Origin of the sequence: Pseudomonas sp. PDM28, from assembly GCF_019219115.1 — a bacterium.
GTDB lineage: Bacteria > Pseudomonadota > Gammaproteobacteria > Pseudomonadales > Pseudomonadaceae > Aquipseudomonas > Aquipseudomonas laurylsulfatiphila.
Map to the genome: position 1 here is coordinate 1 of NZ_JAHUWG010000006.1, position 57,192 is coordinate 57,192.

The following is a 57,192-nucleotide window of genomic DNA, read 5'->3' on the forward strand; positions in this document are numbered from 1 at the left end:
GTGACTGCGTACCTTTTGTATAATGGGTCAGCGACTTATTTTCAGTGGCGAGCTTAACCGAATAGGGGAGGCGTAGCGAAAGCGAGTCTTAATAGGGCGTCTAGTCGCTGGGAATAGACCCGAAACCGGGCGATCTATCCATGGGCAGGTTGAAGGTTAGGTAACACTGACTGGAGGACCGAACCGACTACCGTTGAAAAGTTAGCGGATGACCTGTGGATCGGAGTGAAAGGCTAATCAAGCTCGGAGATAGCTGGTTCTCCTCGAAAGCTATTTAGGTAGCGCCTCATGTATCACTGTAGGGGGTAGAGCACTGTTTCGGCTAGGGGGTCATCCCGACTTACCAAACCGATGCAAACTCCGAATACCTACAAGTGCCGAGCATGGGAGACACACGGCGGGTGCTAACGTCCGTCGTGAAAAGGGAAACAACCCAGACCGTCAGCTAAGGTCCCAAAGTTATGGTTAAGTGGGAAACGATGTGGGAAGGCTTAGACAGCTAGGAGGTTGGCTTAGAAGCAGCCACCCTTTAAAGAAAGCGTAATAGCTCACTAGTCGAGTCGGCCTGCGCGGAAGATGTAACGGGGCTCAAACCATACACCGAAGCTACGGGTATCATCTTCGGATGATGCGGTAGAGGAGCGTTCTGTAAGCCTGTGAAGGTGAGTTGAGAAGCTTGCTGGAGGTATCAGAAGTGCGAATGCTGACATGAGTAACGACAATGGGTGTGAAAAACACCCACGCCGAAAGACCAAGGTTTCCTGCGCAACGTTAATCGACGCAGGGTTAGTCGGTCCCTAAGGCGAGGCTGAAAAGCGTAGTCGATGGAAAACAGGTTAATATTCCTGTACTTCTGGTTATTGCGATGGAGGGACGGAGAAGGCTAGGCCAGCTTGGCGTTGGTTGTCCAAGTTTAAGGTGGTAGGCTGAGATCTTAGGTAAATCCGGGATCTTAAGGCCGAGAGCTGATGACGAGTTACCCTTTGGGTGACGAAGTGGTTGATGCCATGCTTCCAAGAAAAGCTTCTAAGCTTCAGATAACCAGGAACCGTACCCCAAACCGACACAGGTGGTTGGGTAGAGAATACCAAGGCGCTTGAGAGAACTCGGGTGAAGGAACTAGGCAAAATGGCACCGTAACTTCGGGAGAAGGTGCGCCGGTGAGGGTGAAGGACTTGCTCCGTAAGCCCACGCCGGTCGAAGATACCAGGCCGCTGCGACTGTTTATTAAAAACACAGCACTCTGCAAACACGAAAGTGGACGTATAGGGTGTGACGCCTGCCCGGTGCCGGAAGGTTAATTGATGGGGTTAGCTAACGCGAAGCTCTTGATCGAAGCCCCGGTAAACGGCGGCCGTAACTATAACGGTCCTAAGGTAGCGAAATTCCTTGTCGGGTAAGTTCCGACCTGCACGAATGGCGTAACGATGGCGGCGCTGTCTCCACCCGAGACTCAGTGAAATTGAAATCGCTGTGAAGATGCAGTGTATCCGCGGCTAGACGGAAAGACCCCGTGAACCTTTACTATAGCTTTGCACTGGACTTTGAATTTGCTTGTGTAGGATAGGTGGGAGGCTTTGAAGCGTGGACGCCAGTTCGCGTGGAGCCATCCTTGAAATACCACCCTGGCAACTTTGAGGTTCTAACTCAGGTCCGTTATCCGGATCGAGGACAGTGTATGGTGGGTAGTTTGACTGGGGCGGTCTCCTCCTAAAGAGTAACGGAGGAGTACGAAGGTGCGCTCAGACCGGTCGGAAATCGGTCGTAGAGTATAAAGGCAAAAGCGCGCTTGACTGCGAGACAGACACGTCGAGCAGGTACGAAAGTAGGTCTTAGTGATCCGGTGGTTCTGTATGGAAGGGCCATCGCTCAACGGATAAAAGGTACTCCGGGGATAACAGGCTGATACCGCCCAAGAGTTCATATCGACGGCGGTGTTTGGCACCTCGATGTCGGCTCATCACATCCTGGGGCTGAAGCCGGTCCCAAGGGTATGGCTGTTCGCCATTTAAAGTGGTACGCGAGCTGGGTTTAGAACGTCGTGAGACAGTTCGGTCCCTATCTGCCGTGGACGTTTGAGATTTGAGAGGGGCTGCTCCTAGTACGAGAGGACCGGAGTGGACGAACCTCTGGTGTTCCGGTTGTCACGCCAGTGGCATTGCCGGGTAGCTATGTTCGGAAAAGATAACCGCTGAAAGCATCTAAGCGGGAAACTTGCCTCAAGATGAGATCTCACTGGAACCTTGAGTTCCCTGAAGGGCCGTCGAAGACTACGACGTTGATAGGTTGGGTGTGTAAGCGCTGTGAGGCGTTGAGCTAACCAATACTAATTGCCCGTGAGGCTTGACCATATAACACCCAAGCAATTTGCATGCTTCGAGCTGAAAAGGCGGAAGAGCACCAGATTGCGGTGTGTGAAGACGAAACGAACCGAAAGTTCGAGAGACTCACAAAACACCCAGCTGTCACATACCCAATTTGCTGAAGCGAGGCCAACCGGCCGCGACTCAGTACCCGAATTTCTTGACGACCATAGAGCGTTGGAACCACCTGATCCCATCCCGAACTCAGAAGTGAAACGATGCATCGCCGATGGTAGTGTGGGGTTTCCCCATGTGAGAGTAGGTCATCGTCAAGATTAAATTCCGAAACCCCAATTGCGAAAGCAGTTGGGGTTTTGTTTTGGGCGTAGAAAAAGCACGCTCAATCGAGCACAAATTGGCGCAGTTATTTTTGTCCCGGGACACTAGAATAGGTCCAACTTTTTTAGAGTCAGAGCGCTTATGCCGGATTCGGTTGACGCCAAAGAGCTGTCAGAATTACCACTGGAAAATCTGGTTGCCTGCCATGAGTGCGACTTGCTCATGCGCAAACCAGAACTTGCCCATGGCGAAAAAGCCTTGTGCCCGCGCTGTGGCTACGAGCTTTATGCCAATCGGTACAACGTCGTACAGCGCAGTCTCGCCCTGGTCATAGCCGCCTTGTTGTTGTTTATTCCGGCGAACTTTTTACCCATCATGCAGCTCAATCTACTCGGGCAGTCTTCGCAAGACACTGTCTGGAGCGGCGTTGTCGCCCTTTTTGACACGGGCATGCAAAGCGTTTCAGTGATTGTATTCCTGTGCAGCATGGGGATCCCGCTGCTCAAGCTGCTGTGCCAACTGGCCGTATTGTTGAGTATCCGTTTTGATGTCGGGCGCAGCTACGGTTTGTTGCTCTATCGCATTTATCACCATATTCGCGAATGGGGGATGCTCGAGGTTTACTTCATGGGCGTGCTGGTGGCGATCGTCAAACTGGCAGATATGGCAGCCATCACCGTCGGCCTCGGCCTGGCGTGCTTCATTGGTTTATTGCTGATTCAAGTCTGGCTGGAGGTCGTAATGTCGCCTCACCAGATCTGGCAGGCGTTATCAGGAGAGGATGCCCATGCGGGCGATTGATGCAGGCATTCTGATTTGCAAGGAATGTCATGAATTGAACAGGCAGGAAGCTGATACCGACGAGCAGGTCTGTACACGCTGCGGAGCGTTGGTGCATGCCCGCAGCCCGAATAGCCTGGTGCGCACCTGGGCATTGCTGATTACCGCCGCCATTCTTTACATACCGGCCAATTTGTTGCCGATCATGACCGTGAACTCCCTGGGCAAAGGAGCGCCCAGCACGATCATGGCGGGTGTGATCGAGTTGGTGCACTACGGCATGTTCCCCATTGCGGCCGTGGTGTTTATCGCCAGTATCGTGGTGCCCACGTTCAAGCTGGTGGGCATTGCTCTGCTGCTGTTTTCCGTGCAGCGCCGTCAGCCCCTTTCGGCTCGCCAGCGTATCTGGATGTACCGTTTCATTGAATTCATCGGCCGCTGGTCGATGCTCGATATCTTTGTGATTGCCATCCTCGTGGCGGTCGTGAATTTTGGGCGGCTTGCCAGCATCGAAGCCAATCTTGGCGCCATCGCCTTCGCCTCGGTGGTGATACTGACGATGCTTGCCGCAGTAACTTTTGATCCCCGACTGATTTGGGATAACACGGAGTCGGACGACGACCATGACTGATTTGCCTGTAGCGAAAACCCGACCGGCTTCGAACTGGTCTGCCATTTGGGTGTTGCCCCTGATCGCCTTGATCATCGGCGGTTGGCTCGGCTGGCGTGCCTATAACGAGACCGGTATCGAGATTCAGGTACGCTTTGAAAGCGGCGAAGGCATTCAGGCCAACAAGACTGAAGTTGTCTATAAAGGCATGTCGGTCGGCAAGGTCAAAAGCCTCAAGCTCGATGACGAAGGCAGCTCCAAAGGCGTGATCGCCAGCATCGAAATGAACAAGGACGTAGAGCAATACCTGCGCACCAGCACGCGTTTCTGGCTGGTCAAGCCGAGCGTGACGTTGGCAGGGATTACCGGTCTTGAGACGCTGGTTTCGGGCAACTACGTTGCGATCAGTCCGGGCGAGGGTGAACCGGTTCGCAAGTTCAAGGCCCTGGCCCAGGAACCGCCGCTTTCCGATGCCCAGCCCGGTCTGCACCTGACCATCAAGGCTGACCGCCTGGGCTCGCTGAACCGTGGCAGCCCGGTGTTTTACAAACAGATCAAAGTGGGTCAGATCAAAAGCTACGTGTTGTCCGAGGACCAGAGCACCGTCGAGCTCAAGGTCTTCATCGAGCCGACTTACGCCAAACTGGTGCGCAAACACACACGTTTCTGGAATGCCAGCGGCGTCAGCATCGACGCCAATCTGTCGGGGGTGAAGATTCGCAGTGAATCCCTGGCCAGCATTGTCGCCGGTGGTATTGCGTTCGCTACACCCGAAAACCGTAAGGACAGCCCGCCTACCGACCCGAGCCTGCCGTTCAGACTCTATGAAGACTTCGATGCGGCGGCGGCCGGTATCCGGATCAAGGTCAAGCTCAGCGACTTCGAAGGCTTGCAGGCCGGTCGTACGCCGGTGATGTACAAAGGCATTCAGGTCGGCAATCTCAAGGCGCTGAAGGTCGATCCTGACCTGTCCGGGGCCACCGCCGAGTTGACGATGGACCCGTTGGCCGAAGATTACCTGGTCGACGGTACGCAGTTCTGGGTGGTCAAACCGTCGATTTCTCTCGCCGGGATTACCGGTCTCGAGGCGCTGGTCAAAGGTAACTACATCGCTGTGCGTCCTGGCGACAAGGGGGCCGCGCCGCAACGCGAATTCGTCGCGCGGCCCAAGGCGCCACCCCTGGATCTGCGTGCGCCGGGCCTGCACCTGGTGTTGTTCACCGAAAACCTTGGCTCGCTGGAAGTCGGCAGCCCGGTTCTCTACAAGCAGGTCAAGGTCGGTTCGGTACAGAGCTATCAGTTCTCGCGCAAAAAAAAGCAATTGATTATCGGCGTGCATATCGAGAAGGAATACGAGGATCTGGTCAACGCCTCGACACGCTTCTGGAATGCCAGCGGTATCACGCTCTCGGGTGGCCTGACCGGTGGCATTCAAGTCAAGAGTGAATCGCTGCAAAGCCTGATGGCTGGCGGTATTGCGTTTGAAACCCCGGAAGCCAAGGCGCCGCTACAAAAGCGCATTCCACGTTTCCGCTTGTTCGCCAGCCATGACGACGCCACGCAAAAGGGCGAGGTGATTACCATCAAGGTCGATCGCGCCGATGGATTGCGTACGGGCACACCGATTCGCTTCAAGGGCCTGGATGTCGGCAAGATCGAGGACGTTGACCTGAGTGACGACCTGCAATCGGTGCTGCTGACCGCACGGATTACCGAAGTGCCGGAGCGCATCGCCCGGGTCGGCAGTCAGTTCTGGGTGGTCAAGCCTGAACTGGGGCTGATCAAGACATCGAACCTTGAAACCCTGGTGACCGGGCAATACATCGAAGTGCTGCCAGCTGCCAAGAATCTGGGTCCGCAGAAAAGCTTCATGGCCCTGGCCAGCCCGCCTGAAGCTGTAAAGCGTGAAGACGGTTTGAGTCTGGTGTTGAGCGCCGCTCGTCGCGGTTCGCTGAAGGCCGGTGTGCCGGTGACGTATCGCGAAATCACGGTGGGGAAGGTAACGGGTTATGAACTGGGGCAGACCGCTGATCGTGTGCTGATCCATATCCTGATCGAACCGAAGTACGCGCCACTGGTGCGTAGCGGCACGCGGTTCTGGAACACCAGCGGTTTCGACTTCGATGTCGGACTGTTCAGAGGTGCAACGGTGCGCACTGAATCCCTGGAGACGATGATTCAGGGCGGTGTCGCCTTCGCCACGCCGGACGGCGAGCGCATGGGCAGCCCGGCGCGACCGGAGCAGACGTTCGCGTTGTTCGACAAGTTCGAAGAGGAGTGGCTGACCTGGGCGCCGAAGATTTCGCTCGGCAAGTAGTTTTCTGGCGTCAGTGATGACGCCTTCGCGGGCAAGCCCGCTCCCACAGGGTTATCGGTTGGCCACAGACTCTGTGGGAGCGGGCTTGCCCGCGAAGAGGCCCTGAAGTTCACTGCAAAGCTAACTGACACACCTATGAAAAAGGCCGCGATCCAATGGACCGCGGCCTTTTTCATTGCCTTCGATTCAAGCCTCAGACCGCATCCAGCTCCGGTTCATCCGCTTGTTCGTTGACCGTCGCCTTAACCTGATCGTGACGACGGATGTACTTCCAGTCCGCCTCGTCGATGTAGATGCCGGCCGGGCCGCTGCCGCCTTCAAGGTCGATGGCGACACTGGCGCAGACCTGCGGCTTCACGCTCGCCAGGATCGGCACGAAGCCCAGTTGCAGACTGGTTTCCAGCAAGGCGGCCTGGTTCTTCTCATCGATGTCCGCCGCCTCATCGAGGTAGTACGGCAGGCGTACACGACCGGCCTGGTCACGGTCCATCAAGTGCAGCAACAAGTACATGTTGGTCAGCGCTTTGATGGTCATGGTGGTGCCGTTGGACGCGGCGCCGTCGATGTCGGTGTGGATTACCGGTTGACCGTTGACCTTGGTGATCTCGAACGCCAGCTCGAACAAGTCCTTGAGGCCGAGCTGGTTGTGGTTCGCCGCCACCAGTCGCGCCAGGTATTCCTTGGCTTCTTCGTTCTTGTTGTCCTGCTCGGCACTTTGGCTGAGGTCGAAGACGGACAGGGTTTCGCCTTCCTCGTACTGACCGGCGCTGTGGATGATCTGGTCGATGTGCTTGAGCGCTTCCTTGTTCGGCGCGAGCACGATGCGGAAGCTTTGCAGGTTGGAGACTTGGCGTTTGTTGATTTCGCGGTTGAACAGCGCCAGTTGGTGTTCGAGGCTGTCGTAGTCGCTGCGGATGTTGCGCAGGGTCCGGGCGATGTCCGTCACGGCGGCACGGCGAGCCTTGCCCAGGGTCAGGGCTTCGTCGGTGCGGTGTGCATAGGCGTTGATCAACAGCTGCAGGCGACGCTCCATATCGTCTTCGCTGTCGAACTTGGCCACGCCCTTGAGGCGCACCTGAGCGTACAACGCTTCGATCTGGCCATCGGCCCGCAGCAGGCCTTGCCAGCTGTCCTGATAGTCGTTGAGCAGCGGTAGCAGGTTGTCCATGGAGTCGTCGATCGGGTCCATGAACGGCGTGCCAAACGGCAGGTCCGCCGGCAGCAACTGACGGCGGCGCAGGGCGTCGTCGAGGGTGCGTTGCTTGGCTTCCATGTCGCCGATTTGTCGGCCAACCAGTTGCAGCTTGGCCGACAGTTGCTGGACGCGCTCGGTAAAGGCATCGCTGGAACGTTTCAATTCGTCCTGTGCGGCTTCCATCTGAGCCATCTGTTCCAGCTTGTCGCCTTCTTCGGCGCTCAGGGTTTGCGCGCGACGGAAATCTTCCAGGGCTTTCTGCGCATCCAGCACTTGCTGGTACAGCACTTCGGTCTGGGTCTTGCTCGCGGCACGGTCGGCAGCCACGGCTTGCTGGGTTTTCAGTTGCTTGAGTTCTTTTTCCAGGCGTTCTTTCTGGTCGCGCAGGGCCGCACGGTCAGCCAGAGCCTGCAAGGCCGGTGGTTCGATGTGCGAGATGTCGATGGACAGGCCCGGCACTTCGAAGCGTTCGCCTTTGAAGCCGTCGAGGATCAGCTCCACGGATTTCACCCAGTCGCCGTTTTCGTCGAGGGTGATGCCATGTTCGCCCAGCGGCAGGCTGAACAGCGCGCTGTTGAACAGGCGCATCAGGCGCTCGACGTCCTGCTGCGAGAACTCTTCGCGCAGTCGGGCGTAGCTGTTGTTGTCGGCGTGATCGAGCTGCTGCTTGACCGACTTCAGGCGTTTTTCCAGGTCGCGCAAACGCTCGTCGAGGTCTTCGGCGCTGAACTGACGAGACTGCGCCAAGGCGCCGGCCAGTTCATCGTGGGCGTCCTTGGCGGCCAGCAGTTGCTGCTCCAGCACCTTGACGTCATCGACCAGGGCAAAGCGATGCTTGAGCACCGACAATTCGCCGAGCCAGCGCTGGATGCCGGTGATTTCCCGTTCCAGGCGCATCAGTTCCTGAGTGCCACCGCGCTGGTCGTTTTGCAGGGCGTCCTGCTCGTTGCGGTAGTGCTCGGCCTGAATGGTCAGCTCTTCCTTGCGCGCACTGGCGTAGTCCGACCAGGTGCCCAGCAATGAATCGAGCAGCGGCGAGATGCGGTGCAGTTTGCCGCGCAGGATGTCGCGTTGCTTCACGCCGTTGGCCAGCGCTTCGACCAACGGACCGGCGGCGACCAGCGAGTTGTAGTCCTGCTCCATGCGTCTTACATCGCGGAAGGCTTCTTCGCACGCGGCAATATAATCGACGCTGCCGGATCGCAGGCTGTGTTCGAAGGCATCGAGGAACAGTTGCTTGAGTTTGGCCGCGGTGATTTCGCGCATGTGCAGCAGGTTGATGAACAGTGCGCGGAAGGTCTTCAGGCTCTGCTCGCTGGTGGAGCGCAGCGGGATCAGCGTCAGGTCCAGCGGGATAGAGGTGTGGCCACCGACCAGCAAGCGGCGCAGTTCGTCCGGCTTGAGTTCGTAGGCTTTCAGGCCTTCGCGCTCAAGGTTGGTGAACAGCTCTTTCTGACGCAGGCAGGTGTCGTTTTTCTGGTAGTGGGCCAGGTCCAGCTTGCCCGCGTAGGCAAAGAACTGGTGACCGAAACCGCCACCGGGGCCGCGACCGACCACACCGATCACGTGCGGACCGTGGGGCAGGTTGACTTCGACCAGGATGTAGCTGGTGTCCGAGGCGAAGTAGAAGCGCCGGGATTGTTCCAGGCTGTACTTGCCGAAGCTCATGTCCGACATGCGCGCCAGGATCGGGAACTGCAAGGCGTTGATCGAGGCGGATTTACCGAGGTTGTTCGCGCCGTACACCGACAGCGGCTCTTCCAGCGGGAACAGGCCGAGGCTGTAGCCGGCGGTGTTCAAAAGGGCAAAGCGGCGGATGCCGTAACGTTCCTTGCTCATGCGTCGAGCTCCTGTTCTTCGGCAATGGCCCGGGCCAGGGCGTCTTCTTCGCTTTCACTTTCGAATTCGCTCAAGTCGAGCGGGTCGTCGGTCTGCAGCAGTTTTTCGTCGCTGTCTTCGTCGATCAGCACCGGCACCGGCAATGGCAGGACGCTGTGCAGGCTGGCGGCCAGATCGCGGTCCTGTTGCACCGACAGGCACACATCGAGGAAACGGTGCATCGGCGGCAGGAAACGGTAGACGCCGTTTTCTTCACTGGCGAAACCGAGCTGGGTCATGCGGCGCATGATCTTTTCTTCCAGCTCGTCCTGGGTTTGCACTTCGGCCTGGATGAACAGGTCACGGTACTTTTCCAGCAGCGAGGGCAGCTCATCGCGGCCGAGGCTGCCACCGTCGAGCACGGAGATCGGGTCGCGGCCCTGGTCGGCCAGGTGCTCGACGAGGATGAAGGTGAACAGTGCCAGGCGCTGGGCGGTCTTGTTCACCGCCGCTGCCGCGAGGTCCGGCACGAAGTAGTAGAAGCCGCGGGTGTCGCAGACCAGTTCAAAACCCAGTGCCTTGAACAGCGTGCGGTATTGGTCCTGAAAGTTCGATAACTGTGCGTACAGCTCCGGATCGCGGCGGCTGACGTGGTAACCCTTGAACAGCTCGCGAAAGATCGGCGCCAGATGGGACAGTTCGGATAGATCAAGATGCATAAGGAGTGCTCGCAGAATTCTCGGTGGCGTCATCGCTGACCGAGAGCAGGGCGAAGGAGCGCAGGCTGACCTGGTGCTCGTGAGTATGGTATTCGCGACGTTCCAGACGCTCGCGCTTGAAGCGTTTTTCCCGCGACAGGCGCGAGAACCAGTACAGCAATTCGTCGGTGGCGCCGTCCGGTTCCTGCTCCAGCAACCAGGTCATCAGGTCCGGCATCGGCAGGGCGTCTTCGCAGCGCTCGAGCATTTCCCGAACCGTGCGAGGCGCGCGTGGTGCATCGCCGCCCTTGTGGGTCTTGTGCGCCTTGGGGAAACGCGCCGGTTTCGGCTCGAAACGCGCCAGCGCGTAGACGTAGGCTTCAACCTGACTGGCGCTGCCGAGGAAAGTGCTTTGCGGCCGTGTGAACAGCGGCATCGCCGCTTGTGGTACGGCGTCGATGCCCTTGCGCCGGATGGCGGCCAGGGCCAGCGCGGCGCCACGGGTCACGGCATTGTGCCGGCGGGCCTCTTCACGTAACGGCAAGAGCAGCTCGCGGGCATGACGCAGGGTCAGTTGGGCGCTGGTCTGCATTTCGAGGATGCGCGCGTGGGTGCGCAGCAGCATGTCGTCGTCGACCAGGTGGCCGAGGCGCTGCTGTTCGCTGAGCATCTTCAGCAGCACGGTTTCGACCTTGCGCACGCCTTGTTCGAAGGCGCCGTCGGCGTTCACCAGATCAATCATCGGCTCGACGTATTCGTCCCAGGTCGCCAGTACTTCCGCGTAACGCTGGCGCAACGGAATCTGCCGGTCGCTGGTTTTCGCCCGTTCGGCGACGGCCACCAGTGCCTGTTCGTCGTTATCGAGTTTTTTCAGCACGTCACGCACGCGCATGTCGAGCAGGCGCAACTGGCGGGCCAGGTCATTACCGTCGCGGATGTCGAATGCGTCCTGGATATAGCCGGCCAGGCGCTCAAGGTGGCGCAGGTAGGCTTCGATCTCCAGGCACAGGCCCAGGCGGTGTTCACGGCGCAGATAGGCGAGGAAGTCGTGAATCTGCGCATTGAGCTCGAAACGGTTCGGGCTTTTGGCCACGGGAACCAGGATATCGAGGCGAATCCACACGTCGAGCAGGCTGGTAATGTCCTGCGGCGTGCTGTCGAGTTGCTGGGCGGCCAGTTGCGTGCGCAGTTCGTTGAGGCTCAGTGTGCCTTGGTCGAAGTGCTCGCACAGTGGCTCCAGAAGTGCCCAGTGTTCAGCGAGGGCGCGCAAGACGCGCTTGGGTTCGATCATCGGAATGGCCGGCTGGTTGGCGATTAAAAGCAGCGATTGTACTTCATCGGGGGCAATGCGATTCACTCTCGGGACGGGCTGTTGTTTTTTCTGTCCGTGAAGTCTATCGATCAACAGCGCGCGATCTTGTGCGAACGGCGGTAGAATCAGCGCAATTTAGTTATCCACAAGTGGCCGACCTTTGCTTATCGAGTCCCGTCGTCGCGCTTATTTGAACGCCATGCAGGTGGTCAACTGGCTGCCGCGCACCGAATTGCCCTTTGCTGCGCCGTCACGGCCCGAGCTGCTGGAGATGCCCGAGCCGGCTGTGGTCGCGCCTGTCGTGCCGGCTGTCGTGGCTGAGACGCCCGTGGCGCCTGTGGTCAAACCGGCCGAGCGGGTGAAGATCGAGGTGCCGCGGCCATCGCTGGCGAGCACCCGCACCGGTGCCAAACCGGTGGAAGAGGCCGAAGAGGCACCCGTCGTGGTCAAGGCACCGGTCGTGCCGCCGCCGCGTTTCGCCCTGCAATTGCTGCGGGCCGGGCGTTGCCTGCTGCTGGTGGAGTTACCCACAGGCGAACCCTTCCAGACCCGCGACCCTGCTTATCTGCTGCTCAAGGACATGCTGCGCGCCGCCGGTCTGCCGGACAGCCCGCAGATCGTCGGCGAGCCGGTGCGCTGGCCGCTGCTGGTGCGTGGCACGATGGACCAGGGTCCGGAAGCGGCCCGCGACTTCGTGCAAGGTTTTCTCTCGGTGCGCATGGAAGAAACGCCCTGCGCCTGCCTGTGGCTGATCGGCCTGCCCGCCGTGCGTTTTGCCGGCGAAGCGGATGCCGAGGCGTTCAATCGCGAATTGCAGATCGAAGGCCTGGGCTCGGCCTGGGCGGTACCGGGCCTGGAATTATTAATGGAAGAGCCACAGCGTAAGGCTGATGTCTGGCAAGCCATGCGTCGGCTGATGGCGCGCTGGAAAGAATCGAATGAGTGACGCTGTATCGTTTCGCCCGATGACCGAGGCGGACCTGGAAAACGTGCTGAAAGTCGAGTACGCGGCCTATAGCCATCCCTGGACCCGCGGGATTTTTCTCGACGGCCTGGGCAAGTACCAGATCTGGCTGATGTTCGAAGGCCAGCAACAGGTGGGCCACGGTGTGGTGCAGATCATCCTCGACGAGGCGCACCTGCTGAACATCACGGTCAAGCCGGAAAACCAGGGCCGCGGCCTGGGGCTGACATTGCTGGAGCATTTGATGTCGATTGCCTACAAGGCCGACGCCCGGGAATGTTTCCTGGAAGTGCGCGACAGCAATACCGCGGCGTTCAAACTGTACGAGCGTTATGGTTTCAACGAAATCGGCCGGCGCCGGGATTACTACCCGGCGGTGGGTGGGCGCGAAGATGCGGTGGTCATGGCCTGCACATTGGTCGATTGAGCTTAAAAGCTTCGTCGGATCGCCGCCCGGAGCAAGCCCGCTCCCACATTTGGAATGCATTCCCCTGTGGGAGCGGGCTTGCTCGCGAAGGCGGCTGAACAGGCACTAAAAAACTATCGCTTGCCGTCCATCGGATCGCGCCGCGCCATTTCCGCCTCATCCAGGCCATTGCCACCGCCAATGTCATCCTCATCGACGATGCTCAGGTCCCAATCCGCGCGATTATCATTGCCCGCCTCCTGGGCATCCCGGGCGCCGTCTTCACGGATCAGGGTTTCCGGGCTCAGGTCGTCGTCGGTAGGTTGATGATCGCCGGTCGAGGCGCCCGTCAGGCCTGCTTCACGTCCGCGGCGGGGCGGCATCAGTTGTTCGCGCTCGTTTTCCGGCAGTTCGTCACCGATCCTGGCGCTGGGTTCTTCGGTGTCGAAATCCAGCTCACGCACCGAACCCATGCGGTCTTCGTTATCATCGACGGGTTCCGGTTGCACCGCATCGTACGGACGTCGTGAATCATTCATGGCAATTCCTCATACTGTAGGCCTTACTACGGTTGACCCACGTGGCTACCGAGAATTCCACCGGCATGGAGCCCCGAGTACCGGATCAGGAGAGCATCCGCATTTCGCGCGTGACCCCGACGGACGGTTGTCAGTCAAAGCTGCGCATCATTCTTGAGGCTTCAAAGCATGAACGAATTACAAGATCTGATTGATAACAACGAGCGTTGGGCCGCTGCGATCAAGGAGGAAGATCCTGACTTCTTCGCCAAGCTGGCCCGCCAACAGACCCCTGAGTTCCTGTGGATCGGTTGTTCCGATGCCCGGGTGCCGGCCAACGAGATCGTTGGCATGCTGCCGGGCGATCTGTTCGTACACCGTAATGTGGCCAACGTCGTGCTACACACGGACCTCAACTGCCTGTCGGTGATTCAGTACGCGGTCGACGTACTCAAGGTCAAGCACATCCTCGTCACCGGCCACTATGGCTGCGGTGGCGTGCGCGCCTCTATGCAGGATCGCCAGTTCGGCCTGATCGACGGCTGGCTGCGCTCGATTCGCGACCTGTATTACGAAAAGCGCGAAGAACTCGCCAAACTGGACACCGAAGAAGAACGCGTCGACCGTCTCTGCGAACTCAACGTGATCCAGCAAGTGGCCAACGTCGGGCACACCAGCATTGTGCAAAACGCCTGGCACCGTGGGCAGAGCCTGTCGATCCATGGCTGCATCTACGGTATCAAGGACGGTCGCTGGAAGAGCCTGAACGCCACCATCAGCGGCTTCGAGCAGTTGCCGCCGCAGTACCGCCTGCGTCCGTTCGAACCCCTGTAAAGCCCTTCAGCGCGGACTTTGCCGACGCCACTGTTGCAAAAACAGCTGGCCGTCGGCATTCGGCGCTTCATCGAAGCCGGTGATCCAGCCCCGGCAGTTGTACGAACCGCAGCGGCAGGCGAACTGGCGCAGCAGTTTGTCTTCCGTGGCGGCGTAATCCATCGACAGCCAGTCACCTTTCTGAATGTCTTTGAGCGCCCACAACCACAGCTCACTCATGTCGAGAAATACGTTCGGGTCGCAAGAGTGGCGCAGCAGCCCACAGAAATGCGGGTCATGGACATGAATATCTCGGGCCAGTTGTCGGGTATGCCGGCCACGACAGGGCAGCAAATGCCCCGATACCCGGCAGATCCGGCTTATGCGGGGGAAATCGCGCAACGCTGCCGCAGCCATGGGCGCGCCCTGTTCGTTCGAGAGAATCTCGAAATCGGCCAGGGATGGATATCCGAGGTGCGGGGGTAACTCCACAAATGGGTAAATACCCTGCGGCGGTGGCGCGAGAGACTTGCGCAGTGCATCGGCTTTCATAACGATCCCTGTCGGCTGGGTGCTGCGACTTCCATCGGCTGACGATCCAGTCAGCGCTGCAGCACGTGGGTACGGCCCAAGCCTCTCGCAGATATCGCGGGCGGTCTACTGTCAAAACTGACAGATGGACTGCCGATAGTCGGTTTATAGCGGTGGTGCGGGCAGGGCGGTGGCCGGAGCGGGTGCCTTGAGCTGTTTGAGCTGCAACTGGATCGCTGCTGTCGAGCATTTGGCCGCCGCCTGTCCCGGCGTCAGGTTGCGAATCGAGGTGTAGAACAGCGCGCAGGTTTTATCCTTCTCGGCCACTTGCCAGGTTTGTGTGCAGGTTTTCAGCTCGATATCGGCATTGCTGTCCGGCTGGCGGCCCATGACGGCCTGCCAGCAGGCGGCACTCAAATCCTGGCCCATGACTTTCAGCCCCGCCGCATCGGCCTTGGCCTTGGCATCGTTGCCGGTATAGCTTGCCGGATCGGCGGCATACCAGATGTAGCTTGGGTGGTTGGAGCCCAGCACCCGCACTTTCACCCCGTCACTCGGGCTGATCGTCGCCAGCCCCAGCACATTCACGGTCGCCCCGTATTGTTGCTTGATCCAGTTACGCACCGGTGAGCCGAAGGCGACCATCGGCAATGTTTCACCGCTGGCGTGCAGGCTGAGGTTCCTGACCATGGTGGTCTGGTACTCGTTGAAGTAGCTGTAGACGCCCTCCAGGTCCTTGCCGGCGTTGGAGGGGGCGGCGATAGGGGCGATGTCGATGATGGTCTGAAAGGCCGGCGTCTGCTCGACCGGGATGCCATTGACGGTGAGCAGCGAGGCCCAACGATCCGTGGTGGCGGACTTCAGGTAATCCTGGGCCTGGGTCAACGAATAGTCGGGCGGGAAGTGCAGCAACTCGACACTTTTGCGGTTCTCCAGGGCCATGCCCAGCGGCAGGAACAGGTACCAGCTGTACGCCCACTTGCCGTCGGCATTCAGTTTGCTGGCGCCGTTATAGGCCAGGTCACCGGCATCGAGCAGCGCTGCCAACGGTTTTTCATAGCCATTGGGCACGCCGATGATTTCCGCGTGGAGCTGACCGTTATCGGTTTTGACCAGAACCTTCGCGTCGCCGTAGCCATCGCGCTGCACGCTCTGGGTCAGGTAATGCTCGACGGTTTGCTCGAGCGTCCAGTTGCGAAAGCAGATCACGTTGCAATTGTTGGGGTAGGCGAAGAGGCGGGTAACGCGTTCGGTCGTGCCCAGCTTCAAATTGACATCGGCGTGGGCGGTGGTGCTTAGGGTGAAGGCTGCGAGGGTGAGTGCCGCAAGTTTGAACATGCTCAGATCCTTTTCAGCGTATTAGACCAGCAGATACTGAAACCGACGGGCGGAACACAAGGGGCCGATCAAGGCCGGCCCCTTTCTGGGTTACGGCATGACTGGCGGCAAATACGCCAGCGTCGTCCCCAGTGCCCATAACAACACTAGCACCAGTGGCGTGTGTACCAGCAACTGCACGAACGAGAAACCGATCAGGTCCCGCGCCTTCAGCCCCAGCACGCCCAGCAATGGCAGCATGTAGAAGGGGTTGATCAGGTTCGGCAAGGCTTCGGCGGCGTTGTAGATCTGTACCGCCCATCCCAGGTGATAGTTCAGGTCATTGGCCACCTGCATCACGTACGGCGCTTCGATGATCCACTTGCCGCCACCGGACGGAATGAAGAAACCGAGGATCGCCGAGTACACACCCATCAGCAGGGCATAGGTGTCGTGGGAGGCAATGCTGACGAAGAAGGTCGAGATGTGATGCGCCAGGGTCTGCGCATCGGCGCCCTTGACCGTGGTCATCAGTGCCGCGATCGAGCCATACAGCGGGAACTGGATCAACACCCCGGTGGTGGTCGGCACCGCACGGGACACGGCATCCAGAAAGCTGCGAGGGCGCCAGTGCAGCAGGGCACCGAGCATGATGAACAGGAAGTTGTAGGTGTTCAGCCCGGAAATCGCACTGATGGCCGGTTTGGTCGAAAACTCATGGAACAACCACCCGGCCGCCAGCAACACCAGCAGAATCGTCAGCAGCGGGCTGTGTTCCAGCCATTCGCCGGGGCGGGTGCGTGGTTGCAGCGGTGGCAGGTTGAAACTCGGGTCGACGCCACAGGCCTTGGCGTCACGCGCCGAATTCGGGCCGGGGGCGGTGGCGTAGGCGATGATCAGCGAAATCACGATCAAGGCCAGCAACATCACGCCGGACTGCCAGAGAAAGATCGTCTGGGTGAATGGAATCACCCCGGTGATCGACAGAATCGAGGGCGGCAGGCTACCCGGGTTGGCCTGCAATTGAGCGGCCGATGACGACAGGCCCAGGGCCCACACGGCACCGAGCCCCAGGTAGGCGGCGGCACCGGCGGCACGGTAATCCATTTTCAGATCGGTGCGGCGGGCGAGGGCGCGCACCAGTAATCCGCCGAACACCAGGGACAAGCCCCAGTTCAGCAGCGAGGCGACCATCGAGATCAGCGCGACCCAGGCCACGGCAGAGCGGCCGTTTTTCGGGATTTTCGCCAGGCGGTCAATCAGTTTCACCGCCGGCGGTGAACTGGCGACCACATAACCGCCGATCACCACGAAGGCCATCTGCATGGTGAAGGGGATCAGGCTCCAGAAGCCATCGCCGAAGGCCATGGCGGCGTCGGTGGGCTTGGCGCCCATGGCCATGGTGGCCACCGCGACGATAATCACCGCCAGGGCAGCAAACACCCAGGAGTCGGGGAACCAGCGTTCGGCAAAACTTGAACAGCGCAGGGCAAAGCGGGCGGAGCGGCTATCTTCGATATCAGCGGCCACGGGAGTACCTCGAATTTTTATGTTTGTTGTGGTCTTCGGGGCAGTAACCGCCCGTCTGGACAGACGCCAACATTAATTCAAGCCGTGGATTTTTGCGGGGCTGATTTGTGGCTATGGGACTTTGGTCTAGCGGGTTGTCCGCCAGCGCGTTTGCGTAGACCATGGGCGCCTTGGTTTTTGCCTGTGCCAGAGTTCTTTACATGACTGCCAACACCGATTCGCGCCCGGCGCCGTTCAGCCGCTCGGACTACAAGACCCTGGGGCTTGCCGCCCTCGGCGGGGCGCTGGAAATCTACGACTTCATCATTTTCGTGTTTTTCGCCCTGACCCTCAGCCAGTTGTTCTTCCCGCCGGAAATGCCCGAGTGGCTGCGCCTGCTGCAAAGCTTCGGGATTTTCGTCACCGGTTACCTGGCGCGACCTTTGGGCGGCATCCTGATGGCGCACTTCGCCGATCGCCTGGGGCGCAAGAAAGTCTTCAGCCTGAGCATCCTGATGATGGCATTGCCCTGCCTGCTGATCGGGATCATGCCGACCTATGCGCAAATCGGTTATTTCGCCCCCTTGTTGCTACTGGTCCTGCGCGTTCTCCAGGGCGCGGCGGTGGGCGGCGAAGTGCCGAGTGCCTGGGTTTTCGTCGCCGAGCATGCGCCGATCGGTCACCGGGGTTATGCCCTGGGGTTCCTGCAGGCGGGGCTGACGTTCGGCTATCTGATCGGTGCATTGACCGCGACCTTCCTGGCGCAGGCCTTCACTCAGGCGGAAATTCTCGATTACGCCTGGCGTTACCCCTTCCTGCTCGGCGGCGTGTTTGGAGTGATCGGCGTCTGGCTGCGTCGCTGGCTCAGCGAAACCCCGGTGTTCATGGCCATGCAGGCGCAGCGCGAGGCGGCCGGTGAACTGCCGCTACGCACGGTCCTGCGTGAGCATCGACTGGCCATTTTGCCGGCGATGATTCTCACCTGTGTGCTGACCTCGGCCGTGGTGGTTTTCGTGGTCATTACCCCGACCATGATGCAGAAAACCTTTGGCATGACCGCCAGCCATACCTTCGCCTTGAGCGCACTGGGCATCGTGTTCCTGAACATCGGCTGCGTGCTCGCCGGGCTGCTGGTCGACCGCATTGGCGCCTGGCGCACGGTGATGTTCTATAGCCTGCTGCTGCCGTTGGGCATCGGTGTGCTTTACAGCTGCCTGATCATGGGCGGTGACTGGATCGGCCTGGCCTACGCCGTGGCAGGGCTGGCCTGCGGGGTGGTCGGCGCGGTGCCATCGGTGATGGTCAGCCTGTTCCCGGCGCGGATTCGTGTCTCGGGCATCTCGTTCACCTACAACATTGCCTACGCCGCGTGGGCGAGCATCACACCGCTGTTGCTGATCGGCCTGATGCCGTGGAGTCCGTGGATCTGCGTGATGTTCAGTGCGGTAATGGGCGCGGTGGGCGTGGGCAGTGCGGCGTACTTCGGTGTGCGGATGCCCAGAATTGCTGGCTGTTCTGCCGCTGGCGCGCATTGATCGGGCGCGTCGTCACTATTTTTGTAGGACAAACCTGAATCACGCTTAAGAAAATGTTTCCAAGGCCGATGGTTAGGCTGCATATCGCTTTCCATCCCTGTCCATCGGTGCTTTCCCATGTTCAATAAACGCTTGAAGCAGGAGCTGTCGGCTCTTCGTGAAGAACTCTCCAGCCTCCAGCAAGTGAAGGAAAGTCTGGAAAGCGAGATGCTGGTGCTGACCCTCGACAGCGATGGACGTGTCCAGTCGGTCAATCAGAACTTCCTCGGCGAAATGCATTACAAGAGCGGCGACCTGATCGGCCGGCACATCGACGACCTCGTCCCGGAACACGTGAAATTCGACGAATTCCAGCAGCGCTTCAAGAACGCACTGACCCGTGGCGAGCACTTCGCCGGTGCGGTACGGCTGTTGCGCGGCACGGGGCAGGAAGCCTGGTTGCGTTCGATCCTGCAGCCAGTGCGCTCGGCGGACGGTCGGATCAAGTGTTTCTCGATCTTCTCCAGCGACCTGACTCGCACCATCGAGGCGTCTCGCGAACACGAGAACCTGATCGGTGCGCTGGTGCGCTCCACGGCGGTGATTGAATTCGACCTCAACGGCAACGTGCTGACCGCCAACGACCGCTTCCTCAGTGGCATGGGTTACAGCCTGGCGCAGATCAAGGGCAAGCATCACCGCACCTTTTGCCTGCCGGAGGATTACAACAGTGCCGAGTACCAGAACTTCTGGCGTCGCCTGAATGCGGGTGAGTACGTGGCCGACCGTTTCAAGCGTGTCGACAGCCATGGTCGTGCGGTCTGGCTGGAGGCGTCCTACAACCCGGTGGTCGATGCCAACAATAAGCTCTACAAAGTGGTGAAGTTCGCCACGGTGATTACCGATCAGGTCAATCAGGAACACGCCGTCGCCGAAGCCGCCAACATTGCCTACAGCACCTCGCAGCAAACCGACCAAAGTGCCCAGCGCGGCAACGCCGTGGTGACCCAGGCCGTGGACGTGATGCGTGACCTGGCCAAACACATGCAAACCGCCGGCGACGGCATCGAAGCCTTGAACGAGCAATCGCTGGTGATCGGTACCATCGTCAAAACCATCAGCGGCATTGCCGAACAGACCAACCTGCTGGCGCTCAACGCGGCCATCGAAGCGGCGCGTGCGGGCGAGCAGGGCCGCGGCTTCGCCGTGGTGGCGGATGAAGTCCGGCAACTGGCGTCGCGCACCAGCCAGGCCACCGACGAGATCGTCCTCGTGGTGCGGCAGAACCAGGACATGGCGCGCAACGCCGTGGCCTTGATGACCGATGGCAAACTCCAGGCCGAACAGGGCCTGGCACTGGCGGCGGAAGCGGGCACGGTGATTGTCGAGATCCAGGACGGCGCCCAGAAAGTGGTCAATGCGGTGGGGCAGTTTGCCAATCAACTCACTAACTGACCTGCGATCAGCTCTTGGTGGGAGCGGGCTTGCTCCGGGCGGCGTTCCGACGAAAGCGGTGTGTCATTCAACGCAACTGTTACTGAACTGACGCTTTCGCGAGCAAGCCCGCTCCCACAGGGTTACGTGGGCGCTACAATCGGCTCCTTTCCCCCAGGAGCAGACTTCCATGAGCGCTTCCCACCGCCGTCCGGTTCCCTTGTCCAAGGCTTATCGTCTGCTCAATCATGGCCCGACCGTGCTGGTCAGCGCCGCCCACGATGGCCGGCGCAATATCATGGCGGCAGCCTGGGCCATGCCGCTGGATTTCGAACCACCGAAAATTGCCGTGGTGCTGGATAAGTCCACCTGGACTCGCCAGTTGCTGGAAGCCTCGGGCACTTTTGTGCTGAATGTTCCTTGCGCTGCCCAGGCTGACATTGTGCAGACCGTCGGCTCGACCTCCGGCCTGGAATTGACCCAGGGCCAGGGGCGCGACAAGTTCGAGACCTACGATTTGCAGACTTTCACCGGTGAATCGGTCGATGCGCCGATGCTCGAGGGCTGCGTGGCCTGGCTGGAATGTCGCCTGTTGCCGGAGCCGAACAACCACCAGCAATACGATCTGTTCCTGGCCGAAGTGATTGCCGCCCAGGCCGACGAGCGCGTGTTCAGCGAAGGGCGTTGGCACTTCGAAGGGCAAGACGCCTTGCGCACCTTGCACCACGTGGCGGGCGGGCACTTCCTGACCATTGGCGAGCCGGTGGACGGCAAGACCTTGCAGCCGTAAGGTTTCGACTATTCAGGTTGTAAGCACATTCACCAGGAGGCCAGGCGATGAGAAAGCTGCGTGTAGGGATAATCTTTGGCGGGCGCTCGGCAGAGCACGAAGTGTCGTTGCAATCGGCGAAGAATATCGTCGACGCTCTCGATCGTTCTCGCTTCGAGCCGGTGCTGATCGGCATCGACAAACAAGGCCACTGGCACCTCAACGACCCTTCCAACTTTTTGCTGAATCAGGAAAACCCGGCGCTGATCGCCCTCAATCAGTCCAATCGCGAGCTGGCCGTGGTGCCCGGAAAAGCCAGCCAGCAACTGGTGGAAACCAGCAGTCAGGAAATGCTTGGCCATGTCGATGTGATCTTCCCGATCGTCCACGGCACCCTCGGCGAAGACGGTTGCCTGCAAGGTTTGCTGCGCATGGCCGATCTGCCGTTTGTCGGCTCCGATGTGCTCGGCTCGGCCGTGTGCATGGACAAGGACATCAGCAAGCGTCTGCTGCGTGATGCCGGCCTGGCCGTGACGCCGTTCGTGACATTGACCCGCGCCTCGGCGGCACGCACCGGGTTTGCCGAGGTTCAGTCCCGGCTCGGTTTGCCGCTGTTCGTCAAGCCGGCGAACCAGGGCTCTTCCGTGGGCGTGAGCAAGGTTACCGACGAGGCCGAATACAGCGCAGCGGTGGAGCTGGCGTTGAGTTTCGATACCAAGGTGTTGATCGAGTCTGCGGTCAGCGGCCGCGAGATTGAATGCGCAGTGCTCGGCAATGAAGAGGCGATCGCCAGTGGTTGCGGCGAGATTGTGGTGCGCAGCGGGTTCTATTCCTACGACAGTAAATACATCGACGACACGGCCGCTGAAGTCGTGGTGCCGGCCAATATCAGCGTCGAGGCCAGCGAACGCATTCGCGCCCTGGCCGTCGAGGCGTTCCAGATCCTGGGCTGCTCCGGCCTGGCCCGTGTCGATGTGTTCCTGACTGACAGTGGCGAAGTGCTGATCAACGAAATCAACTCGCTGCCCGGCTTCACCCGCATCAGCATGTACCCGAAGTTGTGGCAGGCCACCGGCATGACCTACAGCGAGCTGGTGACGCGGTTGATCGAACTGGCGCTGGAGAAACATCAGGTTCGGCAGGGGTTGAAGATCAGTCGTTGAGTGCGCTGCTCTCGCATTCCTGGGGAATTGTAGGAGCGGCCGGTTGACGCTCGATTGCTGGCGATGGACGCAAGTGCGCCACGTTTATCCAGTTCACCCGCGTCATCGTTAACGACCATCGCTGGCAAGCCAGCTCCCACAGGGGGCCATGCCCACGCTGAAACTGTAGGAGCCAGCTTGCTGGCGATGGACGCAAGTGCGCCGCGTTTATCCGGTTTACACGCGTCATCGTTAACCACCATCGCTGGCAAGCCAGCTCCCACAGGAGACCGCGTCCGAGTCGAAAGTGAAGTGAGCTCCATACCAGTGAAGGCCCCAAAAAAGGGCCTGCTCACTGGCAGGCCTTTCATCATTCCAGCGCGTGACTCAATCTCCCAACGCCTGCCCCTCGCGCCGTGGGTCGGCACCTCCCGTCAGTGATGCTTTGCCCTGAGCGTCCTTGACCCGAACAATCGCTTGGGTGCCGCTGGTCATGTCGATTTCGCTCACGCTGTGCCCTTTGTCTTTCAGCGCCTGAATCAGCGCGGGGCTGAACTGGCCCTGTTCCAGTTCGGTCGGGCCGTTGCGGCTGCCGAAGTTGGGCAGGTTGATGGCCGCTTGCGCATCGAGATTCCAGTCGAGCAGACCGATGGTGGATTTGGCCACGTATTCGATGATTTGCGAGCCGCCGGGGGAGCCGACAGTGGCGAGGAATTCGCCACTCTGGCGGTCGAAGATCAGGGTCGGCGCCATGGACGAGCGCGGGCGTTTGCCGGGTTCGACGCGGTTGGCGACTTTCTGCCCGTTTTCCTCGGGGATGAACGAGAAGTCGGTCATTTCGTTATTGAGCATGAAACCCTGAACCATGATGTGCGAGCCAAACGCCGATTCGATGGTGGTGGTCATCGACACGGCGCCGCCTGCGTCATCGACGGCCACCACTTGCGAGGTGGAAATCCGCAGCGGCGAACGGTCCGGCGCATAGGCCACCTGGATGCCCGGCGGCGTGCCGGGTTTGGCCGTGCCCATGCTGCGTTCGCCGATCAGGGCGGCGCGGCTGGCAAGGTAGGCCGGGTCGACCAGGCCTTTGACCGGCACGGGCACGAAGTCGCTATCGGCCAGGTACTGCGCGCGGTCAGCGTAGGCCAGGCGTTCGGCTTCAGAGATAAGGTGCACGGCTTGCGGGTCGGGTTCGCTGCCGGCCGGGGCTGTGGTCTTGACCGGTTTCAGCGGTGCCAGCGCCAGGCGCTTGTCGCGAGCTTCCAGGGCTTGCAGCGTACCGAGGATCTGCGCCACGGCGATCCCGCCCGACGACGGTGGCGGCATGCCGCAGACTCGCCAGCGTTTGTAGTCGGTACACAGCGGTGCGCGTTCCTTGGCCTGATAGTTGGCGAGATCGGTCAGGGACAGGCTGCCGGGGTTGGCGTGGCCCTGGACCTTGGCGGCGATTTCCTCGGCGACCGGGCCTTTGTACAGGGCATCCGGACCTTCGTGGGCGATGCGTTTGAACACGGCGGCCAGTGCCGGGTTCTTCAGGTGGGTGCCAACGGCTTTCGGGCTGCCATCGGCATTACGGAAGTAAGCCATCATTTCCGGAGAGCGTGGCATGGACGAATCTGCGGCGATCAGCTGGTGCAGGCGCGGTGAAATGGCAAAGCCTTGCTCGGCGAGCCGGATGGCCGGTTCAAACAGCTGCGCCCAGGGCAGGCGTCCGTGTTTTTGATGGGCCAGTTCGAGGGCACGCAGTACGCCGGGCGTGCCCACCGAGCGGCCGCCAATCTGCGCCTGGGTAAAGCCCATCGGTTGTCCATTGGCTTGCAGGAAAAGTTTTTCGGTGGCACCGGCCGGGGCGGTTTCACGGCCGTCGTAGGTGCGCACGGCTTTGCCATCCCAAAGTACGATCAATGCGCCGCCACCGATGCCCGAAGACTGTGGCTCGACCAGCGTCAACACCGCTTGCATCGCAATCGCGGCATCAATGGCCGAACCGCCCCGGCGCAGCATCTCCCGCCCGGCTTCGGTCGCCAGCGGGTTGGCCGCCGCTGCCATGAATTTCTCGGCGTGTTGAGTTTTCAGGTCGGTGCGAAAACCCGAAGCGCTTTCCGGGGCGAGCGGCAACATCGGCACCGAAGCGTTGTTGCACGCGGCCAGGGTCAAGGCACTGACAATCAGTGCCAGGGCAGGCAGGCGATGGCGGCGCAAAGCGAAGGTTGAAAACACGTGGGGTACTCCGTCCGTTGGATCTACGATCTGTGGACTTTATCGGCCGACCGGGAGGGACGCAAACCGGGGTCCCATGGCGCTGACGTTTTTGTCCTTCATCAATGGCAGGAATTTCTGTAGGGTCGTTGCCATCAGGCAGGCCAGAAAATCAACAAGAGGCAGACATGCACACCGAGTTCCCAACCCAGCCCGGCTATCGCACCCAGCGTGAACAGTTCCTGGCCGCAGCGGCTGCCGCAGGCGCAACCCTGACTGAATATCCACATCCGCTCAAAGGTCCGTTCGGTGAATCGTTGAGTACCGATGTGGCGGTGTTGGGTGATCCGGGCGCCAAGCGTCTGTTGGTTGCGCTGAGCGGCACTCACGGGGTTGAGGGCTTCTATGGCTCGGGCTGCCAGATCAAATGGCTGCAGGAGTTGGGCAAGCGCTCCCTGCCAACGGATGTGGCCGTGGTCATGATCCATGCCATCAACCCCTGGGGCATGGCGTGGTTGCGCCGGGTCAACGAAGACAACATCGACCTGAACCGCAATCACCTGGATTTCCAGCGCCCGCTGCCGGACAACCAGGCCTATAACGCCCTGCATGAAATCTATGCCTGCCCACAGTTGCACGGCCCCGAGCGTGAGCGTGCCGATGCCTTGCTCGACGAGCAGATTCGCCTGCATGGCTGGCCGGCGGTGATGTCGATTGTCGAGGGCGGTCAGCATGCTCACCCCGATGGCCTGTTCTATGGCGGGCTGGCGCCGAGCTGGTCGAACCGCACGCTGCACCGGATCGTGCAACAGCACGTGGCCCATGCCGAAGTGGCCATGTGTTTTGACTTGCACACCGGTGCGGGTGAATACGGTCATCCGATGTTGCTGACCATCACCGAGTCCGCCTATCCGGCGCTGCCGGATGCGCAGGCGATTTACGGCCCGTGGCTCTACAGCCTGCAAACCGGCGCCGATACCCTGAGCGAAACCGGCGTGGCGGCGACGGCCACCGGCTACACCTCGCAGGCGTTGATCGATGCGCTGCCGCTGGTGCGCTTGATGCCTTTTGTCATCGAGTGCGGAACGTATCCGGGGCCGGACGTTCACCGCCATTTGCGCGATGACCACTGGCTGCATCTGTATGGCAATCCGGGTGACGCAACAGGGCGCGGGATCAAGTTGAATCTGCTGGAACAGTTCTATCCGGCCGATAGCGATTGGCAGTCGATGGTCTGGTTGCGCACGTGGCAGATCTGGGAGCGGGCGTTGTCGGTATTGCCGACATTGCCGACATTGTAGGAGCGAGCTTGCTCGCGATGGACTCAAGAGCGCCGCGTTTAACCAGTAAGCACGCGTTATCGTTAACGTCCATCGCGAGCAAGCTCGCTCCTACAGGGATATAAAAACGAGGCATAAAAAAACGGCCTACCTTTCGGTAAGCCGTTTTTAGTACTTGGTGGCTACACAGGGACTTGAACCCCGGACCCCAGCATTATGAATGCTATGCTCTAACCAACTGAGCTATGTAGCCAAGTGGCGCGCATTATTCACCGGTAACGGGGATGCGTCAAGCATAAATCTAAAATATTTCTCTGCGCTTTCAACCGTTTATCAAAATCTACCTTCCAAGCAGGGGTGAAGGGCAGCGCTGGAACCAGCGGCTGGCCTGTTCGTACGCGTGCGCCAATTGCAGTACAGCGAAGTCGGCCTGGTGTCTGCCGATGATTTGCAGGCCCATCGGCAGGCCGCTGGCGTTGAAGCCGACCTGTACGTTGGCCACCGGGCAGCCGGACAAGGTGCCGGGAATCACCACCTCCATCCAGCGGTGATAGGTGTCCATGCTCACGCCTTCAATGGAAGCGGGCCACGCTTGGTTCTTGTCGAACGGGAAGACCTGGGCGCTGGGCAACAGCAGGTAGTCGTATTGTTCGAACAGCCTGGAGATCGCCCGATACCAGTCGCTGCGCGTCACTGACGCGGCAAACACGTCGCTGGCCGAGAGTTTCAGGCCGTTTTCCACTTCCCAGCAGGCTTCCGGTTTCAACAGCGCACGCTTTTGCGGGTCGGCATAGGTTGCGCCCAACGAGCCGGCGATCATCCAGTGGCGCAAGGTTCGCCAACTGCTCCACAGCTTCTCTGGCGCGAATTCGGATTGAACCGGTTCAATGTGGCAACCCAGGCTTTCGAAGTCGGAAAAGGCCTTTTCGCACAGCGAGAGGATGCCTTTTTCCATCGGCAGGTAGCCGTTGAAGTCGCCGAGCCAGCCCAGTCGAGTACCTTTGAAATCGCGATCCAGCGGCGCCGTAAAGGCACTGCCGGACTCGGCAATCGACAATGGCGCCCGCGCATCGGCCCCGGCCTGCACCGACAACAGCAAAGCGGCATCGCGCACGCTGCGCGCCATGGGGCCTTCGTAGCCGAGTTGGTCGATAAACAGGTCGGCACTGTCATCGAAGGGCACGCGGCCCTGGGACGGACGGAAGCCGAAGATGTTGTTGAACGCGGCCGGATTGCGCAGCGAACCCATCATGTCGCTGCCATCGGCCACCGGCACCAGGTGCATGGCCAGTGCCGCCGCTGCGCCGCCGCTGCTGCCGCCAGCGGTTTTGCTCGGGTCGTAGGCGCAACCGGTCGCGCCGAACAGCGGGTTATAGCTTTGCGAGCCAAGGCCGAATTCCGGGGTGTTGCTCTTGCCGATGATGATCGCGCCGGCGCCCTTGATCCGCTCGACCATGATGCCGTCGCGTTCGGGGATGAAGTCCTTGTACAGCGGCGAACCCAGGGTGGTGCGGATGCCGCGCGTCAGAGACAGATCCTTGATTGCATGGGGCAGCCCGTGCATCCAGCCACGGTATTGACCGCGGGCCAGCTCGGCATCACGGACATCCGCCTGGGCCAGCAGGTCCTCAGGCGCTTGCAGGCTCACCAGCGCATTGACCTGCGGATTGAAGCGTTCGATATGGGCAAGATAAGTCTGCATCACTTCCCGGCAGGAAACCTGGCGCAGGCGGATGCGTTCGGCGAGCTCATGGGCCTGCAACAGGACCAGTTCGCTGATGTTATTGGAGTTCATTGCAAGCGGCCTTTCAGACGGCTGGAAAAACGCCCCGCCTTTGCGTCGGGGCGGTGGAGATCAGCGCATCAGGTTGGTCCAGAGACGGTCGGCCAGGCGGATCGCGCCTTCGCCGCAGGTCTTGCTGAACACCACCGGTGTGCCTTCGGGAATGTGCAGTTCCGGCGCGTCCTTGAGGCCCGCGTCGAGGAACGGCTCTACCCCCTTGATCGGGCTCTGGTGCTTGAGGAAGTTCTGGGTCATCGCCGCGTTTTCAGGCTGGCTGAGGAACGCGATGAATGCCTTGGCGTTCGCCGGGTTCTTGCTGCCGGTCGGGATGACCATGTTGTCGACCCAGGCCAGTACGCCTTCTTTCGGGTACAGGTATTTCAGGCTCGGTTTCATTTCCCGGGCGCGCATCGACGAGCCGCCCCAGAAGGTCGACATGTCGATTTCACCGGATGCCAGGTTTTCGCGGATCGAGCCAGCCTTGGAGCTGTAGGTTTTGACGAAGGGTTTCTGCGCCTTGAGCAGGGTCAGGATCTGCTGCATCTGCTTCGGATCTTCACTGCATAGCGGAATGTTCAGGTACAGGCTGGCCATGTCCACCACGTCACTGACCGAATCGAACATGTTGATTCGCCCTTGCAGCTCGGCCGGTGGCTCGTAAAGCACCTTGAGGCTGTCGGCAGGGCCTTTGTAGCGCTCGGTATTGATCACCACGCTGGTGGTGCCCCAGATGAACGGTACGGAATAGGCACCTTCCGGGTCCCAGGTCGGCTTTTTCAGGTTGTCGACGACGCCGGCGTAGTAAGGTTCGTTGACCGGATCGAAACGCTCCAGCAGTTTTTCCTTGATCAGGATCGGAATGAACTGGTGGGAAGGGATCGCCACGTCATAACCGGCGCCGCCCTGTTTCAATTTGGCCAGCAGGGTTTCGTTGGAGTCGTAGGAGTCGACGGTGACTTCAATGCCGGTCTGCTTCTGGAATTTGGCGAGAATTTCCGGCGAAAAGTAACCGCTCCAGCTCACCACGTTGAGTTTTTCCGCGGCCTGAACACTGCCGGCCATGGTCAGCGGCAAGGTCAGGAACAACGAGGCGCCGATGCTTTTAATCCACTTGCTCATGCTATTTCCCCACAGTACGTAGAAGGTTCAGGATTTCTTTTTGCCCAGCAGATAGGAAAGGGTTACGAACAGCACCGAGACGCCCAGGATCAGGGTCGACACGGCGTTGACGTCGGGTGTCACGCCCATGCGCAAGAGGCCGAAGATGAAGATCGGCAAGGTCGTGGTGCCGGCCTGGGAGACCATCATCGAGATCACGAAGTTATCCAGCGAGACGATGAAGGCCAGCATCAGCCCGGAGAAAATCCCCGGCATCAGCAGCGGCAACGTGACCTTGCGAAAGGTCCGCCACGGGCCGGCGTAGAGGTCGGCCGAGGCCTGTTCCAGGGACAGGTCCATGTCGTTCAGACGGGCGCGGATCGGCAGAAAGGCAAACGGAATACAGAACACCGTGTGCGCGATGATCAGGTTGCCGTAGCCCAGGGACAGGCCGATGGTGGAAAACAGCGCCAGGGTGGCGACGCCGACCACGATTTCCGGCAGTACCAGAGGCAACATGATCGCGCCCATGGACAATTGCAGCCCTTTGAATTTCGCACCCCGTGAAGTGCCCAAGGCGGCGAGGGTGGCGATGGCCGTGGCGACCATGCTGGCGCAGACCGCGATCAACAGGCTGTTGCCGGCCGCCTGGCGCAGGGCCTGGTTGGCGAAGGCCGCGCGATACCAGTCGAGGCTGAAGCCGGTCCACACCGTGGCCGACTGGTTGGCGTTGAACGAGAACACCACCAGCACGACGATCGGCGCGTAGAGGTACAGGTAGAACAGGAAACTGAATCCGCCGAAGCCGGGGAAGTCCTGCACGCCCAGCGTATTGCGTTTGAACAGGCCGATCATCACGCACCTCCTTTGGCGATGCGCTGGCGTTCGGCACGCAAGGCATAAACCGTCAGTACCAACATCACCGCGGCCATCAGCACCAGTGAAAGCGCCGCGCCGAACGGCCAGTTACGTGCATCGCTGAACTGCCGGAAAATCAGGTTGCCGAGCATCATCCGCGTGCCGCCGCCGAGCAGTTCCGGGGCGATCATCGCGCCCAGGCAAGGCACGAAGGTGAGGATGGCGCCGGCGATGATTCCCGGTTTGGCGATGGGCAACACCACTTTGCGCAAGGTCCGGACGCGCCCTGCATAGAGGTCCTGAGCGGCCTCGAGCAGGCGGGTATCCATCTTCTCCAGCGTGGCGTAGATCGGCAGCACGACGAAGGGCGCATAGGTGTAGACCAGCCCCAGCAGCACCGCGCCGTCGGTGTAGAGCAGTTGCAATGGCTGGTCGATGACCCCGAGGCCCATCAGGCTGTTGTTGATAACACCGGTGTTGCGCAGCAGCAGAATCCAGGCGTAGGTGCGGATCAACAGGTTGGCCCAGAACGGCACGGTGATCAGGAAGATCAGCAAGCCACGGCGATGGGCTGGTTGCATGGCCAGCCATACAGCCACCGGAAAACCGATCAGCAGGGTAATGACGGTGGTCAGCCCGGCGATGCCGATGGAACGCAGGGCGATGATCAGATAGGAGTCGGCAAACGCCAGGCTGTCATCCAGTTGTCGCTCGAACAGCAGCGAGGTGTAGGCGTCGCTGCTGAAGACCTTGTTCACCCCGCCATAGGGGTTGGCTTCCATCAGCGAGTAACCGATGACGATCAGGATCGGCACGATCAGAAACAGGCCGATGGCAATCAGCGCGGGGCTGACACCGAGAAAACTCTGGAAGGCCCGCCGACGTTCCAGCGTGTTGGCAATCGGTAATGCGTGCATGGCAATTCCTCGTGCTCAATCGTGCAGGACGCTGGCGCTGCCCTGGTCGAACAACAGACCGGCCAGGCTGCCGACGGCGAAGCGTTTGCTCTGGTCGACGCAGTTGGGGGTGCGCACGGTGAGGCGCGAACCGTCGCTCAGGCTGACCTGGTATTGCAGGTCGGTGCCGAGGTAGATCTGCGCTTCGATCCGACACGGCAGAGCGTTGCCCGTGCTGGCAGGCACCAGATGCAAACGCTCGGGGCGCACGGACAGTGCGACGTTGGCGCCGACTCGCACATCGCTGCACGGCTGTGCGGGCAGCGGATGACCGGCCGGGCCGGCGAACCAGGCCAGGCCGTCTTCGACGCGGGTGACCGTGCCTTCGATGAAGTTGGTTTCACCGATGAAGTCGGCGACAAAGCGGTTGCGCGGGCGTTCGTAGATGTCTTCCGGACGACCGACCTGCTGCACTTCGCCTTCGGACAACACGGCGATGCGGTCGGACATGGTCAGCGCTTCTTCCTGGTCGTGGGTGACGAAGATGAAGGTGATGCCGGTGCGCGCCTGAATGGTTTTCAGCTCTTCGCGCATGGCCTGGCGCAGCTTGAGATCGAGGGCCGAGAGTGGTTCGTCGAGCAGCAAGACTTTGGGATGCGGCGCCAAGGCACGAGCGAGGGCGACGCGCTGCTGCTGACCGCCGGACAGTTGCGCCGGCTTGCGGTTGGCAAAGCGCTCCATCTGCACCAGGGCGAGCATCTCGCGCACCCGTTCGGCCATCTGCGTTTTATTCAGGATCTTGCCCATCGGGTGGGATTCAAGACCGAAGGCCAGGTTCTCGGCGATGGTCATGTGCGGGAACAGCGCGTAATGCTGAAACACCGTGTTGACCGGGCGCTGGAACGGCGGGCGGTCGGCGATGTTTTCGCCGTAGAGCAGAATCTCGCCTTCGGTAGGGAATTCGAACCCGGCGATCATCCGCAGGAGCGTGGTCTTGCCGCAGCCCGAAGGGCCGAGGAGGGTGAAGAACTCGTTGTCGCGAATGTCCAGGTCGATGCTTTTGAGCGCCACCGGGCCAGTCTTTGGATCGCCGTAAACCTTACGCACTGAGCGGATGGACACCGCCAGCGTTTGCAGCGAATGCAGGGCATTCATGCGTTACCTCCGATTCCCCCATCGTCCGCGAGTGCTGTAGTCAGCCGGGCCGTCGGACCATGGATATTATTTTTCTGGGCAGGATCGAGATTGCGTTCGAGTGTTGTAACCAGCTGTTTTTTTGTTTTGCTGTGGCTGGATTATCAGTGAGGGGTTGCGGGGGCGAAACTTCAATTTTAACATAGGGGCTGTTAAAAAATTTAACAGCAGAAGGCGTTCAGAACCATGCCTGACCAGCGTTTGCCACCCCTCAACGCGGTGCGTGCCTTTGATGCAGCGGCGCGCTTGGGCAGCTATGTCGAAGCCTCCAAAGCCCTGCACGTGACCCAGCCGGCCATCGGCCGCCATGTGAAGTTGCTGGAAGACTGGCTGGGCATCCAACTGTTCGAGCGCACCTCTCGCGGGGTCAACCTGACGGCGGCGGGGCAGAAGTACCACCGCAAGATCACCGCCGCCTTGCAGTTGATCATCGAAGCCGGAAAAGAGGCGCAGCCCAAACACGCCGAGCGCTGGCTGCGCATCATGGTGGTGCCAGGGTTCGCCAAGCGCTGGCTGATGCCGCGCATCGAGGCCATGCGTCACCTGCGCCCGGGTTTGAAGTTCGCCATCGAACCCAATTCGACCTTCACCGAAGTGGATGGCAAAAGCGCTGATCTGGGCATTGTCTACGGGGTGGACGGCCAATATGCCCACTCCCGCACCAGCCTGATTTGCCCTCGGGTGTTTCCGATCTGTTCCCCTGAATATCTGGCCAGCGTCGAGCCCATTGGCAGCCCCGCGGACCTGGTGAAACACAACCTGATCCACGTCGATGACGGCGAGTGGTGGAACCTGTGGTTCGCCGCCAACGACCTCGACATCCACCTCAATTCGGACATGCTCTACGTCAACAATGACCATGCGCTGTCAGTGGCCGAGAGCGGGCAGGGCATTGCGCTGGCCAACGAAGTGCTGGTGCGCGAGGAGCTCAATACCGGCAAGTTGGTGCGGGTGGTGGACGCGCAAGTGAAGCTGGAAAGCTATCGGGTACTCACGCCGTCCGCCGAGCTGTCGGCGGACGTGGCGTGGTTTATCGACTGGCTCAAGACCGAGTTGGAGCAGGACTTCCCGGAAGCGGTGATCCGCGCCTGAGCAGGGCTGCCGGACTCAACTCAAGCGGAAGCGCCCGGTGTTGTCGCTTAACGCTTTGCTGCCCTGACTCAGGGTATCCGCTGCCTGGTTCACCGCGCGGGCACCTTCGAGCAAACGTAGCGCTGCCTGATCGACTTGCTGGATATTGCCGCTGACCTCGTCGGCGGTACTGGCCTGCTCTTCCACCGCCGTGGCGATTTGCGCAAGAGTATCGGTGACACTCTGTACTGCACTGGCGATTTCCCCGAGCCGTACGCCAAGGCCGGTGACCGCTTGTGCATCACTCTCTGCCTGAGTGCACGCGGCCTCCATCAGGTTGACGGCCTCATTCACGGTGTGACGCAGGCTGTCGACCGTGCCGGCAATCTGTGCGGTCGACGATTGAGTGCGCTGTGACAGGCTGCGTACTTCATCGGCCACCACCGCAAAGCCACGCCCTTGTTCGCCCGCCCGCGCCGCCTCGATGGCGGCGTTGAGTGCCAGCAGGTTGGTCTGCTCGGCGACGCCGCGAATGGTGTCGACCACCAGTTGAATCTGCTGTCCTTGCTCGCTGACCCGGCCCAGTGCCGCCGCGGTTTCGTTCAGGCGTTGGTTGAGCTGCTGGATGCTCGCGGTGGTGCGCTGGCTGTCGCGGCTGCTGTCGGCGGCAATGCGCCGGGTGTGCTGGGCGCTGCCGGACGCCTGTTCGCAACTGTGGGCGACCCCTTGTGAAGTAGCGGCCAGTTGCGTCGCCGCCGCGGCAATCTGACTGATCTGCAACTGCTGGGCTTCGACTTCGCCCAAGGCGTCACTGGAGTGATGGTTGAGGCTTTGCACCGCGTGGCTCAGTTGCAAGGTTTCATGATCCACGCCTTGCAGGCTGGTGCGCAGTTGCACCACGGCGACGTTCAGCGCGGTGCTGATGACCGCCAGTTCGTCCCGTCCCTGAACCGGAACTTGCAGGCTCAGATTGCCATCGCGCAGAGCCTCGGCCAGTACCGTGATGCCGCTGGCGCTGCGGCGGATCGAAGCCTGCAAGCAGATGAACAGATACAGCGCAGCCAACAGCAGGCAGCCGAACACGGCGGCCACCACAATGAACTGGCGGATCGCCGAGCCGTGGTAGTAATCCAGGCGTTGATCCAGCGATACCAGCGACTGCTGGCGCAACGAGGCGAGGTCAGAGAGCAGGGCGTCGAGACTGCGTTCGAAGTCCTCCGGCTTGAGATTGATGCTGCCGCCGAACACGCCGTCATCCAGCACCTTCAGGCCTGAGTCCAGGCGCTTGAGGCTGTCGTGGTATTGCCCGGCCCAGGTTTGCAGGGCGCTGGGCAAGCGCGCTTCGAGCAGGCCAGCGGTTTTCACCAGCTGCTCCCGTGCATCGCCGATGCGGCTGCGCAGGTCGCGCAGTTGCAGGCGGCTTTGCAGGGTGAACTGCCCGGACACTACCGACGCCTGGCCCACCGCCGCCAGGCGACCGACTCGTTCGATCAGGTCGGGTGCGTGTTGGGTGGAGATCTGCGTCAGCAAATAGGTTTCCAGCCACGGTGCCAGTGTCAGCCGATTGTCCATGGCGATCTGCTCGCGTAAGGCTTGCAGGGCGCTCAGGGCGTTGGTGAAACGATCGTAGCCATCCGGCCACCAGCCGACGCTGCTCAGGCTTTTCGAGTCGAGGCCATCGAGGGCGGCTTGCAGGGCCTGATAACGGCTCAGTGTTTCGCTCTCGGCAGCTTCTTTTTGCAGGGCATTGCCCAGTTCGGCAGTGGCCTGGCTGACGGCGGGTTGGACCGCATCGAAGGCGGCCATCGCGGCGAGGGTGGCCGGTGTCGGCTGGCGATTGGTTTCCGTGGCGCGCCAGCGGGCGGCGCGATCACGCTGGGCGGCGAGCAGATCATCCAGTGCATCAAGGGCCAGCAGTTGCCGCACCCCGGCACGTTCGCCGGAGATCAGGCTGAGTTTGTCGCGATAGTCCTGGCCGATCATCCACAGGCTGCCGGCCAGCGGCAGGATAAACAGCAGAAACAACAGCTGGAATTTGCGCGCAAAGCCAAAACGCCCCAGCAACCCGATCCCCGGTGATAAAAAAGCCTGCATGCCCCAAGACTCCCATGGACACCACGCACCATTGGCGTGCGTCGGAGGTTGTTGCACCGCCGACTCGTGCCCTCTAAAAAGGCCTCGAAAGTTCACCCTTGTCCGCTCTGTAGGCCGACTCTGTGGCGAAACTTCCCATTGTCGGTCTCCTTTGTAAGGAGGCCGCGTTCAAGCCGACAAAGAAGGCAAGATTCAGACCATGGCGTTGCGCCATCAATGTTGTGGCGATGAAAATCGAGGTCGTTAGCAGGCTAAGGGGATGGCGTTGCCGTACTGAAAAATGGCACATTGGCGCACCTGCCCGTTTGTACCTCCTGTTGTCTGGAAATTCCCATGGCTATCAGCAACGCCCAGACCGGCTCAGTGCCGGCGTCCGCTACGCCCCAAAGCAGCCCCCTGGTGATGCGCATCATCGGCGCGGTGGCGCTGGCGCATTTGATCAACGACCTGATCCAGTCGGTGCTGCCGTCGATCTACCCGATGCTCAAGGCCAGCTATGGCCTGACCTTCACTCAGGTCGGCCTGATCACCCTGACGTTCCAGTTGACGGCCTCGCTGTTGCAGCCGTGGGTGGGTTACTACACCGATCGCCATCCCAAGCCGTGGCTGCTGCCGGCAGGTACGGTGTGCACCCTGGTCGGCATTCTGATGATGTCGGTGGTTGGCAGCTTCCCGCTGATTTTGCTGGCGGCGGGCTTGATCGGCATCGGTTCTTCGACCTTCCACCCCGAAGCATCCCGCGTGGCGCGCCTGGCTTCGGGCGGGCGCTTCGGGCTGGCGCAATCGACCTTCCAGGTCGGCGGTAACGCAGGCTCGGCGTTCGGCCCGTTACTGGCGGCAGCGATCATCATTCCCTACGGTCAAGGGCACGTGGCCTGGTTCGGCTTGTTCGCGGTGTTTGCGTTGTTCGTGCTGTACCGGATCAGCCGCTGGTACGCCAACCACTTGAACCTGTTCAAGCTCAAGCAAGGTCAGGCAGCGACTCACGGCCTGTCCAAGGGCCGAGTGACCAGTGCGCTGGTGGTGCTCGGGCTGCTGGTGTTCTCCAAGTATTTCTACATGGCCAGCCTCACCAGCTATTTCACCTTCTACCTGATCGAGAAGTTCGACCTGTCGGTCGCCAGTTCGCAGTTGCACCTGTTTCTGTTCCTTGGTGCGGTAGCGGCGGGGACGTTCTTTGGCGGGCCGATCGGCGACAGGATCGGGCGTAAGGCAGTGATCTGGTTCTCGATCCTCGGCGTTGCACCGTTCACCTTGTTGCTGCCCCATGTCGACCTGTTCTGGACCAGCATCCTGAGCGTCGTCATCGGCTTCATCCTCGCCTCGGCATTCTCGGCCATCGTGGTGTACGCCCAGGAACTGGTGCCGGGCAATGTCGGGATGATCGCCGGGGTGTTCTTCGGTTTGATGTTCGGTTTCGGCGGGATTGGCGCGGCGTTGCTGGGGCACCTGGCGGATATTCACGGCATCGAATACGTGTACTACCTGTGTTCGTTCCTGCCGTTGTTCGGGGTGTTGGCGATCTTCCTGCCTCGGACCAAAAAGGCCTGACTCGACACAAATCCCCTGTGGGAGCGAGCTTGCTCGCGATGACGGAGTGTCAGTCAGTATCTTTGTTGGCTGACACACCGCTATCGCGAGCAAGCTCGCTCCCACAGAAAAGCAAAAACAAGGCACAAAAAAGCCGCGTATCAAACGCGGCTTTTTCTTGGGCGTGTGGCTTACACGTTGAAGCGGAAGTGCATCACGTCGCCGTCCTTGACGATGTAGTCCTTGCCTTCCAGACGCCATTTACCGGCTTCCTTGGTGCCGGCTTCGCCCTTGTACTGGATGAAGTCGTTGTAGGCGATCACTTCGGCGCGGATGAAGCCTTTCTCGAAGTCGGTGTGGATCACGCCAGCGGCTTGTGGTGCGGTGGCACCGACGCGTACGGTCCAGGCGCGGACTTCTTCGACACCGGCGGTGAAGTAGGTCTGCAGGTGCAGCATTTCGTAGCCGGCGCGGATCACGCGGTTCAGACCTGGCTCTTCGAGGCCCAGGGCTTCGAGGAACATGTCTTTCTCTTCGCCGTCATCGAGCTCGGCGATTTCCGCTTCGATCTTGTTGCACACCGGTACAACCACGGCGCCTTCTTCTTCGGCGATGGCCTTGACCACGTCCAGGTGCGGGTTGTTCTCGAAACCGTCTTCAGCGACGTTGGCGATGTACATGACCGGCTTGGTGGTCAGCAGGTGGAAGCCCTTGATCACCGCTTTTTCGTCGGTGCTCATGGTCTTCATCAGGCTGCGTGCAGGCTTGCCGAGGGTGAAGTGAGCAATCAGTTGCTCCAGCAGGCCTTTCTGGACCACGGCGTCCTTGTCACCACCCTTGGCGTTGCGCGCGACTTTCTGCAGTTGCTTTTCGCAGCTGTCGAGGTCGGCGAAGATCAGTTCCAGGTCGATGATTTCGATGTCGCGTTTCGGGTCGACGCTGTTGGAGACGTGAATCACGTTCTCGTCTTCGAAGCAGCGGACCACGTGGGCGATGGCATCGGTTTCACGGATGTTGGCCAAAAACTTGTTGCCCAGGCCTTCACCTTTCGACGCGCCGGCAACCAGGCCCGCGATGTCGACGAATTCCATGGTGGTCGGCAGGATGCGCTTTGGATTGACGATGGCCGCCAGGGCTTCCAGACGAGGATCCGGCATCGGCACGATACCGCTGTTCGGTTCGATGGTGCAGAAGGGGAAGTTCTCGGCCGCGATCCCGGATTTGGTCAGGGCGTTGAACAGGGTGGACTTGCCGACGTTAGGCAGACCGACGATGCCGCAATTGAATCCCATGGTGTTTTCCCCGAGGAGTGAGTCAGGCCTTCTGGCTGTGCAGGTTTTTCATCGCGCGGTTCCATTCCCCGGCGAGGATATCCGGCAGCACGCCGAGGGCAAAGTCGATGCTGGCATCGAGTTTTTCCTGTTCGGCGCGTGGCGCACGACCCAGGACGAAATTTGAAACCATACTGGCAACGCCCGGGTGGCCAATGCCAAGCCGCAAGCGGTGAAAGGTATTCTGATTGCCCAGTTGCGCAATGATGTCGCGCAACCCGTTGTGACCGCCGTGGCCGCCGCCTACTTTGAGCTTGGCAACGCCGGGAGGCAGATCGAGTTCGTCGTGCGCCACGAGGATTTCTTCAGGCTTGATGCGGAAGAAACCGGCGAGTGCCGCCACGGCCTGGCCGCTGCGGTTCATGTACGTGGTGGGAATCAGCAGACGAACATCCTGACCTTGGTGCGAATAGCGCCCGGTCAGGCCGAAATATTTGCGGTCCGCCACAAGGTTCACGCCTTGTGCGTTCGCGATGCGCTCAACAAAAAGGGCCCCTGCGTTATGCCGGGTCTGTTCGTATTCAGCGCCTGGATTTCCCAGGCCAACGATCAGTTTGATGGCAGTCACGATAGGGGCCCTTCATTGGAGTGGTGGATAACATCGCCGCAATCAGGGAAAGCGGCGAAAGTGGACGAAAATTGCTCATTTACCATGATGTAAACTCCGCGTTCTCGCCCGCTTTCTCGCTATGCTCTAGTCCGCGATGTTTCCGGTCACTCCGGCGTACAGAGTAAAATTACTCTGCAGCGCCTTCTGCAGCTTCTGGAGCAACACGTGGAGCGTGGACGTTGGCAACAGCCTTGTCATCGCCGTGTGCCAGGGCCACGAACTCAACGCCTTTAGGCGCCTTGAGGTCCGACAGGTGAATGATCGAACCGATTTCAGCGTTAGCCAGGTCGACTTCGATGAACTCAGGCAGATCTTTCGGCAGGCAGGAAACTTCGATCTCGGCAACAACGTGCGAGATTTCGCCGCCTTTCTTGGTCGGTGCTTCTTCGTTGATGAAGTGCACTGGAACGATCGCGGTCAGTTTCTGGCCAGCGACTACGCGTACGAAGTCAGCGTGCATCACGTGGCCTTTGGCCGGGTGACGCTGCAGGGCTTTGATCACGACGTTCTGCTTGGTGCCACCAACGTTCAGCTCGATGATGTGGCTGTAAGCCGCTTCGTTTTCGAGCAGTTTGGCAACTTCTTTGGCCAGCATGCTGATGGATTCAGGGGCTTTGTCGCCACCGTAAACTACAGCTGGAACCAGGCTTGCGAGACGACGCAGGCGGCGGCTCGCACCTTTCCCCAGGTCGGAACGCACTTCAGCATTCAGAGTAAAATCGTTCATGTTGTATCTCCAAAATAACCACACTCGCCCCAGCGTTTGCGACCAGCGCTAAAGGCGATATGGGCAAAAAAGCCCCGCCCCGACAGGAATGCCGGGGCGGGGCGCTTTTCGTCAACGAGACATTTCGAGAAGGGCAGGGCCCTTAGCGGAACATCGCGCTGATCGATTCTTCATTGCTGATGCGGCGGACCGCCTCGGCAACTACCGGTGCGATATCCAGTTGGCGGATACGCGCACAGGCTTGTGCTGCAGCGGACAGCGGGATGGTGTTGGTCACCACCAGCTCGTCCAGCACGGAATTTTCAATGTTTTCGATCGCCCGACCCGACAGCACAGGGTGCGTGCAGTAGGCGAAAACCTTGGCAGCGCCATGCTCTTTCAGGGCCTTGGCCGCGTGGCACAGGGTGCCGGCGGTATCGACCATGTCATCGACCAGAATACAGGTACGCCCTTCGACATCACCGATGATATGCATCACTTCAGAGTGATTGGCTTTTTCACGGCGTTTGTCGATGATCCCGAGATCCACGCCCAGGGATTTGGCAACGGCACGTGCACGCACGACGCCACCAATGTCCGGGGACACGATCATCAGGTTTTCGAAGCGCTGATCTTCGATGTCATCCACCAGAACCGGGGAGCCGTAGATGTTATCTACCGGAATATCGAAGAAACCCTGGATTTGGTCAGCATGCAGATCAACCGTGAGAACACGGTCGATGCCGACTACGGTAAGCATGTCAGCCACGACTTTCGCGCTGATAGCCACACGTGCGGAACGCGGACGGCGATCCTGACGGGCATAACCAAAGTAAGGAATAACAGCAGTGATACGAGTAGCCGAGGAGCGGCGGAAGGCATCAGCCATCACTACCAGTTCCATCAGGTTATCGTTGGTCGGAGCGCAAGTCGGCTGAATAATGAAGACGTCTTTACCGCGGACGTTTTCATTGATCTCGGCTGTAATTTCGCCGTCGGAGAATTTACCGACAGAGATGTCACCGAGAGGGATATGCAGCTGACGTACGACACGCCGAGCCAGATCGGGGTTAGCGTTCCCCGTAAAGACCATCATCTTGGACACGCGCAGTACCTGAAGGCTGAGGGTAACCTGGATGAGTATAGGAAAATGGCAGGGGCGGCTGGATTCGAACCAACGCATGGCAGGATCAAAACCTGCTGCCTTACCGCTTGGCGACGCCCCTGTATCTGTTGCAACGATTACCCGGTAATCGGTTCCTTTAGAGCAGACTTTGAAGCTTGCGATGCAACATCGAAACGTTGCTTCCTTTTGCTACAAAACCTGTAAGGGTCTCTGTCAGAAGGGCCGAGACTTTATCAGCTTCAGCTTTGCTTGGGAAGCCCCCAAACACACAACTTCCAGTTCCGGTGAGTTTTGCTTCGGTAAATTTACCTAACAAATTCAAAGCGTTACGTACCTCTGGATAACGCCTTGTTACCACCGGCAAGCAGTCATTTCGACTGTTTCCCTTGGGAACGGGGCGCACTTTAATGGGAGGAGTGTTACGTGTCAACAACGGATCTGAAAAAATTTCTGCCGTACTTACAGAGACTTGCGGCACCAGCACCAGATACCACGGTTCTTCGGGGTCGACAGGGGTCAGTTTCTCCCCCACACCTTCGGCGAAAGCCGCATGACCACGAACGAAAACCGGGACGTCGGCGCCCAGCGTCAATCCCAGGCCAGCCAGGCGATCTTCATCCCAGCCCAATTGCCACAGGTGATTGAGGCCGAGCAAAGTCGTTGCGGCATTCGAACTGCCGCCGCCAATGCCGCCGCCCATGGGCAGGATCTTTTCGATCCAGATATCCACGCCCAGCGAACAACCGGATTGCTCCTGGAGTTTTTTCGCGGCCTTGACGATCAGGTTACTGTCGTGGGGCACGCCGACGAACTCGGTATGCAGCTGAATGACACCGTCATCGCGCAGGGCGTAGGTGATTTCGTCGCCGTAATCGAGAAACTGAAACATCGTTTGCAGTTCGTGGTAGCCGTCTTCGCGGCGACCGAGAATGTGCAGCATCAAATTGAGTTTGGCCGGAGACGGCAAAGTCAGGCGATTGGCTGGCATGTCATGACCCCAGTTTGCGTGGTTGCCAGGCCTTGATCACCAGGGTGACGTCAAGGTCGGTGCCATGCAGCTTGATGCGCTCGGGCAGCCAGTAACCGTTTTGCTGGGTGTAGTCGGTGTATTCGACCTGCCAGCCATCCTGCTCGAGGTTGGCCAGGCGACTGTCGGTATCCAGGGTCAGGCGACTTTTGCTGTCCGGAGCCGGGAGTCCGCGTACCCACCAGGCCAGATTGGACACCGGCAGCTTCCAGCCCAGCTGTTCTTCGAGCAGCACTTCCGGGTTCGGCGCGTCGTAGCGTCCCTGGTTGGCGACTTCCAGCGACACCTTGCCCGGACGTCCGGTCAGGCGAGCCGCACCACGGCCCAGTGGCCCGGACAGGCGAATGTCGTAGTAATCCTGGCGCTGCAACCAGAACAGCGTGCCGCTGCCCGAGTCTTTCGGCGCACGGATGCCGATCTTGCCGTCGATCTGCCAGCCATCGAGGCCGGTCAGTTGCTGTTTGTGCTCGCGCCATTGGGCGGCGTTGCCATGCCCCTCGACCGATTCGCGGGGACCAAGGCCTGCGCAACCGGCGAGCAGGGCGATAAAGCTGAAAACGATGAAATGGCGCAAAAACATAATCTTAAAGAGTCTCTGATCCGGTCAGGCGTTTGATGGTGCCACGCAGGGTCGGGCTGTCAGGCTGTTCCTTGAGGAATTTGCCCCAGACTTGTCTGGCTTCGCGCTGTTTGCCGTTGGCCCACAGGACTTCGCCCAGGTGAGCGGCGACTTCCTGGTCGGGGAAGCGTTCCAGGGCCTGGCGCAGCAGACGCTCGGCTTCGTCGAGATTGCCCAGGCGATAATTCACCCAGCCAAGGCTGTCGAGTACCGCCGGATCTTCCGGACTGATCTGGTGCGCCTGTTCGATCAGGGCCTTGGCTTCGGCGTAGCGTGTGGTGCGGTCGGACAAGGTGTAGCCGAGGGCGTTCAACGCCATGGCATTGTCCGGGTCGCGCTTGATAATCGTGCGCAGGTCTTTTTCCATCTGCGCCAGGTCATTGCGTTTTTCCGCCTGCATGGCACGGGTGTAGAGCAGGTTCAAATCGTCCGGGTATTGCTGCAAGGCTTGATGCAGAACACTCCAGGCCTTGTCGCCCTGATTGTTGGCGGACAGGGTTTCGGCTTCGATGAGGTACAGCTGGATGGCGTAATCCGGCTGCTCGTCGCGCTCTGCCGCCAGCTTTCTTTGCGCTTCGGCGGTCCTGCCGTTGTCTATCAGGATGTCGGCCTGGCGCAACTGCGCCGGCAGGAAATCGTTGCCCGGGCCCACCTTGGCGTATTCGATCAATGCGCCTTGCGGGTCGTTTTGTTCTTCGGCGATGCGGCCGAGGTTCAGGTGCGCCGAGTCGACGTGGCTGTCCCGGGCGATCAGGTCTTCAAGATAACCCTTGGCCTCGTTCCAGGCCTTGGCTTCCAGGCAGACCAGTGCCAGGGAGTATCGCAGATCGTCGTCTTCAGGGTATTGCTGAACCAGGCTCGAGAACTCGGCCTTGGCGTCGTCCATACGGTCCTGTTCAACCAGCATCCGCGCATAAGTCAGGCGCAGGCGTTTGTCGTCCGGGTATTTCTTGATGCTTTTCTGCAGAAGCGGCAAGGCCTCGTCACCGCGATCGAGGGTTTGCAGCAGGCGAGCGCGCAGCAGAATCGGGGCAATTTCGCCGTCGTCCGGCGGATTGTCTTCCAGCAGTTTCAGTGCGCCTTTGGTGTCGCCATCCTGTTGCATCAGCAGCGCCTTGCCGAAAATCAGCTGGCTGTTGTTCGGATGGCGCTGCAGCAAGCGGTCGAAGCTTTTCATCAGGCCGTTGCGCGTGTCCTGGTCGGTGTCGGCCGCCGACAGCGCCAGGAAGTCGAAATGAGTGTCGCCCTTGCCTTGCAGGACTTTCTCCATATAGACCATGGAGTCGTCATAACGCCCGGCGCGGGCCAGTTGCACGGCGGCGGCGCGTTGTGCTTCGAGGTCGTCGGGGGCGTTTTTCGCCCAGATCAGCGCGGTGTCCAGGGCAGCCTGATCGGCGCCCAGGTATTCGGCGATACGGAATGCCCGCTCCGAGATGCCCGGATCCTGGGTGTTGATGGCCTGGGTCACATAGTTGTCCAGGGCAATGTCGAAACGATTGCGCTGGCCAGCCAGTTCGGCGCTCAACAGGCTGAAGACGGTTTCCTCGCTGAAGGAGCTGTAGACCTTCGGCTTTTCAGGGGCCGGGGTGCTGTCTTCAACCGGCGGCGTACCGTCCGACGAAACGGGTGCCAAGGCCTGGCAGCCGCTGAGGAAGACAAAAGCGAGGAGCAACGCGGAAGATCTATTCATATAGGAAGAGGACGACTAACCTGCGGTCGGATCATCATGACACAAGCTTTAGGCCAAACATAACCGGCCCGCCAATTTACCCAATCCCCGGACTTGCGCGATGCCCCTGTAGGAGCTGCCGCAGGCTGCGATCTTTTGATCTTGAAAAACAAAGTCAAAAGATCGCAGCCTGCGGCAGCTCCTACAGGTCGTGAACGAGAATGGCTCGCAAGCCGGGGCGTCCCATCGGCGCGATAGATATCGAGTAGTTGTTCTGATTCCGTCGAAGTAGGACAATTGCCGGCTTCACGTCACCATCAGCGACTTTGAATGGCCTTCCTTGCACTCGGTATTAACCACAAGACTGCTTCAGTAGACGTCCGCGAGCGCGTGGCTTTTACCCCTGAGCAGCTGGTTGAGGCCTTGCAGCAGCTCTGCCGACTCACCGACAGCCGCGAAGCTGCGATCCTCTCCACCTGCAATCGCAGTGAACTCTATATAGAACAGGATCACCTGTCGGCAGACGTCGTGCTGCGCTGGCTGGCCGAATATCATCATTTGAGCTACGACGAACTGCGCGAAAGCGCCTATGTGCATGAAGATGATGCGGCAGTTCGTCACATGATGCGGGTGGCTTCCGGGCTCGACTCGCTGGTGTTGGGCGAGCCGCAGATTCTCGGCCAGATGAAGTCGGCTTATGCCGTGGCTCGCGAGGCGGGCACCATCGGGCCGTTGCTCGGTCGGCTGTTCCAGGCCACGTTCAACGCGGCCAAGCAGGTGCGCACCGACACGGCCATCGGCGAGAACCCGGTGTCGGTGGCATTTGCCGCGGTGAGCCTGGCCAAGCAGATTTTCAGCGACCTGCAGCGCAGCCAGGCCTTGTTGATCGGCGCCGGCGAGACCATCACCCTGGTCGCCCGCCATCTGCATGACCTGGGGGTAAAGCGCATCGTGGTCGCCAACCGTACCCTGGAGCGCGCGAGCATCCTGGCCGAGCAGTTCGGCGCTCATGCGGTGTTGTTGTCGGATATTCCGGCAGAGCTGGTGCGCAGCGATATCGTCATCAGTTCCACCGCCAGTCAGTTGCCGATCCTGGGCAAGGGTGCAGTGGAAAGCGCCTTGAAACTGCGCAAGCACAAACCCATTTTCATGGTGGATATCGCCGTTCCCCGCGATATCGAACCCGAAGTCGGCGAGTTGGACGACGTTTACCTCTATAGCGTCGACGACCTTCACGAAGTGGTCGCCGAGAACCTCAAGAGCCGCCAGGGCGCTGCCCAGGCCGCCGAAGAGATGGTCTCGGTCGGCGCCGAAGACTTCATGGTCCGCCTGCGTGAATTGGCGGCGGTAGATGTGCTCAAGGCCTATCGTCAACAGAGCGAACGCCTGCGCGACGAAGAATTGCAAAAGGCCCAGCGCATGCTGGCCAACGGCAGCAGCGCCGAAGAGGTGCTGGTGCAACTGGCTCGCGGGCTGACCAACAAACTCTTGCACGCTCCGAGCGTGCAGTTGAAAAAGCTCTCTGCCGAAGGTCGCCTGGATGCGCTGGCGATGGCCCAGGAACTCTTTGCCCTCGGTGAGGGCTCATCGGATAGCTTTTCGGATAAAAAACCGCAATGAAAGCGTCACTGCTCAATAAGCTGGATATCCTCCAGGACCGTTTCGAGGAATTGACTGCCCTGCTGGGCGATGGCGAGGTCATTTCCGATCAGAACAAGTTCCGCACCTATTCCAAGGAGTACGCGGAAGTTGAACCGATCGTGGGCACCTATAAAGAACTGCTGAAAGTGCAGGATGACCTCGAGGGCGCCCAGGCTCTGCTCAAGGACAGCGACCCGGACATGCGTGAAATGGCCGTGGAAGAAGTCCGCGAGGCCAAGGAGCGCCTGGTCACGCTCGAAGCCGACCTGCAGCGCATGTTGCTGCCCAAGGACCCGAACGACGGGCGCAACGTGTTCCTCGAAATCCGTGCCGGCACCGGCGGCGACGAGGCGGCGATTTTCTCCGGCGACCTGTTTCGCATGTATTCGCGTTACGCCGAGCGTCGTGGCTGGCGGGTGGAGATCCTCTCGGAAAACGAGGGTGAACACGGCGGCTATAAAGAGGTGATTGCCCGGGTCGAGGGCGACAACGTCTACGGCAAGCTCAAGTTCGAATCCGGTGCGCACCGCGTGCAGCGGGTTCCGGCGACCGAATCCCAGGGCCGTATCCACACGTCGGCCTGCACCGTGGCGGTATTGCCCGAGCCGGACGAACAGGAAGCCATCGAGATCAACCCGGCCGACCTGCGCATCGATACCTATCGCTCCTCCGGCGCCGGTGGCCAGCACGTCAACAAGACTGATTCGGCGATCCGCATTACGCACTTGCCGTCCGGCATCGTGGTCGAGTGCCAGGAAGAACGTTCGCAGCACAAGAACCGCGCCCGGGCGATGTCCTGGTTGTCGGCCAAGCTGAACGATCAGCAGACCTCCGCCGCGGCCAACGCCATCGCCAGCGAACGCAAGTTGCTGGTGGGTTCCGGTGATCGCTCAGAGCGCATCCGCACCTACAATTTTGCCCAGGGCCGGGTCACCGACCACCGGGTCAATCTGACCTTGTATTCCCTCGACGAGATCCTCGCCGGCGGTGTCGAGGCGGTGATCGAGCCGTTGCTGGCCGAGTACCAGGCCGATCAACTGGCGGCGATAGGTGAGTAAATGACGATCATCGCCAGTTTGTTGCGTGCCGCCGATCTGCCCGACTCGCCGACGGCGCGTCTGGATGCCGAATTGCTGCTGGCGGCGGCGTTGGGCAAGTCCCGCAGTTTCCTGCACACCTGGCCGGAACGCATCGTGCCGAGCGAAGCGGCGCTGACGTTCGCCGAGTATTTGCAGCGCCGCCGCAGCGGTGAGCCGGTGGCCTATATCCTAGGCCAGCAAGGTTTCTGGAAGCTGGACCTGGAAGTGGCACCGCACACGCTGATCCCGCGCCCGGACACCGAACTGCTGGTGGAGGCTGCGCTGGAATTGTTGCCGGCCACACCGGCCAAGGTGCTCGACCTCGGTACCGGCAGCGGCGCGATTGCCCTGGCGTTGGCCAGTGAGCGTACGGCCTGGAGCGTCACGGCCGTGGATCGCGTGCTGGAAGCCGTCGCCCTGGCCGAGCGCAATCGCCAGCGCCTGCACTTGAACAACGCCAAGGTGCTGAGCAGCCATTGGTTCAGTGCCCTGGAAGGTCAGCGTTTTCAGCTGATCATCAGCAATCCGCCCTACATTGCAGCGGCTGATCCGCATCTGGTCGAGGGCGATGTGCGCTTTGAGCCGGCCAGTGCCCTGGTGGCCGGTGTCGACGGGCTCGACGATCTGCGTCTGATCGTCGCCCAGGCGCCGGATCATCTCGACGCTGGCGGCTGGCTGATGCTCGAACACGGTTACGATCAGGCCGAGGCGGTCCGCGACCTGCTGCTGACTCGCGGTTTTGAAGAAGTCCACAGCCGCACCGATCTGGGCGGTCACCAACGCATCAGTCTGGGGCGCCTGCCGTGCTGAATGATCAGGAGTTGCTGCGTTACAGTCGGCAGATTCTGCTGCAACACATCGATATCAACGGCCAGTTGCGGCTCAAGGACAGTCGCGTATTGATCGTCGGACTCGGCGGCCTTGGTGCGCCAGCGGCGCTGTATCTGGCGGCCGCCGGCATTGGCGAGATGCACCTGGCGGACTTCGACACGGTCGACCTGACCAACCTGCAACGCCAGATCATTCACGACACCGACAGCGTCGGTATGACCAAGGTCGATTCGGCGCTCAAGCGCCTGACCGCGATCAATCCCGAGATTCAACTGGTCGCCCATCGTGCGGCGCTGGATGAGGACTCCCTGGCCGCCGTGGTGGCCGGGGTGGATCTGGTCCTCGATTGCTCGGACAATTTTTCCACCCGTGAAGCGGTCAATGCCGCGTGCGTGGCCGCCGGCAAACCGCTGGTCAGTGGTGCGGCGATTCGCCTCGAGGGCCAGCTGTCGGTGTTCGATCCGCGTCGGCCAGAGAGTCCGTGCTACCACTGTTTGTACGGGCACGGCAGCGAAGCCGAACTGACTTGCAGCGAGGCCGGCGTGGTCGGTCCGCTGGTGGGACTGGTCGGCAGCCTGCAAGCGCTTGAAGCACTGAAGTTGCTGGCCGGATTCGGTGAGCCACTGGTGGGGCGCCTGTTGCTGATCGATGCCTTGGGCACGCGCTTTCGCGAATTGCGGGTCAAGCGCGACCCGGGCTGCAGCGTCTGTGGGTCCAAACATGCGTGAAGCGCCGATTGGCGTGTTCGACTCCGGCGTCGGTGGGCTCTCGGTGCTGGCCGAGATCCAGCGCTTGCTGCCCAACGAGACGCTGATGTACGTCGCCGATTGCGGGAATATTCCCTATGGCGAGAAAACCCCGGCATTTATCCAGCAGCGTTGCAGCGTGATGGCCGACTTCTTTCAGCAGCAGGGCGCCAAAGCCCTGGTGCTGGCCTGCAACACGGCAACGGTGGCCGGCGTCGCCGACTTGCGTCGCGACTATCCCGAATGGCCCATCGTCGGCATGGAGCCGGCCGTCAAGCCGGCGGCCGCCGCAACCCGCTCCGGCGTGGTCGGGGTGCTGGCCACCACCGGCACCTTGCAGAGCGCCAAGTTCGCCGCGTTGCTCGACCGCTTCGCCACGGACGTGAAAGTGATCACCCAGCCCTGTCCGGGACTGGTGGAGTTGATTGAAAACGGCGACCTGCATAGCGCCGAGCTGCGTCAGCTGTTGGCCGGGTATGTCGAGCCACTGCTGGCGGCTGGCGCAGACACCCTGATTCTCGGCTGCACCCATTACCCCTTTCTCAAGCCGATGCTCCGGCAGATGGTCCCTGCGGACATCAGCCTGATCGATACCGGTGCCGCCGTCGCGCGGCAACTCCAGCGGCTTTTGGCCGAACGCGAACTGCTCGCCGCCGGACCTGCCCGTGAAGCGCAGTTCTGGACCAGCGCCGATCCGCTTCATTTCAGAAATATCTTGCCGATACTGTGGAATACCTCTGGCGTTGTGCGAAGCTTCAACAGGTAGAAGGCTGTCTGGGGGGACGAAAAATCGGGGTGAACTTCTGATAAATCGCTGACTTCTATAGTTTTGCTGGGCCAGGCAACAAAAAATCATACGAAATCGTTCGGAAAAGGAAGTTTCTAGTGAAGCGACTATTCTGCTTGGCCGCGATTGCGGCCGCATTAATGGGGCACACCTTTACTGCGCAGGCGGCAGGTGTGGAGTTCGCGGTTGGTCAGACCAGCGATTCGACCATGACGTATCGACTGGGCATGCAATTCGATTGGGATCAGAGTTGGTGGCAGAGCGACGTGGGTCGCCTGACCGGTTACTGGAGCGGCGCGTACACCTATTGGGAAGGTGACAAGACCTCCAGCAATAACAGCCTGTCGTTCTCCCCGGTATTCGTTTACGAATTTGCTGGCCAGAACGTCAAACCGTACGTTGAAGCGGGCATTGGCGTGGCGTTGTTCTCCAATACCCGACTCGAAGACAACAACATCGGCAGCGCTTTCCAGTTTGAAGACCGCTTCGGTTTTGGCCTGCGCTTCAATGGCGGTCATGAAGTCGGGGTGCGTGCGACGCACTATTCCAACGCCGGCCTTGCCAGTTCCAACGACGGTGTAGAAAGCTACTCGCTGCACTACACGTTGCCGTTGTAAGCACCAAGGTCCCATGTGGGAGCGAGCTTGCTCGCGATGACGGTATATCAGCCAACATTGATGTTGAGTTTGAAGCCGCTATCGCGAGCAAGCTCGCTCCCACAGGGGGCGCGTTGTTTTCCAACTCAGCGATACGCCGTCGAAATCCCCAGGCGTTCGTCGATGCACTCCGGTGCGCCCATCTCGAACTCCCGGCAGATCAGCGGACGTTTTTCGTAGATGGTGCACATCATCGTGTTGCGATCCAGGGCGGCACACCAGCCGTCGTCCAGGCGCAGCATGACTTCCCCGCCCCAGTCATCGGTATCGATGAACCGTTCAGGCACACCCGTGTCGGTGATCAGCATGACTTCGAGCTGGCAGCAACAGGCTGCGCAGGTCGAGCACGTGACTGCGGGTTCCGCGATTTGCGTATGGGGGATGGTTTTCATGCCGCGCAGTGTAAGGCAGTCACCCGGTACTGTGTGAAAGGTCTGACGGACGCCCAGGTATCGGAACGTCCGGGATGCCGCTGCCGATGATGGCGACTTTCAGGGTTGGTCCTTGATCGGTGGCTGGCTGCGCACCATGCGCTTGCCGATCTCCAGTTTCACTTGGTCCGGCCGTTTGGACAGCGGCCAGAGGGCGGCCATGAACGCAGCCGGGAAAGCGATTTCCAGCGGGCGGTCCTTGAGCTTTTCGAAGATGTGTCGCGCAGCTTTCTCCACCGGCCAGCTCAAGGGCATGGGAAAGTCGTTTTTCGCCCTCAGCGGCGTTTCGACAGGCCCAGGGTTGATCACCGTGAGTTCTATGCCTTCAGGGGCCAGGTCGATGCGCAGGGATTCGAACAGGTAACGCAGCCCGGCTTTTGAGGTGCCATATGCTTCGGCCTCGGGCAGCGGCAGGTAAGTGACCGTACTGGCCATGGTCACCATATGGGGTGCGGTGCCGGCACGCAGCAAAGGCAGGGCGGCGTCGATGCAATAGCTGCTGGCCAACAGGTTGGTGCGCAATACGTGCTCGACAATCGACGCATCGAACTGCTTGGCGTCCACGTACTCGCTGGTGCCGGCATTGAGTATCACGGTGTCCAGCGAGCCCCAGTCCTCGGCAATCTGCTCACCGATCTCGCGCACGGTCTGGCTGTTGGTCAGGTCACCGGCCACCACCAGCACTTGCCCCGGATAGCGTTGCGACAAGACTTTCAACTGCGCTACCGACCGCGAACTGACGGCCAGGTGCGCACCGGTTTTCAGGATTTCTTCGGCCAGGGCCGCACCAATGCCGCTACTGGCACCGGTTAGCCAGTATCGTCGTGCGAGTGTACGACTCATCCCAATCTCCTTTTCAGCCAGGCCATTGCCCGGCCCAATATGGGTAAACATTTATGAAGCAGAGCCCCGGCATCGAGGTAACCCCGGTGGCGGTCATTCATGATCCAACGCCGGCGTATTGGCGTGACGGCAGATTTTTGAACGCCGTCAACGCACGCGTACGGGATGTGCTCAAGTCGACGATCGGTGAAGGGTAATCCACCCCACCAAAAAGGCCGCCGAGATTGGCGGGGTTGTGCACGTCTTTTTTATTCAGCCCTGCCAGCTCCGGCAGCCATTGCTTGATGAATACACCTTCGGGATCGAATTTTTCCGATTGGCTCAGCGGGTTGAAAATCCGGAAGTAGGGCGCCGAATCGGTGCCGGTGGAAGAGCTCCATTGCCAGCCACCATTGTTCGCCGCCAGGTCGCCATCGATCAGGTGACGCATGAAAAAGCGTTCGCCTTCGCGCCAGTCGATCAACAGGTTCTTGGTCAGGAACATCGCCACCACCATGCGCAGGCGGTTGTGCATCCAGCCGGTGGCCAAGAGTTGGCGCATGGCGGCGTCGATGATCGGCAAGCCGGTGCGCGCCTGTTGCCAGGCAGCCAGTTCATCGGGAGCGTTGCGCCAGGCCAGCGCTTCGGTTTCCGGGCGAAACGCACGGTGCCGGGACACTCGCGGGTAGCCCACCAGGATGTGTTTGTAGAATTCGCGCCACAGCAGTTCGTTGATCCAGGTGACGGCGCCTGTGTTGCCGCTTTCGAACTCGCCCTGATTGCTGTTCAACGCGGCGTGCAGGCATTGGCGTGGAGAAATCACCCCGGCGGCAAGATAGGCCGAGAGCTGACTGGTGCCGGGTTTTGCCGGGAAGTCGCGTTCGTTCTGGTAGTGGTCGATCTGCGCTTCGCTAAAGCTGTCGAGGCGGCGCCGGGCTTCGGTTTCGCCGGCCGGCCACAGGCTGCGCAGAGGATCACCGGGCGTTGCGAAACCCTCGACGCTCAAGGGGACCGCATCGCTGGCAATGTTCTGCGGCGCCTGTTTGTGCGGCGCGCGGACCAGGCTGGGCAGCGAGTGGTGCAGTCGTTCGTAGCAGACTTTGCGGAACTGGCTGAAGACCTGAAAGTAAGTACCGGTCCGGGTCAGCACGCTCCCGGGCTTGAACAGCAATTGATCGAGGTGGCGGCAAACCTCGATGCCTTCGGCCTGTAGCGCCCGGGCGACAGCTGCATCGCGACGGGACTCGTGAATACCGTACTCATCGTTGAGGTGCAACGCGTCGACCTGCCACTGCCGGCACAGGTTCAGCAATACGCTGGGCGCGTCATCCCAGCGGGGAGCCTGGCGGATCAGCAGGGGAATGTTCAGTTGAGCCAGTTCGCGACTCAGTTCGCGCAGGTTACGCAGCCAGAAGTCCACTTTGCAGGGCGCATCGTCATGTTCCAGCCATTGCTCCGGACTCAGCAGGTACACCGCCACGCAGGGGCCACGAGCCGCGGCGGCCGAGAGGGCGGTGTTGTCATGTAGACGCAAGTCGCTGCGCAGCCAGATCAATTGCATAGAGGAATCCACGCGATTCATTTAAATCAGCCCGCACTGAACGAGTGCCTGATGTGCCGACAATGGATCTTCGGCCAGGTACAAGTCAGTGATCTCGTTGGTACTGGCGGACAACTCGGCGTGGTGGATGCACACCGTTGGTCCGGCAATCATTTTTGGGCAACCGACGCCTTTGAAAAGTTTCGGCAGTTGCGCCAGGTTCATGGCCTTGCTTGAGTACAGCAGAACCCCGCGAGGTTGCAGCAGTTCGACCGCCAATGCCAGTTCGCCGACAGGCAGCGGCCCGTCGAAGACCTCCACCGGGCAATCCGCACTGCTGATCAGCCAGGCCGTGAGCCACAGCTGAGGTTCCAGGGGCAGGTCCGAGTGGTTGATCAACAACAGTGGCGCGGTACGCAACTGGCGATTGTTATGGTAGATGCGTGCGCCGAATTTGCTGCGCAGCCAGGCAGAAAAAAACACACGCTCCATCTGCGCACCGAACTGGCCTTGCCAGCGTTGCTCCAGAGCGGCCAGCAAAGGCATCAGCAATTGCTCGCACAGGGTTCGCGGCGGATACAGCGCCATCGCCTGATTGACGTTGTCATCCAGGGCGCGTTCCTGCAATTCGCTGACTGCCTGCAGCAGCGTTAGCAGCAAGGTGTGCCAGTCGTTGTCGACGGACTCGCTGAATACTTGCGGCGTGTCGAGCAATTCCTTGACCTGGCTGACGGCGACGCCACGGTTGAGCCAGGTGAGGATGGCCTGGATACGTTGTACATGATCGGGCGAGAACAGCCGATGCCCCTTGGGGGTGCGTTGCGGCACGATCAGACCGTAGCGCCGCTCCCAGGCGCGCAGGGTTACGGCGTTGACGCCGGTCAGGCGCGCCACTTCACGGATTGGCAGCCACCCTTCGTCCAGCGCCTTTTTAAAGTCATCGCCGAGGTCTTCGCGGGCGCTGGTGTCGAGTGTCTTTTTCATCAGATGGCGTTTCGCAGGCTGAGGTTTTCCGGGTGCGGTTGCAGATAGACCTGCTGTGCGATGTACGGATCGGGGTGTTGGCGAAAGTGATGTTTGAGCAGCGTCAGCGGCACCACCAACGGCACGATGCCTTGGTGGTACTGGCTGATCAGCTGTTGCACTTCCTGCTTGTCTTCGCGGCTGATGGCTTGTTTCAGGTAGCCACTGAGGTGTTGCAGGACGTTGGTATGGGTGCGACGGGTGGCGCACTTTTTCAGCGCTGCCATCAATTCGCTGAAATATCGAGGGCCCAGTTCCTGCGGATCGTTTTTGCCCATGCTGCCCAGCAGGTGGCCCAGGGCTTTGTATTGCACCGGGTTGTGGGCCATCAGCAGGTATTTGTAGCGTGAGTGAAAGTCTGTGAGGCCGCGCCGGGTCAAGCCTTCCTGGCGTAGCTGCTGCCAGGCGCTGTAGGCGAATACGCGGGTGAGGAAGTTTTCCCGAAGCACCGGATCGTTGAGCCGGCCGTCTTCCTCCACCGGCAAGTCCGGGTGCAGCAGGCAGAAGGCCTGGGCGTAGATCCCGCGACCGCCACTGTCCGCTCGTGTGCCGTTGGCGTGGTAGACCTTGACCCGCTCCAGGCCACAGGACGGGGAATTTTGCATGAAGATATAACCGCAAATATCCCCCAGCTGCGCTGCCATTTCCCGGCCGTAGGTGGCCAGCGGTTGTGTCACGTTCAGGTTGTGATCCAGGGTACCCACGGCTTCGGGTTGATCGGCACCACTCACCAGTCGAATCGGTTGGCGGGGTACGCCGAGGCCGATGGCCACTTCCGGGCAGACCGGGATGAAATCGAAATAATCAGTGAGGGTACGGCTGCACAGCCGCGATTCCTTGTGCCCGCCGTTGAAGCGCACATCGAGCCCCATCAGGCAGGCGCTGATGGCTATTTTCGGTTTGACAGGGGCGTGGGACATCGGAACACCTCGAATCTAAACCTGTACAAACATTTGCGTCTGTACAAGATAACTCCATCATAGATTCAAAGTTATACAAGTCAAATTTTTTGTATAGGTTTTTGCGACGCAACGCCCCTGTAGGCGCTGCCGAAGGCTGCGATCTTTTGATTTTGTTTTTCAAGATCAACAGATCGCAGCCTTCGGCAGCTCCTACGCATCATTGCAGGTGTTCATGCAAGCGGCGGGCAGCTTCCTGACCGCTTAGCCAGGCGCCTTCGACGCGTCCGGACAAGCACCAGTCGCCACAGGCGTACAGCCCCAGGTCGGCATCGGCCAGGGTGCCCCATTCGTGATTGCTGGCGGGGCGGGCGTAGAGCCAGCGGTGGGCGAGGCTGAACGTCGGCGCGGGCATGGAACCGTGCAGCAGTTCGGCAAACGCGCCGTGCAGCTGCTCGATCACCGCTTCCTTGGGCAGGTCGATGTGTTGCCGGCTCCAGGCACTCGTGGCGTGCAGCACCCAAGTGTCGAGAGTGTTGTCGCGCCCGGGTTTGCTGCGGTTGCGGGCCAGCCAGTCGAGTGGGCTGTCCTGGACGAAGCAGCCTTCCATGGGCGTTTCCAGTGGCGTTTCGAAGGCCAGGGCGATGGCCCAGGTCGGGTCCATTTTCACCCCGGCGGCGGCCCCTGCGAGTTTCGGCGCCGATGCCAGCAGAGCCGTGGCCTGCGGCGCCGGCGTGGCGATGACGACGTGGCTGAACGGTCCGTGGGTGAAGCCCTCGGCGTCCTGCAGATGCCAGTGTTCTTCCCCGCGATAGACCTCGGTGATCCGGCAGGCGAAATGCACTTCAAGATCACCGATCAGGGCGCGGGTGATGGCACTCATGCGCGGCGTACCGACCCAGCGGGTCTGCTCGTCCGGCGACAGGTTGAGCTGACCGCCATGGTAGGTGTACAGCTGCGGCGTCCACTCGGCGACCCAGCCTCTGGCCTGCCAGCGTTGGACTTCCGTGACAAAGCGGCGGTCGCGGGCGGTGAAATACTGCGCGCCCATGTCCAGAGCACCCGCATCGCTGCGCTTGCTCGACATGCGCCCGCCGCTGCCGCGGCTTTTATCGAAAAGTTGAACCACATACCCGAGGTCCGTCAGGGCCTGGGCGGCGGAGAGTCCGGCAATGCCGGTGCCAATGATTGCGATAGGTACAGTCATAGGGGCCTCGTTTACCTTTCTGTACAGACTACGCCGGGGTTCAAACCTGTACAATATTGTTTTTTGGTATAACTTTTAGCGTTCTCGTTCTGACAGCTTGGCCTATTGTTAACCATAGAGCCTGCTCGATACCAAAGATCCCTGCTTATAAAAATAGACTAGTGGACAGGGTAAAACGCCACGCGAGGAAGAAGTCATGCACATATTGCTGACCGGCGGTACTGGTTTGATAGGACGTCAGCTCTGCCGGCACTGGTCGGGGCAGGGCCATCGCCTGACAGTCTGGAGTCGCAAGCCTGAAAAAGTCGCGAAAACCTGTGGTGACCAAGTACGTGGAATTGCCCGGTTGGAGGATCTTGGGCAGGAACCGGTGGATGCGATCGTCAATCTTGCCGGCGCGCCGATTGCCGACCGACCCTGGACCCACAAGCGTAAAGCCTTGTTGTGGAGCAGCCGGATCACGCTGACAGAAACCCTGCTGGCGTGGCTTGAGCGTCGCGAGCAGAAACCCCGGGTGTTGATTTCCGGTTCGGCTGTCGGCTGGTATGGCGACGGTGGCGAGCGCGAACTGACCGAGGACTCGGGGCCGGTCAGCGAAGACTTTGCCAGCCAGTTATGCATCGCCTGGGAAGAGACCGCGCAACGGGCTGAAGCGCTGGGCATCCGCGTCATCCTCATTCGAACCGGGTTGGTGCTGTCGGCCGAGGGCGGCTTTTTGTCGCGGCTGTTACTGCCCTTCAAGCTGGGGCTGGGAGGGCCGATCGGCAACGGCCGGCAATGGATGCCATGGATTCATATCGACGATCAAATCGCTCTGATTGATTTTCTTCTGCATCGTAACGAGGCCAGCGGTCCCTATAATGCGTGCGCACCCAAACCGGTGCGCAACCGCGAGTTTGCCAAGACGTTGGGCAGCGTGCTGCATCGCCCGGCATTCATGCCGATGCCGGCCTTCGCATTGAAGGTCGGGTTGGGCGAGTTGTCCTTGCTGTTGCTGGGCGGCCAACGGGCCACGCCGGTTCGCTTGTTACAGGCGGGTTTCACTTTTCAGTTCACGGATTTGCGTGCGGCTCTGGATGATTTGTCCGCTCGCCTTTGAAATAGGATGTTGCATGACCGATCACGCGTTGCTTCTGGTCAACCTGGGTTCACCTGCCTCCACCTCGGTGGCGGATGTGCGCAGCTACCTCAATCAATTTCTGATGGACCCGTACGTGATCGACCTGCCATGGCCGGTTCGACGTTTGCTGGTGTCGCTGATCCTGATCAAGCGTCCCGAGCAGTCGGCCCATGCCTATGCCTCGATCTGGTGGGACGAGGGCTCGCCGCTGGTGGTGCTCAGCCGTCGCCTGCAACAGGCCATGACTGCCCAGTGGCAGCACGGCCCGGTCGAGCTGGCGATGCGCTACGGTGAGCCCTCGATCGAGTCGACGCTGGTGCGCATGGCTGCGGCGGGACATAAGCGAATAACCCTGGCGCCGCTTTATCCACAGTTCGCCGACAGCACCACCACCACGGTGATTGCAGAAGCCAAGCGCGTGCTGCGCGAAAAAGGGCTCGATCTGCAACTGTCGATTCTTCAGCCATTTTATGATCAACCGGAATACATCGACGCATTGGTCGCCAGCGCGAGGCCACATTTGCAGCAGGATTACGATCACTTGCTGCTGAGCTTTCACGGATTGCCGGAGCGACACCTGACCAAGCTCGATCCGACGGGGAAGCATTGCTTCAAGAATGAGGATTGCTGCAAGAACGCGTCGCCAGCGGTATTGGCCACCTGCTATCGCGCGCAATGCCTGCGGACAGCATCGGAGTTTGCCAAGCGCATGGGTTTGCCGGACGGCAAGTGGTCGGTGTCATTCCAGTCGCGCCTGGGACGCGCCAAATGGATCGAACCCTACACCGAGGCGCGCCTCGATGAGTTGGCCAAAAGCGGCGTGAAAAAGATTCTGGTGATGTGCCCGGCGTTCGTTGCCGATTGCATCGAGACCCTGGAAGAGATCGGTGATCGCGGCAAGGAGCAATTCCGCGAGGCGGGGGGAGAGGAGTTGGTGTTGGTGCCGTGCCTCAACGATGACCCGCATTGGGCGCGGGCGTTGAGTGCGTTGTGCGAAAGGGCGCCGTTGGCGCTTTAAAAGCTTCGCGAG

Annotated in this window: 47 protein-coding genes, 2 tRNA genes, 2 rRNA genes and 3 pseudogenes; 24 read left to right on the forward strand and 30 right to left on the reverse strand. The window is 60.3% G+C overall.

Annotated features, from left to right (window positions below):
* From KW841_RS14555 to KW841_RS14575, 5 genes are all read left to right on the forward strand, one after another.
* Nucleotides 1–2,351: ribosomal RNA gene (locus KW841_RS14555) — 23S ribosomal RNA — on the forward strand; the annotation flags it as partial.
* 171 nt (nt 2,352–2,522) lie between these two features.
* A 5S ribosomal RNA gene (gene rrf, locus KW841_RS14560) occupies nt 2,523–2,638 on the forward strand.
* 145 nt (nt 2,639–2,783) lie between these two features.
* Nucleotides 2,784–3,443, forward strand: coding sequence for a paraquat-inducible protein A (locus KW841_RS14565; protein WP_116581240.1), 660 nt, complete (start codon nt 2,784–2,786; stop codon nt 3,441–3,443).
* Nucleotides 3,430–4,053 (forward strand): paraquat-inducible protein A, encoded by a 624-nt coding sequence (locus KW841_RS14570; RefSeq protein ID WP_102701498.1) that lies wholly within the window; start codon nt 3,430–3,432, stop codon nt 4,051–4,053. Before KW841_RS14565 ends, KW841_RS14570 begins: the two co-directional genes overlap by 14 nt.
* Nucleotides 4,046–6,349, forward strand: a complete 2,304-nt coding sequence (locus tag KW841_RS14575; protein ID WP_218477268.1) for an intermembrane transport protein PqiB — start codon at nt 4,046–4,048, stop codon at nt 6,347–6,349. The genes KW841_RS14570 and KW841_RS14575 overlap by 8 nt, the downstream gene beginning before the upstream one ends.
* A 193-nt stretch (nt 6,350–6,542) precedes the next feature.
* Here the strand turns inward: KW841_RS14575 and mksF are convergent, their stop codons facing one another.
* Genes mksF through mksB form a run of 3 tightly spaced genes read right to left on the reverse strand, consistent with a single transcriptional unit; the run spans nt 6,543 to nt 11,351 of the window.
* Nucleotides 6,543–9,383 (reverse strand): Mks condensin complex protein MksF, encoded by a 2,841-nt coding sequence (gene mksF, locus KW841_RS14580; protein WP_102701500.1) that lies wholly within the window; start codon nt 9,381–9,383, stop codon nt 6,543–6,545.
* A complete protein-coding gene (gene mksE, locus KW841_RS14585; RefSeq protein ID WP_007978043.1) occupies nt 9,380–10,081 on the reverse strand; it encodes an Mks condensin complex protein MksE in 702 nt (233 codons plus the stop codon). The genes mksF and mksE overlap by 4 nt, the downstream gene beginning before the upstream one ends.
* Nucleotides 10,071–11,351, reverse strand: coding sequence for an Mks condensin complex protein MksB (gene mksB / locus KW841_RS14590; protein ID WP_162130293.1), 1,281 nt, complete (start codon nt 11,349–11,351; stop codon nt 10,071–10,073). The genes mksE and mksB overlap by 11 nt, the downstream gene beginning before the upstream one ends.
* A gap of 220 nt (nt 11,352–11,571) precedes the next feature.
* Between mksB and KW841_RS14595 the strand changes: the two genes are divergently transcribed.
* Nucleotides 11,572–12,318: an energy transducer TonB gene (locus KW841_RS14595; RefSeq protein WP_218478234.1), complete on the forward strand. Its 747-nt coding sequence runs from the start codon at nt 11,572–11,574 to the stop codon at nt 12,316–12,318.
* Complete coding sequence (gene rimI, locus KW841_RS14600) at nt 12,311–12,763, forward strand: ribosomal protein S18-alanine N-acetyltransferase (RefSeq protein ID WP_104449420.1); 453 nt, start codon at nt 12,311–12,313, stop codon at nt 12,761–12,763. The genes KW841_RS14595 and rimI overlap by 8 nt, the downstream gene beginning before the upstream one ends.
* Before the next feature lie 113 nt (nt 12,764–12,876).
* On the opposite strand, the gene KW841_RS14605 is transcribed toward rimI, so the two are convergent.
* Nucleotides 12,877–13,281 (reverse strand): hypothetical protein, encoded by a 405-nt coding sequence (locus KW841_RS14605; RefSeq protein WP_007978047.1) that lies wholly within the window; start codon nt 13,279–13,281, stop codon nt 12,877–12,879.
* Nucleotides 13,282–13,449: 168 nt separating this feature from the next.
* On the opposite strand from KW841_RS14605, the gene can reads away from it, so the two are divergent.
* The gene (can, locus tag KW841_RS14610) at nt 13,450–14,094 is read left to right on the forward strand and encodes a carbonate dehydratase (RefSeq protein ID WP_015096835.1); all 645 of its coding nucleotides are present in this window, start codon (nt 13,450–13,452) and stop codon (nt 14,092–14,094) included.
* 6 nt (nt 14,095–14,100) lie between these two features.
* Here can and KW841_RS14615 read toward each other — a convergent pair whose 3' ends face one another.
* From KW841_RS14615 to KW841_RS14625, 3 genes are all read right to left on the reverse strand, one after another.
* On the reverse strand, nt 14,101–14,625 hold the full coding sequence (locus KW841_RS14615; RefSeq protein WP_218477270.1) for an SET domain-containing protein-lysine N-methyltransferase: 525 nt from the start codon (nt 14,623–14,625) through the stop codon (nt 14,101–14,103).
* Nucleotides 14,626–14,769: 144 nt separating this feature from the next.
* On the reverse strand, nt 14,770–15,942 hold the full coding sequence (locus tag KW841_RS14620) for a hypothetical protein (protein ID WP_218477283.1): 1,173 nt from the start codon (nt 15,940–15,942) through the stop codon (nt 14,770–14,772).
* Between the two features lie 90 nt (nt 15,943–16,032).
* A complete protein-coding gene (locus KW841_RS14625; protein WP_102701506.1) occupies nt 16,033–17,451 on the reverse strand; it encodes a short-chain fatty acid transporter in 1,419 nt (472 codons plus the stop codon).
* Between the two features lie 200 nt (nt 17,452–17,651).
* On the opposite strand from KW841_RS14625, the gene KW841_RS14630 reads away from it, so the two are divergent.
* The 5 genes and pseudogenes from KW841_RS14630 (at nt 17,652) to ddlA (ending at nt 22,310) form a co-directional block, all read left to right on the forward strand.
* Nucleotides 17,652–18,965: an MFS transporter gene (locus KW841_RS14630; RefSeq protein WP_218477285.1), complete on the forward strand. Its 1,314-nt coding sequence runs from the start codon at nt 17,652–17,654 to the stop codon at nt 18,963–18,965.
* Between the two features lie 207 nt (nt 18,966–19,172).
* A pseudogene (locus KW841_RS30055) lies at nt 19,173–19,808 on the forward strand (PAS domain-containing protein); the annotation flags it as partial.
* Between the two features lie 153 nt (nt 19,809–19,961).
* Nucleotides 19,962–20,399, forward strand: a pseudogene (locus KW841_RS30060) (methyl-accepting chemotaxis protein); the annotation flags it as partial.
* 169 nt (nt 20,400–20,568) lie between these two features.
* Nucleotides 20,569–21,168: a flavin reductase family protein gene (locus KW841_RS14640; RefSeq protein WP_007973913.1), complete on the forward strand. Its 600-nt coding sequence runs from the start codon at nt 20,569–20,571 to the stop codon at nt 21,166–21,168.
* A 47-nt stretch (nt 21,169–21,215) separates the two neighbouring features.
* The gene (gene ddlA, locus KW841_RS14645) at nt 21,216–22,310 is read left to right on the forward strand and encodes a D-alanine--D-alanine ligase (protein WP_218477289.1); all 1,095 of its coding nucleotides are present in this window, start codon (nt 21,216–21,218) and stop codon (nt 22,308–22,310) included.
* 366 nt (nt 22,311–22,676) lie between these two features.
* Here ddlA and ggt read toward each other — a convergent pair whose 3' ends face one another.
* Complete coding sequence (ggt, locus tag KW841_RS14650) at nt 22,677–24,509, reverse strand: gamma-glutamyltransferase (protein ID WP_218477291.1); 1,833 nt, start codon at nt 24,507–24,509, stop codon at nt 22,677–22,679.
* A gap of 167 nt (nt 24,510–24,676) precedes the next feature.
* Here ggt and KW841_RS14655 point away from each other — a divergent pair, with 167 nt between their 5' ends.
* Nucleotides 24,677–25,789 (forward strand): DUF2817 domain-containing protein, encoded by a 1,113-nt coding sequence (locus tag KW841_RS14655; RefSeq protein WP_218477293.1) that lies wholly within the window; start codon nt 24,677–24,679, stop codon nt 25,787–25,789.
* A 155-nt stretch (nt 25,790–25,944) separates the two neighbouring features.
* Here the strand turns inward: KW841_RS14655 and KW841_RS14660 are convergent.
* From KW841_RS14660 to KW841_RS14685, 6 genes are all read right to left on the reverse strand, one after another.
* Nucleotides 25,945–26,021: transfer RNA gene (locus KW841_RS14660), tRNA-Met, on the reverse strand.
* An 87-nt stretch (nt 26,022–26,108) separates the two neighbouring features.
* Entirely contained in the window at nt 26,109–27,563 is a 1,455-nt protein-coding gene (locus tag KW841_RS14665) for an amidase (protein ID WP_218477295.1), read from the reverse strand.
* A gap of 60 nt (nt 27,564–27,623) precedes the next feature.
* Nucleotides 27,624–28,670: an extracellular solute-binding protein gene (locus KW841_RS14670; RefSeq protein ID WP_116581224.1), complete on the reverse strand. Its 1,047-nt coding sequence runs from the start codon at nt 28,668–28,670 to the stop codon at nt 27,624–27,626.
* Nucleotides 28,671–28,697: 27 nt separating this feature from the next.
* A complete protein-coding gene (locus tag KW841_RS14675; protein WP_007981818.1) occupies nt 28,698–29,504 on the reverse strand; it encodes an ABC transporter permease in 807 nt (268 codons plus the stop codon).
* Nucleotides 29,504–30,424 (reverse strand): ABC transporter permease, encoded by a 921-nt coding sequence (locus KW841_RS14680; protein ID WP_007973904.1) that lies wholly within the window; start codon nt 30,422–30,424, stop codon nt 29,504–29,506. Before KW841_RS14680 ends, KW841_RS14675 begins: the two co-directional genes overlap by 1 nt.
* Before the next feature lie 15 nt (nt 30,425–30,439).
* Nucleotides 30,440–31,558, reverse strand: coding sequence for an ABC transporter ATP-binding protein (locus tag KW841_RS14685; protein ID WP_218477297.1), 1,119 nt, complete (start codon nt 31,556–31,558; stop codon nt 30,440–30,442).
* A gap of 225 nt (nt 31,559–31,783) precedes the next feature.
* On the opposite strand from KW841_RS14685, the gene KW841_RS14690 reads away from it, so the two are divergent.
* Nucleotides 31,784–32,689, forward strand: coding sequence for a LysR substrate-binding domain-containing protein (locus KW841_RS14690; RefSeq protein WP_218477299.1), 906 nt, complete (start codon nt 31,784–31,786; stop codon nt 32,687–32,689).
* 15 nt (nt 32,690–32,704) lie between these two features.
* Here KW841_RS14690 and KW841_RS14695 read toward each other — a convergent pair whose 3' ends face one another.
* Nucleotides 32,705–34,762: a methyl-accepting chemotaxis protein gene (locus tag KW841_RS14695; RefSeq protein ID WP_218477301.1), complete on the reverse strand. Its 2,058-nt coding sequence runs from the start codon at nt 34,760–34,762 to the stop codon at nt 32,705–32,707.
* Nucleotides 34,763–35,095: 333 nt separating this feature from the next.
* On the opposite strand from KW841_RS14695, the gene KW841_RS14700 reads away from it, so the two are divergent.
* Nucleotides 35,096–36,313 (forward strand): MFS transporter, encoded by a 1,218-nt coding sequence (locus tag KW841_RS14700; RefSeq protein WP_095965584.1) that lies wholly within the window; start codon nt 35,096–35,098, stop codon nt 36,311–36,313.
* A 170-nt stretch (nt 36,314–36,483) separates the two neighbouring features.
* Here KW841_RS14700 and ychF read toward each other — a convergent pair whose 3' ends face one another.
* From ychF to KW841_RS14740, 8 genes are all read right to left on the reverse strand, one after another.
* The gene (gene ychF / locus KW841_RS14705; RefSeq protein ID WP_218477322.1) at nt 36,484–37,584 is read right to left on the reverse strand and encodes a redox-regulated ATPase YchF; all 1,101 of its coding nucleotides are present in this window, start codon (nt 37,582–37,584) and stop codon (nt 36,484–36,486) included.
* Between the two features lie 22 nt (nt 37,585–37,606).
* Entirely contained in the window at nt 37,607–38,191 is a 585-nt protein-coding gene (pth, locus tag KW841_RS14710; RefSeq protein ID WP_007973893.1) for an aminoacyl-tRNA hydrolase, read from the reverse strand.
* A gap of 169 nt (nt 38,192–38,360) precedes the next feature.
* Nucleotides 38,361–38,960 (reverse strand): 50S ribosomal protein L25/general stress protein Ctc, encoded by a 600-nt coding sequence (locus tag KW841_RS14715; RefSeq protein ID WP_007973891.1) that lies wholly within the window; start codon nt 38,958–38,960, stop codon nt 38,361–38,363.
* 142 nt (nt 38,961–39,102) lie between these two features.
* Nucleotides 39,103–40,044 (reverse strand): ribose-phosphate pyrophosphokinase, encoded by a 942-nt coding sequence (locus KW841_RS14720; RefSeq protein WP_003171603.1) that lies wholly within the window; start codon nt 40,042–40,044, stop codon nt 39,103–39,105.
* Nucleotides 40,045–40,090: 46 nt separating this feature from the next.
* A tRNA-Gln gene (locus KW841_RS14725) sits at nt 40,091–40,165 on the reverse strand.
* Nucleotides 40,166–40,201: 36 nt separating this feature from the next.
* Complete coding sequence (ispE, locus tag KW841_RS14730) at nt 40,202–41,053, reverse strand: 4-(cytidine 5'-diphospho)-2-C-methyl-D-erythritol kinase (RefSeq protein ID WP_218477335.1); 852 nt, start codon at nt 41,051–41,053, stop codon at nt 40,202–40,204.
* A gap of 1 nt (nt 41,054) precedes the next feature.
* The gene (gene lolB / locus KW841_RS14735; RefSeq protein ID WP_008046036.1) at nt 41,055–41,672 is read right to left on the reverse strand and encodes a lipoprotein insertase outer membrane protein LolB; all 618 of its coding nucleotides are present in this window, start codon (nt 41,670–41,672) and stop codon (nt 41,055–41,057) included.
* 4 nt (nt 41,673–41,676) lie between these two features.
* Nucleotides 41,677–43,401, reverse strand: a complete 1,725-nt coding sequence (locus KW841_RS14740; protein WP_007973884.1) for a tetratricopeptide repeat protein — start codon at nt 43,399–43,401, stop codon at nt 41,677–41,679.
* A 309-nt stretch (nt 43,402–43,710) separates the two neighbouring features.
* On the opposite strand from KW841_RS14740, the gene hemA reads away from it, so the two are divergent.
* From hemA to KW841_RS14770, 6 genes are all read left to right on the forward strand, one after another.
* On the forward strand, nt 43,711–45,000 hold the full coding sequence (hemA, locus tag KW841_RS14745; RefSeq protein ID WP_007973881.1) for a glutamyl-tRNA reductase: 1,290 nt from the start codon (nt 43,711–43,713) through the stop codon (nt 44,998–45,000).
* Entirely contained in the window at nt 44,997–46,079 is a 1,083-nt protein-coding gene (prfA, locus tag KW841_RS14750) for a peptide chain release factor 1 (RefSeq protein WP_007973879.1), read from the forward strand. The genes hemA and prfA overlap by 4 nt, the downstream gene beginning before the upstream one ends.
* Entirely contained in the window at nt 46,080–46,910 is an 831-nt protein-coding gene (gene prmC / locus KW841_RS14755) for a peptide chain release factor N(5)-glutamine methyltransferase (RefSeq protein WP_218477337.1), read from the forward strand.
* A complete protein-coding gene (locus KW841_RS14760; protein ID WP_218477339.1) occupies nt 46,904–47,659 on the forward strand; it encodes a molybdopterin-synthase adenylyltransferase MoeB in 756 nt (251 codons plus the stop codon). The genes prmC and KW841_RS14760 overlap by 7 nt, the downstream gene beginning before the upstream one ends.
* Nucleotides 47,652–48,443: a glutamate racemase gene (gene murI, locus KW841_RS14765; protein WP_218477341.1), complete on the forward strand. Its 792-nt coding sequence runs from the start codon at nt 47,652–47,654 to the stop codon at nt 48,441–48,443. The genes KW841_RS14760 and murI overlap by 8 nt, the downstream gene beginning before the upstream one ends.
* Before the next feature lie 119 nt (nt 48,444–48,562).
* Entirely contained in the window at nt 48,563–49,081 is a 519-nt protein-coding gene (locus tag KW841_RS14770) for an acyloxyacyl hydrolase (protein WP_218477343.1), read from the forward strand.
* A 125-nt stretch (nt 49,082–49,206) separates the two neighbouring features.
* Here KW841_RS14770 and KW841_RS14775 read toward each other — a convergent pair whose 3' ends face one another.
* The 7 genes and pseudogenes from KW841_RS14775 to KW841_RS14805 form a co-directional block, all read right to left on the reverse strand.
* Nucleotides 49,207–49,512 carry a YkgJ family cysteine cluster protein gene (locus tag KW841_RS14775; RefSeq protein ID WP_015096814.1) on the reverse strand — a complete coding sequence of 102 codons (306 nt, stop codon included), beginning with the start codon at nt 49,510–49,512 and terminating at the stop codon, nt 49,207–49,209.
* A gap of 99 nt (nt 49,513–49,611) precedes the next feature.
* Nucleotides 49,612–50,394 carry an SDR family oxidoreductase gene (locus KW841_RS14780; protein ID WP_218477354.1) on the reverse strand — a complete coding sequence of 261 codons (783 nt, stop codon included), beginning with the start codon at nt 50,392–50,394 and terminating at the stop codon, nt 49,612–49,614.
* Nucleotides 50,391–50,486: pseudogene (locus tag KW841_RS14785) on the reverse strand (transcriptional regulator); the annotation flags it as partial. The pseudogene KW841_RS14785 and the gene KW841_RS14780, both read right to left, overlap by 4 nt.
* Nucleotides 50,487–50,491: 5 nt before the next feature.
* Nucleotides 50,492–51,934 carry a deoxyribodipyrimidine photo-lyase gene (gene phrB / locus KW841_RS14790; protein ID WP_218477365.1) on the reverse strand — a complete coding sequence of 481 codons (1,443 nt, stop codon included), beginning with the start codon at nt 51,932–51,934 and terminating at the stop codon, nt 50,492–50,494.
* Nucleotides 51,935–51,955: 21 nt separating this feature from the next.
* Nucleotides 51,956–52,897, reverse strand: coding sequence for a MerR family transcriptional regulator (locus KW841_RS14795; protein ID WP_218477367.1), 942 nt, complete (start codon nt 52,895–52,897; stop codon nt 51,956–51,958).
* Entirely contained in the window at nt 52,897–53,856 is a 960-nt protein-coding gene (locus KW841_RS14800) for a DUF523 and DUF1722 domain-containing protein (protein WP_218477369.1), read from the reverse strand. The genes KW841_RS14795 and KW841_RS14800 overlap by 1 nt, the downstream gene beginning before the upstream one ends.
* A gap of 199 nt (nt 53,857–54,055) precedes the next feature.
* Nucleotides 54,056–55,042: an NAD(P)/FAD-dependent oxidoreductase gene (locus KW841_RS14805; protein ID WP_007973863.1), complete on the reverse strand. Its 987-nt coding sequence runs from the start codon at nt 55,040–55,042 to the stop codon at nt 54,056–54,058.
* Nucleotides 55,043–55,238: 196 nt separating this feature from the next.
* Here KW841_RS14805 and KW841_RS14810 point away from each other — a divergent pair, with 196 nt between their 5' ends.
* The gene (locus KW841_RS14810) at nt 55,239–56,141 is read left to right on the forward strand and encodes a TIGR01777 family oxidoreductase (RefSeq protein WP_218477371.1); all 903 of its coding nucleotides are present in this window, start codon (nt 55,239–55,241) and stop codon (nt 56,139–56,141) included.
* A 13-nt stretch (nt 56,142–56,154) separates the two neighbouring features.
* Nucleotides 56,155–57,180 (forward strand): ferrochelatase, encoded by a 1,026-nt coding sequence (gene hemH / locus KW841_RS14815; RefSeq protein ID WP_218477390.1) that lies wholly within the window; start codon nt 56,155–56,157, stop codon nt 57,178–57,180.
* The last annotated feature ends 12 nt before the right edge of the window (nt 57,181–57,192 follow it).

What these genes read in the sequence shown, in the direction of transcription:
- KW841_RS14565 (WP_116581240.1), top strand. Translation starts at nt 2,784, where the DNA reads ATGCCGGATTCGGTTGACGCCAAAGAGCTGTCAGAATTACCACTGGAA.
- KW841_RS14570 (WP_102701498.1), top strand. Translation starts at nt 3,430, where the DNA reads ATGCGGGCGATTGATGCAGGCATTCTGATTTGCAAGGAATGTCATGAA.
- KW841_RS14575 (WP_218477268.1), top strand. Translation starts at nt 4,046, where the DNA reads ATGACTGATTTGCCTGTAGCGAAAACCCGACCGGCTTCGAACTGGTCT.
- mksF (WP_102701500.1), bottom strand. Translation starts at nt 9,383, where the DNA reads ATGAGCAAGGAACGTTACGGCATCCGCCGCTTTGCCCTTTTGAACACC.
- mksE (WP_007978043.1), bottom strand. Translation starts at nt 10,081, where the DNA reads ATGCATCTTGATCTATCCGAACTGTCCCATCTGGCGCCGATCTTTCGC.
- mksB (WP_162130293.1), bottom strand. Translation starts at nt 11,351, where the DNA reads ATGATCGAACCCAAGCGCGTCTTGCGCGCCCTCGCTGAACACTGGGCA.
- KW841_RS14595 (WP_218478234.1), top strand. Translation starts at nt 11,572, where the DNA reads ATGCAGGTGGTCAACTGGCTGCCGCGCACCGAATTGCCCTTTGCTGCG.
- rimI (WP_104449420.1), top strand. Translation starts at nt 12,311, where the DNA reads ATGAGTGACGCTGTATCGTTTCGCCCGATGACCGAGGCGGACCTGGAA.
- KW841_RS14605 (WP_007978047.1), bottom strand. Translation starts at nt 13,281, where the DNA reads ATGAATGATTCACGACGTCCGTACGATGCGGTGCAACCGGAACCCGTC.
- can (WP_015096835.1), top strand. Translation starts at nt 13,450, where the DNA reads ATGAACGAATTACAAGATCTGATTGATAACAACGAGCGTTGGGCCGCT.
- KW841_RS14615 (WP_218477270.1), bottom strand. Translation starts at nt 14,625, where the DNA reads ATGAAAGCCGATGCACTGCGCAAGTCTCTCGCGCCACCGCCGCAGGGT.
- KW841_RS14620 (WP_218477283.1), bottom strand. Translation starts at nt 15,942, where the DNA reads ATGTTCAAACTTGCGGCACTCACCCTCGCAGCCTTCACCCTAAGCACC.
- KW841_RS14630 (WP_218477285.1), top strand. Translation starts at nt 17,652, where the DNA reads ATGACTGCCAACACCGATTCGCGCCCGGCGCCGTTCAGCCGCTCGGAC.
- KW841_RS14640 (WP_007973913.1), top strand. Translation starts at nt 20,569, where the DNA reads ATGAGCGCTTCCCACCGCCGTCCGGTTCCCTTGTCCAAGGCTTATCGT.
- ddlA (WP_218477289.1), top strand. Translation starts at nt 21,216, where the DNA reads ATGAGAAAGCTGCGTGTAGGGATAATCTTTGGCGGGCGCTCGGCAGAG.
- KW841_RS14655 (WP_218477293.1), top strand. Translation starts at nt 24,677, where the DNA reads ATGCACACCGAGTTCCCAACCCAGCCCGGCTATCGCACCCAGCGTGAA.
- KW841_RS14665 (WP_218477295.1), bottom strand. Translation starts at nt 27,563, where the DNA reads ATGAACTCCAATAACATCAGCGAACTGGTCCTGTTGCAGGCCCATGAG.
- KW841_RS14670 (WP_116581224.1), bottom strand. Translation starts at nt 28,670, where the DNA reads ATGAGCAAGTGGATTAAAAGCATCGGCGCCTCGTTGTTCCTGACCTTG.
- KW841_RS14675 (WP_007981818.1), bottom strand. Translation starts at nt 29,504, where the DNA reads ATGATCGGCCTGTTCAAACGCAATACGCTGGGCGTGCAGGACTTCCCC.
- KW841_RS14680 (WP_007973904.1), bottom strand. Translation starts at nt 30,424, where the DNA reads ATGCACGCATTACCGATTGCCAACACGCTGGAACGTCGGCGGGCCTTC.
- KW841_RS14685 (WP_218477297.1), bottom strand. Translation starts at nt 31,558, where the DNA reads ATGAATGCCCTGCATTCGCTGCAAACGCTGGCGGTGTCCATCCGCTCA.
- KW841_RS14690 (WP_218477299.1), top strand. Translation starts at nt 31,784, where the DNA reads ATGCCTGACCAGCGTTTGCCACCCCTCAACGCGGTGCGTGCCTTTGAT.
- KW841_RS14695 (WP_218477301.1), bottom strand. Translation starts at nt 34,762, where the DNA reads ATGCAGGCTTTTTTATCACCGGGGATCGGGTTGCTGGGGCGTTTTGGC.
- KW841_RS14700 (WP_095965584.1), top strand. Translation starts at nt 35,096, where the DNA reads ATGGCTATCAGCAACGCCCAGACCGGCTCAGTGCCGGCGTCCGCTACG.
- ychF (WP_218477322.1), bottom strand. Translation starts at nt 37,584, where the DNA reads ATGGGATTCAATTGCGGCATCGTCGGTCTGCCTAACGTCGGCAAGTCC.
- KW841_RS14715 (WP_007973891.1), bottom strand. Translation starts at nt 38,960, where the DNA reads ATGAACGATTTTACTCTGAATGCTGAAGTGCGTTCCGACCTGGGGAAA.
- ispE (WP_218477335.1), bottom strand. Translation starts at nt 41,053, where the DNA reads ATGCCAGCCAATCGCCTGACTTTGCCGTCTCCGGCCAAACTCAATTTG.
- lolB (WP_008046036.1), bottom strand. Translation starts at nt 41,672, where the DNA reads ATGTTTTTGCGCCATTTCATCGTTTTCAGCTTTATCGCCCTGCTCGCC.
- KW841_RS14740 (WP_007973884.1), bottom strand. Translation starts at nt 43,401, where the DNA reads ATGAATAGATCTTCCGCGTTGCTCCTCGCTTTTGTCTTCCTCAGCGGC.
- hemA (WP_007973881.1), top strand. Translation starts at nt 43,711, where the DNA reads ATGGCCTTCCTTGCACTCGGTATTAACCACAAGACTGCTTCAGTAGAC.
- prfA (WP_007973879.1), top strand. Translation starts at nt 44,997, where the DNA reads ATGAAAGCGTCACTGCTCAATAAGCTGGATATCCTCCAGGACCGTTTC.
- prmC (WP_218477337.1), top strand. Translation starts at nt 46,080, where the DNA reads ATGACGATCATCGCCAGTTTGTTGCGTGCCGCCGATCTGCCCGACTCG.
- murI (WP_218477341.1), top strand. Translation starts at nt 47,652, where the DNA reads ATGCGTGAAGCGCCGATTGGCGTGTTCGACTCCGGCGTCGGTGGGCTC.
- KW841_RS14775 (WP_015096814.1), bottom strand. Translation starts at nt 49,512, where the DNA reads ATGAAAACCATCCCCCATACGCAAATCGCGGAACCCGCAGTCACGTGC.
- KW841_RS14780 (WP_218477354.1), bottom strand. Translation starts at nt 50,394, where the DNA reads ATGAGTCGTACACTCGCACGACGATACTGGCTAACCGGTGCCAGTAGC.
- phrB (WP_218477365.1), bottom strand. Translation starts at nt 51,934, where the DNA reads ATGCAATTGATCTGGCTGCGCAGCGACTTGCGTCTACATGACAACACC.
- KW841_RS14795 (WP_218477367.1), bottom strand. Translation starts at nt 52,897, where the DNA reads ATGAAAAAGACACTCGACACCAGCGCCCGCGAAGACCTCGGCGATGAC.
- KW841_RS14800 (WP_218477369.1), bottom strand. Translation starts at nt 53,856, where the DNA reads ATGTCCCACGCCCCTGTCAAACCGAAAATAGCCATCAGCGCCTGCCTG.
- KW841_RS14805 (WP_007973863.1), bottom strand. Translation starts at nt 55,042, where the DNA reads ATGACTGTACCTATCGCAATCATTGGCACCGGCATTGCCGGACTCTCC.
- KW841_RS14810 (WP_218477371.1), top strand. Translation starts at nt 55,239, where the DNA reads ATGCACATATTGCTGACCGGCGGTACTGGTTTGATAGGACGTCAGCTC.
- hemH (WP_218477390.1), top strand. Translation starts at nt 56,155, where the DNA reads ATGACCGATCACGCGTTGCTTCTGGTCAACCTGGGTTCACCTGCCTCC.